This is a genomic window from Natronorubrum halophilum (assembly GCF_003670115.1).
Lineage (GTDB): Archaea > Halobacteriota > Halobacteria > Halobacteriales > Natrialbaceae > Natronorubrum > Natronorubrum halophilum.
This window is the reverse complement of the sequence record NZ_QQTY01000001.1, coordinates 112,816-170,486: the sequence shown is the minus strand read 5'-3', so window position 1 is coordinate 170,486 and position 57,671 is coordinate 112,816. Positions and strand designations below refer to the sequence as shown.

At 62.8% G+C, this 57,671-nt stretch carries 51 protein-coding genes and 2 tRNA genes (2 of these 53 only partly in view); 18 read left to right on the top strand and 35 right to left on the bottom strand.

From position 1 onward, the window contains the following. Positions 1-374: the 3' portion of a phosphate signaling complex protein PhoU gene (phoU, locus tag DWB23_RS00805; RefSeq protein ID WP_121740913.1), read on the top strand. 298 nt of this gene lie to the left of the window's left edge; the window shows 374 of its 672 coding nt (coding positions 299-672); the start codon falls outside the window, past its left edge; the stop codon is at positions 372-374. Between the two features lie 189 nt (positions 375-563). On the opposite strand, the gene DWB23_RS00800 is transcribed toward phoU, so the two are convergent. The 5 genes from DWB23_RS00800 to DWB23_RS00780 all read right to left on the bottom strand — a co-directional run bounded on the left by DWB23_RS00800 (position 564) and on the right by DWB23_RS00780 (position 6,305). After that, complete coding sequence (locus DWB23_RS00800) at positions 564-980, bottom strand: hypothetical protein (protein ID WP_121741878.1); 417 nt, start codon at positions 978-980, stop codon at positions 564-566. 2 nt (positions 981-982) lie between these two features. After that, a complete protein-coding gene (locus DWB23_RS00795) occupies positions 983-2,653 on the bottom strand; it encodes an FAD-dependent monooxygenase (protein WP_121740912.1) in 1,671 nt (556 codons plus the stop codon). Next, complete coding sequence (locus tag DWB23_RS00790; RefSeq protein ID WP_121740911.1) at positions 2,646-4,235, bottom strand: electron transfer flavoprotein subunit alpha/FixB family protein; 1,590 nt, start codon at positions 4,233-4,235, stop codon at positions 2,646-2,648. The genes DWB23_RS00795 and DWB23_RS00790 overlap by 8 nt, the downstream gene beginning before the upstream one ends. 1 nt (position 4,236) lies before the next feature. Next, positions 4,237-5,106 carry an electron transfer flavoprotein subunit beta/FixA family protein gene (locus tag DWB23_RS00785; protein ID WP_121740910.1) on the bottom strand — a complete coding sequence of 290 codons (870 nt, stop codon included), beginning with the start codon at positions 5,104-5,106 and terminating at the stop codon, positions 4,237-4,239. Positions 5,107-5,450: 344 nt separating this feature from the next. Continuing rightward, positions 5,451-6,305: a polymer-forming cytoskeletal protein gene (locus DWB23_RS00780; RefSeq protein WP_121740909.1), complete on the bottom strand. Its 855-nt coding sequence runs from the start codon at positions 6,303-6,305 to the stop codon at positions 5,451-5,453. A gap of 131 nt (positions 6,306-6,436) precedes the next feature. Between DWB23_RS00780 and DWB23_RS00775 the strand changes: the two genes are divergently transcribed. Then, positions 6,437-6,634 (top strand): DUF5800 family protein, encoded by a 198-nt coding sequence (locus DWB23_RS00775; protein WP_121740908.1) that lies wholly within the window; start codon positions 6,437-6,439, stop codon positions 6,632-6,634. Positions 6,635-6,646: 12 nt separating this feature from the next. On the opposite strand, the gene DWB23_RS00770 is transcribed toward DWB23_RS00775, so the two are convergent. Further along, positions 6,647-7,597: an AAA family ATPase gene (locus DWB23_RS00770; protein WP_121740907.1), complete on the bottom strand. Its 951-nt coding sequence runs from the start codon at positions 7,595-7,597 to the stop codon at positions 6,647-6,649. A gap of 115 nt (positions 7,598-7,712) precedes the next feature. On the opposite strand from DWB23_RS00770, the gene DWB23_RS00765 reads away from it, so the two are divergent. From DWB23_RS00765 to DWB23_RS00750, 4 genes are all read left to right on the top strand, one after another. Next, positions 7,713-7,797 (top strand) — tRNA-Ser (locus tag DWB23_RS00765). Positions 7,798-8,172: 375 nt separating this feature from the next. Continuing rightward, positions 8,173-8,811 (top strand): DUF3267 domain-containing protein, encoded by a 639-nt coding sequence (locus DWB23_RS00760; RefSeq protein WP_121740906.1) that lies wholly within the window; start codon positions 8,173-8,175, stop codon positions 8,809-8,811. Positions 8,812-9,046: 235 nt separating this feature from the next. After that, positions 9,047-10,642 carry a 4Fe-4S ferredoxin N-terminal domain-containing protein gene (locus tag DWB23_RS00755; RefSeq protein ID WP_121740905.1) on the top strand — a complete coding sequence of 532 codons (1,596 nt, stop codon included), beginning with the start codon at positions 9,047-9,049 and terminating at the stop codon, positions 10,640-10,642. A 59-nt stretch (positions 10,643-10,701) separates the two neighbouring features. Next, on the top strand, positions 10,702-10,899 hold the full coding sequence (locus DWB23_RS00750; protein ID WP_121740904.1) for a hypothetical protein: 198 nt from the start codon (positions 10,702-10,704) through the stop codon (positions 10,897-10,899). Between the two features lie 69 nt (positions 10,900-10,968). Here the strand turns inward: DWB23_RS00750 and DWB23_RS00745 are convergent, their stop codons facing one another. From DWB23_RS00745 to DWB23_RS00735, 3 genes are all read right to left on the bottom strand, one after another. Next, on the bottom strand, positions 10,969-11,646 hold the full coding sequence (locus DWB23_RS00745) for a succinylglutamate desuccinylase/aspartoacylase family protein (protein WP_162989715.1): 678 nt from the start codon (positions 11,644-11,646) through the stop codon (positions 10,969-10,971). Positions 11,647-11,966: 320 nt separating this feature from the next. After that, complete coding sequence (locus DWB23_RS00740) at positions 11,967-13,658, bottom strand: right-handed parallel beta-helix repeat-containing protein (RefSeq protein WP_121740902.1); 1,692 nt, start codon at positions 13,656-13,658, stop codon at positions 11,967-11,969. 328 nt (positions 13,659-13,986) lie between these two features. After that, on the bottom strand, positions 13,987-15,519 hold the full coding sequence (locus DWB23_RS00735; protein ID WP_121740901.1) for a (R)-citramalate synthase: 1,533 nt from the start codon (positions 15,517-15,519) through the stop codon (positions 13,987-13,989). Between the two features lie 250 nt (positions 15,520-15,769). On the opposite strand from DWB23_RS00735, the gene hpt reads away from it, so the two are divergent. Further along, on the top strand, positions 15,770-16,345 hold the full coding sequence (gene hpt, locus DWB23_RS00730; protein WP_121740900.1) for a hypoxanthine/guanine phosphoribosyltransferase: 576 nt from the start codon (positions 15,770-15,772) through the stop codon (positions 16,343-16,345). A gap of 24 nt (positions 16,346-16,369) precedes the next feature. Here hpt and DWB23_RS00725 read toward each other — a convergent pair whose 3' ends face one another. Then, complete coding sequence (locus tag DWB23_RS00725) at positions 16,370-16,774, bottom strand: DUF192 domain-containing protein (RefSeq protein ID WP_121741877.1); 405 nt, start codon at positions 16,772-16,774, stop codon at positions 16,370-16,372. Positions 16,775-16,877: 103 nt separating this feature from the next. On the opposite strand from DWB23_RS00725, the gene DWB23_RS00720 reads away from it, so the two are divergent. Further along, the gene (locus tag DWB23_RS00720; protein ID WP_121740899.1) at positions 16,878-17,417 is read left to right on the top strand and encodes a DUF7097 family protein; all 540 of its coding nucleotides are present in this window, start codon (positions 16,878-16,880) and stop codon (positions 17,415-17,417) included. A gap of 16 nt (positions 17,418-17,433) precedes the next feature. Here the strand turns inward: DWB23_RS00720 and ppc are convergent, their stop codons facing one another. From ppc to DWB23_RS00700, 4 genes are all read right to left on the bottom strand, one after another. Then, positions 17,434-20,124, bottom strand: coding sequence for a phosphoenolpyruvate carboxylase (ppc, locus tag DWB23_RS00715; protein WP_121740898.1), 2,691 nt, complete (start codon positions 20,122-20,124; stop codon positions 17,434-17,436). A 478-nt stretch (positions 20,125-20,602) separates the two neighbouring features. After that, positions 20,603-20,890 carry a transcriptional regulator gene (locus DWB23_RS00710; protein WP_121740897.1) on the bottom strand — a complete coding sequence of 96 codons (288 nt, stop codon included), beginning with the start codon at positions 20,888-20,890 and terminating at the stop codon, positions 20,603-20,605. A gap of 188 nt (positions 20,891-21,078) precedes the next feature. Then, positions 21,079-21,153: transfer RNA gene (locus DWB23_RS00705), tRNA-Glu, on the bottom strand. A 100-nt stretch (positions 21,154-21,253) separates the two neighbouring features. Further along, positions 21,254-22,534 (bottom strand): helix-turn-helix transcriptional regulator, encoded by a 1,281-nt coding sequence (locus DWB23_RS00700; protein WP_121740896.1) that lies wholly within the window; start codon positions 22,532-22,534, stop codon positions 21,254-21,256. Positions 22,535-22,677: 143 nt separating this feature from the next. Between DWB23_RS00700 and DWB23_RS00695 the strand changes: the two genes are divergently transcribed. Continuing rightward, the gene (locus DWB23_RS00695; RefSeq protein ID WP_121740895.1) at positions 22,678-23,256 is read left to right on the top strand and encodes an MBL fold metallo-hydrolase; all 579 of its coding nucleotides are present in this window, start codon (positions 22,678-22,680) and stop codon (positions 23,254-23,256) included. A gap of 44 nt (positions 23,257-23,300) precedes the next feature. Here the strand turns inward: DWB23_RS00695 and DWB23_RS00690 are convergent, their stop codons facing one another. The 8 genes from DWB23_RS00690 to DWB23_RS00655 all read right to left on the bottom strand — a co-directional run bounded on the left by DWB23_RS00690 (position 23,301) and on the right by DWB23_RS00655 (position 32,306). Beyond that, positions 23,301-24,347 carry an ABC transporter ATP-binding protein gene (locus tag DWB23_RS00690; RefSeq protein WP_121740894.1) on the bottom strand — a complete coding sequence of 349 codons (1,047 nt, stop codon included), beginning with the start codon at positions 24,345-24,347 and terminating at the stop codon, positions 23,301-23,303. After that, positions 24,344-26,248, bottom strand: a complete 1,905-nt coding sequence (locus DWB23_RS00685; RefSeq protein WP_121740893.1) for an ABC transporter permease — start codon at positions 26,246-26,248, stop codon at positions 24,344-24,346. Before DWB23_RS00685 ends, DWB23_RS00690 begins: the two co-directional genes overlap by 4 nt. Before the next feature lie 9 nt (positions 26,249-26,257). After that, the gene (locus DWB23_RS00680) at positions 26,258-27,382 is read right to left on the bottom strand and encodes a thiamine ABC transporter substrate-binding protein (protein ID WP_121740892.1); all 1,125 of its coding nucleotides are present in this window, start codon (positions 27,380-27,382) and stop codon (positions 26,258-26,260) included. Between the two features lie 113 nt (positions 27,383-27,495). Then, a complete protein-coding gene (locus DWB23_RS00675; protein ID WP_121740891.1) occupies positions 27,496-28,356 on the bottom strand; it encodes an ATPase in 861 nt (286 codons plus the stop codon). Then, a complete protein-coding gene (locus DWB23_RS00670) occupies positions 28,353-28,619 on the bottom strand; it encodes a DUF5827 family protein (protein WP_121740890.1) in 267 nt (88 codons plus the stop codon). Before DWB23_RS00670 ends, DWB23_RS00675 begins: the two co-directional genes overlap by 4 nt. 698 nt (positions 28,620-29,317) lie before the next feature. Next, a complete protein-coding gene (locus DWB23_RS00665) occupies positions 29,318-30,478 on the bottom strand; it encodes an acyl-CoA dehydrogenase family protein (RefSeq protein WP_121740889.1) in 1,161 nt (386 codons plus the stop codon). A gap of 207 nt (positions 30,479-30,685) precedes the next feature. Further along, positions 30,686-31,618 (bottom strand): HpcH/HpaI aldolase/citrate lyase family protein, encoded by a 933-nt coding sequence (locus tag DWB23_RS00660; RefSeq protein WP_121740888.1) that lies wholly within the window; start codon positions 31,616-31,618, stop codon positions 30,686-30,688. A 397-nt stretch (positions 31,619-32,015) separates the two neighbouring features. Then, positions 32,016-32,306 carry a ubiquitin-like small modifier protein 1 gene (locus DWB23_RS00655; protein ID WP_121740887.1) on the bottom strand — a complete coding sequence of 97 codons (291 nt, stop codon included), beginning with the start codon at positions 32,304-32,306 and terminating at the stop codon, positions 32,016-32,018. 897 nt (positions 32,307-33,203) lie between these two features. Here DWB23_RS00655 and DWB23_RS00650 point away from each other — a divergent pair. Next, positions 33,204-34,031 carry an SDR family NAD(P)-dependent oxidoreductase gene (locus tag DWB23_RS00650; protein ID WP_121740886.1) on the top strand — a complete coding sequence of 276 codons (828 nt, stop codon included), beginning with the start codon at positions 33,204-33,206 and terminating at the stop codon, positions 34,029-34,031. A gap of 105 nt (positions 34,032-34,136) precedes the next feature. On the opposite strand, the gene DWB23_RS00645 is transcribed toward DWB23_RS00650, so the two are convergent. The 8 genes from DWB23_RS00645 to DWB23_RS00610 all read right to left on the bottom strand — a co-directional run bounded on the left by DWB23_RS00645 (position 34,137) and on the right by DWB23_RS00610 (position 43,576). Next, positions 34,137-34,238 (bottom strand): rubrerythrin-like domain-containing protein, encoded by a 102-nt coding sequence (locus tag DWB23_RS00645; protein WP_121740885.1) that lies wholly within the window; start codon positions 34,236-34,238, stop codon positions 34,137-34,139. A 96-nt stretch (positions 34,239-34,334) separates the two neighbouring features. Continuing rightward, positions 34,335-35,780 carry an MATE family efflux transporter gene (locus tag DWB23_RS00640; RefSeq protein ID WP_121740884.1) on the bottom strand — a complete coding sequence of 482 codons (1,446 nt, stop codon included), beginning with the start codon at positions 35,778-35,780 and terminating at the stop codon, positions 34,335-34,337. A 124-nt stretch (positions 35,781-35,904) separates the two neighbouring features. Then, positions 35,905-37,032, bottom strand: coding sequence for a M24 family metallopeptidase (locus tag DWB23_RS00635; RefSeq protein ID WP_121740883.1), 1,128 nt, complete (start codon positions 37,030-37,032; stop codon positions 35,905-35,907). A 127-nt stretch (positions 37,033-37,159) separates the two neighbouring features. Next, the gene (locus DWB23_RS00630; protein ID WP_121740882.1) at positions 37,160-37,588 is read right to left on the bottom strand and encodes a universal stress protein; all 429 of its coding nucleotides are present in this window, start codon (positions 37,586-37,588) and stop codon (positions 37,160-37,162) included. A gap of 97 nt (positions 37,589-37,685) precedes the next feature. Beyond that, positions 37,686-39,092, bottom strand: a complete 1,407-nt coding sequence (locus DWB23_RS00625) for a GntP family permease (protein ID WP_121740881.1) — start codon at positions 39,090-39,092, stop codon at positions 37,686-37,688. A 141-nt stretch (positions 39,093-39,233) separates the two neighbouring features. Continuing rightward, positions 39,234-40,277 (bottom strand): zinc-dependent alcohol dehydrogenase, encoded by a 1,044-nt coding sequence (locus DWB23_RS00620; RefSeq protein ID WP_121740880.1) that lies wholly within the window; start codon positions 40,275-40,277, stop codon positions 39,234-39,236. A 66-nt stretch (positions 40,278-40,343) separates the two neighbouring features. Continuing rightward, positions 40,344-41,423 (bottom strand): D-xylose 1-dehydrogenase Gfo6, encoded by a 1,080-nt coding sequence (gene gfo6, locus DWB23_RS00615; protein WP_121740879.1) that lies wholly within the window; start codon positions 41,421-41,423, stop codon positions 40,344-40,346. Between the two features lie 917 nt (positions 41,424-42,340). After that, the gene (locus DWB23_RS00610) at positions 42,341-43,576 is read right to left on the bottom strand and encodes a mandelate racemase/muconate lactonizing enzyme family protein (protein WP_121740878.1); all 1,236 of its coding nucleotides are present in this window, start codon (positions 43,574-43,576) and stop codon (positions 42,341-42,343) included. A 201-nt stretch (positions 43,577-43,777) separates the two neighbouring features. Between DWB23_RS00610 and DWB23_RS00605 the strand changes: the two genes are divergently transcribed. The 3 genes from DWB23_RS00605 to DWB23_RS00595 all read left to right on the top strand — a co-directional run bounded on the left by DWB23_RS00605 (position 43,778) and on the right by DWB23_RS00595 (position 46,387). Next, positions 43,778-44,431: a ThuA domain-containing protein gene (locus DWB23_RS00605; protein WP_121741876.1), complete on the top strand. Its 654-nt coding sequence runs from the start codon at positions 43,778-43,780 to the stop codon at positions 44,429-44,431. Between the two features lie 103 nt (positions 44,432-44,534). Then, positions 44,535-45,407: a fumarylacetoacetate hydrolase family protein gene (locus DWB23_RS00600; protein WP_121740877.1), complete on the top strand. Its 873-nt coding sequence runs from the start codon at positions 44,535-44,537 to the stop codon at positions 45,405-45,407. 218 nt (positions 45,408-45,625) lie between these two features. Beyond that, positions 45,626-46,387 carry an IclR family transcriptional regulator gene (locus DWB23_RS00595; RefSeq protein WP_121740876.1) on the top strand — a complete coding sequence of 254 codons (762 nt, stop codon included), beginning with the start codon at positions 45,626-45,628 and terminating at the stop codon, positions 46,385-46,387. Positions 46,388-46,656: 269 nt separating this feature from the next. Here the strand turns inward: DWB23_RS00595 and DWB23_RS00590 are convergent, their stop codons facing one another. The 3 genes from DWB23_RS00590 to DWB23_RS00580 are packed head-to-tail and all read right to left on the bottom strand — an operon-like array spanning position 46,657 to position 50,094. Next, positions 46,657-47,556 carry a carbohydrate ABC transporter permease gene (locus DWB23_RS00590; RefSeq protein ID WP_121740875.1) on the bottom strand — a complete coding sequence of 300 codons (900 nt, stop codon included), beginning with the start codon at positions 47,554-47,556 and terminating at the stop codon, positions 46,657-46,659. A 2-nt stretch (positions 47,557-47,558) separates the two neighbouring features. Next, positions 47,559-48,488, bottom strand: coding sequence for a carbohydrate ABC transporter permease (locus DWB23_RS00585; protein ID WP_121740874.1), 930 nt, complete (start codon positions 48,486-48,488; stop codon positions 47,559-47,561). Positions 48,489-48,540: 52 nt separating this feature from the next. Beyond that, positions 48,541-50,094 (bottom strand): sugar ABC transporter substrate-binding protein, encoded by a 1,554-nt coding sequence (locus DWB23_RS00580; RefSeq protein WP_121740873.1) that lies wholly within the window; start codon positions 50,092-50,094, stop codon positions 48,541-48,543. Between the two features lie 223 nt (positions 50,095-50,317). Between DWB23_RS00580 and DWB23_RS00575 the strand changes: the two genes are divergently transcribed. Together DWB23_RS00575 and DWB23_RS00570 are read left to right on the top strand one after the other, a co-directional pair. Further along, complete coding sequence (locus DWB23_RS00575; protein ID WP_121740872.1) at positions 50,318-50,509, top strand: hypothetical protein; 192 nt, start codon at positions 50,318-50,320, stop codon at positions 50,507-50,509. 63 nt (positions 50,510-50,572) lie between these two features. Continuing rightward, positions 50,573-52,216: a TCP-1/cpn60 chaperonin family protein gene (locus DWB23_RS00570; RefSeq protein ID WP_121740871.1), complete on the top strand. Its 1,644-nt coding sequence runs from the start codon at positions 50,573-50,575 to the stop codon at positions 52,214-52,216. Here the strand turns inward: DWB23_RS00570 and DWB23_RS00565 are convergent, their stop codons facing one another. Together DWB23_RS00565 and DWB23_RS00560 are read right to left on the bottom strand one after the other, a co-directional pair. Continuing rightward, entirely contained in the window at positions 52,217-52,909 is a 693-nt protein-coding gene (locus DWB23_RS00565; RefSeq protein WP_121740870.1) for a hypothetical protein, read from the bottom strand. It lies immediately after the preceding gene. 45 nt (positions 52,910-52,954) lie between these two features. Further along, positions 52,955-54,151, bottom strand: coding sequence for an ABC transporter ATP-binding protein (locus DWB23_RS00560; protein ID WP_121740869.1), 1,197 nt, complete (start codon positions 54,149-54,151; stop codon positions 52,955-52,957). Between the two features lie 363 nt (positions 54,152-54,514). Here DWB23_RS00560 and DWB23_RS00555 point away from each other — a divergent pair, with 363 nt between their 5' ends. The 3 genes from DWB23_RS00555 to DWB23_RS00545 all read left to right on the top strand — a co-directional run. Next, complete coding sequence (locus DWB23_RS00555; protein ID WP_121740868.1) at positions 54,515-56,053, top strand: family 43 glycosylhydrolase; 1,539 nt, start codon at positions 54,515-54,517, stop codon at positions 56,051-56,053. 199 nt (positions 56,054-56,252) lie between these two features. Continuing rightward, complete coding sequence (locus DWB23_RS00550; protein WP_238717318.1) at positions 56,253-57,536, top strand: ABC transporter substrate-binding protein; 1,284 nt, start codon at positions 56,253-56,255, stop codon at positions 57,534-57,536. An 86-nt stretch (positions 57,537-57,622) separates the two neighbouring features. Then, positions 57,623-57,671, top strand: the beginning of a protein-coding gene (locus tag DWB23_RS00545) for a carbohydrate ABC transporter permease (RefSeq protein ID WP_121740867.1). Its footprint extends 917 nt past the window's final position; 49 of the gene's 966 nt are visible here — the first part of the coding sequence; it begins with the start codon at positions 57,623-57,625; the stop codon falls past the right edge of the window.

The following is a 57,671-nucleotide window of genomic DNA, read 5'->3' as shown; positions in this document are numbered from 1 at the left end:
ACCTCGGGGAGTACACCCTCGATGCCGAGGAGAACCTCTTTCCCGACGTCGACGTCCAGGAGATGGGCGAACTGACCCTCGATATGATCGAGGACGCGATGATCGCCTACGACGTCGAGGACACGGACGCCTGCCGGGAACTCGCCGCCCGCGACGACGATCTCGACCACTTCGCCGAGCGGGCGAGCGAGATCGTCGTCCGAGATCTGATCGAGCGCGAACTCGAGTCGACCGAGGAAGTCGAACTCCTCCTACAAGACGTGTCGCGGCTCCTGCTGACGATCCGCGATCTCGAGCGGGTCGGTGACCACTCCGTGAATATCGCCGCACGGACGCTGTACATGGTCGAGAACGACGACGAACTGATCTACTGAGACGACCGTCGATCCGCTCTCCGTTTCGGTACCGTCTTCGCCGAGACGGTTTGTACCTAACCGCACGACAGCACCGGGAGTGGCGTTCAACGACACCGATACTCCGTGGGAGTGTGTTCGAACCGGCCGGAGCCGCCGACTGTGACACGGCGTCCCGCGTACTCGCACGCGACGGTGCGATCGAAGACGCTATCGCTCCTGCTCGAGGCGATGCTGTGAGTCGCCCGCCGCTCCGTGATCGCGCGGTGGTACCCCGGTGAGCAACTGGCCGACGTCGTCGATGTTTCGCGTTTGCACGAGGAGTTCCGCGGCCTCCCGGACGGTGAACTCGGCGTCGAACTCGACGCCGTAACAGCGGGTGTAACACTCGAGCCAGCGGTTCATCGCGCGCTCGAGGGCGGCGAGTTCGAACGGCGAAAACGGGACCAGTCGGTCGCCGGTACGGGCCTCGACGTAGAGCCAGATGGCTCGGCCGGCACCGTCTCGAAGGTAGCCCTCGGCGGCGTCCGGGGCCGCGGCTGTGCCGTCGATAGCCCTCTCGACGGCCGTTCGATCCCGTTCCGCCCGGCGCTCGAGGGCGGCGATACGCGAGCCGTATCGACTCACGGTCACCCCTCGCGATACTCGACGCCCTTGCCGCCGCGCGGGTGTTCCCACTCGGTATCGGCGACGATCGCGCAGGTCCCACACTCGATGCAGGGCTGGGTGTCGAGGCTGATCAGCGTCTCTTCGGTGCCGTTCGTCTCGACGCGTTCCGAACGATAACAGCCGCCGCCGAAGTCCTCCGCGCTGACCGGACAGGCCGCGACGGCCGCTCCGCTGGCTGCAGCGGACTCGTCTCTGAGTTCGATGTGGGGATTTCCGACGTCCGTGTCGTAGGTGAGGTCACCGATGCGCTCCTCGAGCGTCGGCGGTTCGATCTCGTTTTCCCACCGGATCGTCTGCCCGTGCTCCTCGCCGATGATCGACGGCAGCGTGACGTAGCCCGTCTTCGTGTCGGGGAGCATCGACACCATGAACGGCGAGTTGTACGCCCGCTCGAGCACGCGTTCGGCCAGCGGGTTACCGACCGCGATCGAGCCGACCGGCGACTCGAGGACTCGCTCGACAACGTTCGTGACCGTCTCGTGTTCGCCGACGGTTCGAGAGAGTTCGTACCGTCGGGGTCGGAGTTTGTCCATCGTGCCCGATTTCTCGAGCATCTGTGCGTATCGCCGGCCGGCGGCTTCGGAGTGGGCGTTGCCGCGAGTGACGGCGAACGCGTCGGCCGCGAGCGCACCCGCGGTGACTGCGTGATTCATCCCCTTGATGATCGGCCCCTGGGCCTGCATCTGACCGGCGGCGTCACCGACGAGGACGAGCCGGTCGCGGTAGGGCGATCTGTGAGCGACCTTCTTCGAATCGGGAACGAGTTTGGCGGCGTACTCGCGTTCGTGGTACTCGCCGCGGACCCACTGGGCGAGCAGCGGGTGCGTGAGCAACGCGTCGAGCAGTTCGTGCGGTTCGGCCTGCTCCTCGACGAGGCTGTCGAGGTGGAAGACGGTCCCGATCGACAGCGAGTCCTCGTTGGTGTAGAGGAATCCGCCGCCGCGGACGTCCTCGAAGAGATCGCCCGAGAACAGGTGGGCGACCCCCTCGTCCGGGTCGATATCGAACCGATCGTCGATGACGTCGGGTTCCATGTCGACGACGGCCTTGACGCCCTGGAACCACTCGTCGGGATCCTCCCAGTCCATCAGCCCGGCGTCGCGGGCGAGTTCGGAGTTGACGCCGTCCGCGCCGACGATCAGATCCGCTTTGATGGGGTCGAGTTCGTCGCAGGTGACGCCCACGATTTCTCCGTTCTCGCGGAGCAGGCCGTTCACCCGAACGTCAGTCAGGACGCCGCCGCCGGTCTCGCTGGTTTTCTCGTGAACCCGTCGCTCGAGCCACGAGTCCATCGGCCGGCGGAGCACGGCGTCGCACCAGTCGGTGTCGTGTTCGTGGAGGTCGGTCAGGTCGAACGTCTTGACCGTATTTCCCGCGATATTGTGGATCTGATAGTCCGTGACAGGCCGTTCGGCAGCCTCGTCGCGGAAGCCGTCGAAGAGATCGTCGATCGTGTAGGCGGCCGACTCTTCGGCGTAGATCAGTCCGCCGGAGACGTTCTTTGCCCCCGCTTCCGTGCCGCGCTCTAAGACGAGCGTTTCGACGCCGTGATCGGCCAATCGTGCGGCGGCTGCGGCCCCGCCGGGACCGCAGCCGACGACGACGGCTTCGTAGTGTTCGTGCTCAGTCATCGTCCTCACCTCCGCTGCCGTCCGCGACCGCCTCGGGTTGTAGATCCCCCGATTCGACGGCTGCAGTCAGCCGCGGGAGGATCTCGAAGAGATCGCCCTCGATGAAGTAGTCCGAGAAGTCCCTGATCCGGGCGTCCGTATCCGTGTTGATCGTGACGATCGTGTCCGACTCGTCCATGCCGACTTTGTGCTGAACCGCACCCGACACGCCGGCGGCGATGTACAGGTCCGGCGCGACGACCTGCCCGGTCTCGCCGATCTGGCGCTCTTCCTTCGAGTACCGCTCGACGTGGCCCTCGAACTGATAGGAGGAGGTGACGATCCCTCGCGTAATGCCGAGTTCGGCGTCCTCGAAGGCGTCGACGAGGTCGAGTCCGAGCTCCATCCCTTCGGTGGGGTCGTCGGCGATGCCGCGGCCGAGACAGACGATTACGTCGTGACCGGTGAGGTCGATCCCGGCCTCGAGTCGGTCGTGTTCGGTGATTTCGACGCGGAACCAGTCCTCGTCCAGTTCCATGTCGTGTTCGACGACCAGTCCTTCGCGGTCGGGGTCGCGTTCGATCGGGTCGAAACTGCCCGGAATAATCGACGCCCCCTGCGGGTGGAACTCCCGCCCGGGATTGTCCAGACAGAGAATGGTCGAGTACTCGAAGCCCGAGAAATCGGGCCGCTTCATGTGCAAGACCTTCTCGAAGGTCTTCTTGACGCCGGGTTCGCCCGTCTTGACCGGATTCGACACCTCGTTCTCCTCGATGTAGAGATCCGAGCAGTCCGAGGCGAGTCCGGAGTCGAGTTCCGCCTGTACCTCGGCCGAGAGGTCGCGGCCGTTGTTCGTCGCCGGGAAGAGGATGTACCGCGGCTTGTCGTACTCGCGCCAGTCGGTGCTCTCGGCGGTTCCCTCGCCGCGGGCCATGTGCGCCGTGATTTCGGTGTAGGGTTTGTGGAGGAACCGTTCCAGTCGGTTGTCGTCGTGATAGACCGCGACATCGGCCCCGTAGGCAACGCACTCCTCGGCGAGTCCCTCGCAGTCGTCGCCCATCAGGAACGCGACGACCCGTTCGTCGTCGGTATAGTCCGCTTCGAACTGATCCATCAGCCGTCGGGCCTTCCCCAGCATCTCTCGAGACACGTCGAGCAACTCCCCTCCCTGGGTTTCACAGAACACCCACATGTCCGCGTACTCGCCGTTCGCGAGGGCTCTGACGTGGCGCTTGTCGCGCGTCGGGTGTGAGAGACCGTCGTCTTCTTCCTCATCGGCCTCGTCGGGCTCCGATTCCGATTCGTCCATTTCTTCGTCGCTGATTTCCTCGCCCTCGGCTTCGTCGCCGGTGTCTTCTTTCGTCTCTTCGTACTCGCCTTCGGTCTCCGTTCCCTCCTCGACGCCGTTGCCGTCGCTCGTCTCGTCCGCGTCGATCTCGCCGATCGCCTCGAGGCGACGATGTACCGCCTCGCGGGCCGTTTTCCGATCCTGTCCCGCCTGTTCGGCCTCGAGGATCGTCTGAAGTTCGTCCGCGTCGTCGATCGTCTCAAGGCGGTCCGTTAGCTCGTCGACCGTGTGGTCGTTTGGATCTACATTCGCCATCTCAATCACCTGCTCCCGTCGCGTACGGCTGCATTTCCTCGAGGATGTCACCCATGCCGGCCTCGTCGGCGGGATCGATCATCGTCGCCTCACGCTCGGACGGCGCTTTGGGGATCGGGTCCACCGAGGAGACGATCGTGGGCGAGCCGTCGAGCCCGATATAGTCGGGATCGAGGTTCAGATCCTCGTGATTCCACGTCGTCAGGTGCGCCTCGTGATCGGCCGCTCGTTCCTCGGTCTCCCCTCGGAGCCGTTTGTGCGTCAGCCGGTGGGACGCCTTGCGGTAGGTCGGTTCGAACTCGGGATCGGTGACGACGAAGCAGGGTAGCGACACCTCGACGGTCTCGATCTCGTCGACGTCGCCCTCGACGAGTCGCTTCGCTCGAAGGGTCCGCTCCTCGGGATCGATATCCAGCGCGAGCACGTGGGTAACGATCGGCCAGTCCATCGCCCAGCAGGCCTGGGGACCCGTCTGTCCCGTCTCGCCGTCGGCCGATTTGAAGCCGGCGAAGACGAGGTCGATCTCTCCGACCTCCTCTTGGTAGGTCTCGAGGCCGGCGCTGATCGTGATCGCCGTCGCCCACGTGTCAGAAGCCGCCAGTTCCCGGTCGGAGAGCAGATAGCTATCGTCGGTGTACACCGACTCCATCGCCTCCTGCAGGACGTCTGCGTACCCCGGCGGACCCATGCTCATCCCGCTAACGTGCCCGCCGTGGCGAACCTTCGTCTGAAGGGCCGCCTGAACCGCGAACTCGTCGTTCGGGTTCATCACCGTCGGGGTTTTTCCCCGCTCTAGGTGGCCGTCTTCGTCGAACGATACCGCTCCCTCCGAAAAGTCCGGCACCCCTTTGGTCAGGACGACGGATCGCATGGATCCCTCCGTCCTATGTGCGTGCGTCTAACAATCATGCCTGTATTTCTCTATCGCAATTGTCAGTATTAAGAATAGGGGGTAGAATCAACGGGAGAAATCGTCGGATGCCCTGACCGACCATCCGACAGAATAATGACGGTAATACGACAGTAGGGGCGCGTAGTCTAGCCGGGAGATTTCGCAAACGCCGATACGAACTGCTGTGAGTCGGTTCCGGTACAACCGCGAACCGTCCGGCGTTCGTGCCGACAAATCGTTACAGTAGGCCGTACGAGCTATCGGTTCGAGTGGACGTCGTATCAGAGCAGCGACGAGCACGAGCGCTCGCGTCCGGACGCTACTCACTCGGGGTCGCGTTCGGTCGTCCCCATCGTGACTTCGCCGTTGGCACGGATCGTCCCGTCGACTTCGGCGTTCGGACCGAGCTCGAGGTCGGCACACGAGACGTCGCCGAGAATGCGGGCGTCGGCGTCGATAGTAACGTTACCGTCGCGGGTGGTCAGGTCCCCGTGGATGTTGGTCCCCTCGCCGATGGAGATGTCGCCGCGAGCCCGAAGGCTTCCGAAGATGGTGGTCTCGGTGCCGACGTCGATCGTTTCGGCGCGAACGTTGCCGTGGAGGCGGCAGTCGTCACCGATCGATGCGGGCGTCGAAACTCGCCAGGCGTCGTCGCTGACCGTCGCGTTCCCGGGGATGACGAGCGGGTCGGTATCGGCGTCCTGTTCCTCGTCGACGAGTTCGGAGACGAGCCGCTGCGCCGTATCTTCCTCGCCGAGAAGCAGGAGGTGTTTGAGGTAGACGAACAGAAAGACGATCGTCGGCATCGGGTTTCGGATGACGATCCACCCGTTCGCCTCGAACCCCTCCTCGATCTCGACGTCGTCGCCGATATCGAGGTCTCCGGCGACTTTCATCTCCCCGGCGACGTGGACGCGCTCGCCGATGTAGGCGTCCTTCCCGACGAGAACGTTCTCGGCGACGTCACACCACATGTCGAGCCGGCAATCGCCCTCGGCTTCGATGGCACCGCCGAATTCGACGCTCTCGCCGGCGAGAACGTTTCGGCCGCGGACGCCGAAGTCGACGGTGGACCGACCGCCGATGAGGACGTCACCGTCGGTTACGAGGTCGACTTCTCTGGCTTCCGTGCCGTCGGGCACGACCAGTTCGTCGAGCGGGTCCCTGCTGAAGTCCACACTTCGCCCCAAAGGGGTTATCCATTAATAAACCTCGCGCGTCGTCTGCCGCTCGTCTGACGCCTGTCTTGCGATCCGGAATCTCGGCCCCATTCGCCTCGCTTTTACTTCCCCGTCGCGTACGTCCGCCCATGACAACGCTCGCGTTCGGCGACGACGGCGTCGACGTCGTTTACGAAGGCACCGAATTCCACCTCGAGAAAGCGCTCATCGAGGAGGCGACGGAGAAATCCTACTACGACGTGACGGACCACGAAGTGCTCAAAATCGTCGCCGAACAGCCGAATCTACAGGGCGAACCGCGACGGGTCGGCGATATTCTCGACTGAGACGACGGCGCGTTACTCTATGGTCGGCACCGGCACCGACTCGAGTACGCTTTCGATAATTCGTTCCTTTTCGACCCCGTTGACCGTCGCGTCGGGGGTCAACACCAGTCGGTGGGCCAACACCGGCTTCGCGACGCGCTTGATATCGTCCGGCGTGACGTACTCCCGGCCGACGATGACGGCGTACGCCCGGGCCGCCTCGAACAGTCGCTGCGTGCCGCGCGGGGAGACGCCGGTCTCGACGCGGCCGTCCGTTCGGGTCCCCCGAGACAGCGCCGCGATGTACTCGAGGAGGTCGTCGTCGACGCGGATCGTCTCGGGGACGCGTCGCAGTGTCGCCACCTGTTCGGGTTCGAGGATCGATTCGACGGAGGGGCTGGTCGTCTCGCGGCCCGCGCGCCGTCGGAGGAGTTCGACTTCGCCCGCTTCGTCCGGATAGCCCATTTCGGTCTTGACGAGGAAGCGGTCGATCTGGGCCTCCGGCAGCGGGAACGTCCCCTCCTGTTCGACCGGATTCTGCGTCGCGATGACGAAGAAGGGGTCCGGAAGCTGTCGGGTCGCTCCGTCGACCGTTACCTGCCCCTCTTCCATGGCCTCGAGCAGTGCGGCCTGCGTTTTCGGCGGCGCGCGGTTGATCTCGTCCGCCAGCACGATGTTGGCGAAGATGGGACCTTCGCTGAACTCGAACTCGCGATCCTGCTCGTTGAAGATGTGCGTCCCGGTCACGTCGGCGGGCAACAGGTCCGGCGTGAACTGGATGCGCGAAAACGAGAGACCGAGCGCGGTCGCAACGGTCCGCGCCGTCAGTGTTTTGCCGGTCCCGGGGACGTCCTCGAGGAGGACGTGGCCGCGGCCGACGACGCCGACGAGGATCTCCTCAAGGAACGATCGATCGCAGATGACGGCCTCGCCGATCGTCTCGAGGACGGCTTCGCAGTCGGCGGTGGCCTGAGTCCCGTTCATAGACACGCGGTCGAACGCTCGTGTCAAATCCCTTTCGCTCGAGGGACGAGAGCGAGTCACAATCCGGGAGAAGAATCGAAACGGGTAAAAACGTTACACGGGTAGAGGGAAGTGAGCCGAGATAGCCTAGCCCGGCCAAGGCGGTAGATTCGAAATCTACTGTCCCCACGGACTCGGGAGTTCAAATCTCCCTCTCGGCGTTTTCAGACGAACAATATCGACGAGCGAAGCGAGTCGTTCGTCGGAAGATGGCAGGGAATTTAAATCAGAGAGTGAAACGAGCGAAGCGAGTGGAACGACCGTGGTTCAAATCTCCCTCTCGGCGTTTTCCGAGAACAGCATCGACGAGCGTAGCGAGTCGCCACGTCGTCAAAATTCGAACGGGGAGTTTGAACGAGAGAAGAGGAAGTTCGCGAACGACGTGAGCGGAAGCCTCTTCGCGTTGTTCAAATCTCCCTCTCGGCGTTTTTCGACGACCAACACCGACGAACGACTGACCAGAGACGCCTCTAACAGGCAGAGGTGGGTACTTATACTGGTACTCAGTAGTTGAGTCCGTGTCCGAAGACAGTTCGATGAACGCAGATGTGACGCGATCGCCGGATCCACCCCTCCCACCGGACGGGTACGCTGATCCCTACGCGTTTTCGTACCCGATGGCGGTGTTGCTCGTCGGGTCAGGTGTGATCGCGGTCGCGCTATCTATCGTTGTGGTGGCCCTCCTCTCGCTGCTCCACGGGCCGGAACTGTTCGCGACGTTCTACGACGTGACGGTTGATGGAGACACGACGACGTACGCGATGGATTTGACGGTGATCGTCGTCCCGTTCCTCACCGCACTCCTCGTTACGGTCGTCGGTCACGAGTTCGTCCACGGCGTCGTCTTCAGGTACTACGGGTACGACGTGACGTACGGCGCCGTTCCGGCGATGGGTGCGTTCTACGCAGCAGCCTTCGGTCAGTTTCAGAATCGGAACGAGCTACTCCGCGTCTGCCTCGCCCCGCTCGTTCTCATCACGGCGGCGTGTGTACCGTTGCTGGCCGTTCCAGTCCCGATCGTTTCGATCACCGCGGCCTTCGTACTGATACTCAATACGTCCGGCGCGATCGGCGATCTGTACGCGACGTGGCGGCTCCAACGTATGCCTCGAGAGACGCTCATGTACGATGTGACGATCCGTCGATCGTACGTTTACGAACCGCTCGAGCAGTAGCCGACCCGACGGACGGTGTCCGAGAACGCGGCCGTCCGGTGTCTAATCGCAACGATTTCAATTCCGCTCGTGATCATCGGTCGAGCGAACAGCCACAGAATCGGGCGTGGAGTCCGACGCGGCATGACAGTAGCAAGCATACTGTTTATCGACTTCGCCCTGATCATCATTGCCAGTAGGTACCAATGGTTCCGGAAGAGACGCAAATCACGGCTTGTGGGGGGGTCGGCACACGATGAGTCCCGACGACGAGGAACGCGACGACGCGTTTCATCCGCTCGGCGAAGAGTGGCAGGACGGCCTCGAGGAAGCGCTCGAGGAGACCGAATACGACTCGGAACTGGGGATGGAGATGGCGCGGGACGCCATGCGCGTGACGGAGGGCGACCTCTCGGAGGAAGCGTTTTACGACCGCTACCACGAGGACGTCGTCGAGGAGTTCGGCGAGGACGACCGGCCGATGGCCGAGGATATCGAGGCGGACGGAGCGGACGGACGACTCGAGGGAACGCTCTCGCGGTTCGGACTCGACGGGGAGTCGCGCCGCGACGTGATGAAGAAGATGGGAGGTGCCGGGGCCGTGGGACTCGGCGCGTGGGGAACGACGGCGGGCGGTGGCGGCGGGTCGGAGGGCAGCCCCGCTCAGGAATCGGACGAACACGACGACGGCGACGAGTCGGGTATCCAGTGGGGAATGGCACTGGACCTCGAGCACTGTGACGGCTGTCTCTCCTGTGTCGTCGCCTGCGCCGAGGAACACAACTGGGAGCAGGGGGCGAACTGGATGTACATCCTCGACTTCGAGGACGACACGCCGGGCGAGGCCAACAATCGACTCATTCGGCCGTGCCAACACTGTACCGACGCTCCCTGCGAGAAGGTCTGTCCGACGACGGCCCGCCACACCCGGGCTTCGGACGGCCTCGTCCTGACCGACTACGACGTCTGTATCGGCTGTCGGTACTGTCAGGTCGCCTGTCCGTACGGCGTCAACTACTTCCAGTGGGAGGAACCCGAAGTCGACGCGGACGAACTCGACGAGGACCACGTCTACGACGAGCGTGGCCGGCCGGTCGGCAGCCGCGGGCCGAGGGGCGTCATGGAGAAGTGTACGTTCTGTGCGACCCGTCAGGACGGCTCGAAGGGCGAAGAGTTGGTCGGTTCGACCGCCTGTGAGGACGCCTGTCCGCCCGAAGTGATCCAGTTCGGGAACATGAACAACCCGAACAGTGATCCACAGCGGTACATCGACAACACGGCCAAGAGCCGAACGCTCGTCCGGACCGCGGGTGACATCCCGTCTCCGGAGGACGTCGAGGAGTCCCTCGAGGGTGAAGGCGAGGATCTGGATGCCGTCGTCAGCGCCGTCGAAGACCTCGACGAGGAGACGATCGCCCTGCTGAAGGCGATCGACATTCTCAGCGAGGACGGCCAACCCGAAAGCGAGGAGGACAGCACGTTAGTCGAACAGGAGGCGGCCGCCATCGAGCTCGTCGAAATTCTCGAGGACCACGGACTGGACCTCGAGGACGAGGAGGTGCTCGTCGAACTCGAACTCGCCGAAGAACCCGGCGAGGGCGAGGAGTTCGCGGGTCCGAGCGAGAACCTCGCACAGGAACGACTCGATGCGTTCGCCGGCGCTACCGAATCGACGTTCAAACTCCTCGACAACATCGGCACGGATCCGAACGTCGTCTACCTCGGTAACGAACCCGGTCCCGACGCCGAACAGGTCCCGGGACCGGTCTCGTACGAGGACGTCGGCCAGACGAATAACCGAAAAACCGTTCTCGAGGACGGAACCGTCAAATTCGACGGACTCTCCCTCTAATTGGTCGCCACGTCGAGGCAACTCGCCGTTTTCATTATCACCGAGCCAGACTCGTACGTATGGACGTTCGTCAACGGCTGATCGTCGGGAGTCTCTGGATCGGGGTCGCAGCGGTGATGGCGATTACCATCGAACCGGGCGTTCCGTCGACGGTCGGCGAAATCGCTCGACTGTTCGTCGTTATCGTTGCACTGTTTCTCGCGATCATCTACGTGTTCAACCCGTGGGGCCTCCTCAGTCGACAGCCGTTCCACTGAGCGGAAAGTGACTTCGTGACGATCCCGACCGCGATCTGGCCTTCGGTGCGGTCGGTAGTAGCGGGTTCCCTAGACGGAAACCGTAATACCGTGCTCGTCCAGTAATTTAATCGCTATCGCGGTCTGCCAGGTGAGTCGATCCGGAAGTGTGGTGCCGTAGCGCGTAACCTCGACCAGGTAGCCCGGGACGTCGAGATCGTGACCCACTTTATGCGTGAGCAGCGGTTGATCCGCATTGCCCTGGACGGTCCCGATCGTGAGTTCGTATTCGGAACCGAACGTCGACGGAGCGATGAGTTCGTCGTTCACCCACTCGGTAGCACCGACCACAGTTTCGAGGCCCGCCGCGGTCGGAAAGACCGCTTGCCCGACGCCGTTGTCCATTCCCGACTGATAGATCCCGTGTGACGAATGGAGGTCCAATACGACGTCGGGATCGTTCCGCTGAATTTCGCGCCAGACCGCCGCCGCTGCATCCAACGTCGGCGCTTCCTCGGGCGGAAAGTGCCGATTCATGTTGCCGTCGCTCGTCTGGTAGACGCCCTGGATGATTGCTGGCGGGTTCGCGAACGGAATGATGACCAGTTTCCCGACGTCGATCGAGAGCGCAGTGAGTTGCATCGCGGTGAGCCATCCCGCCGGTTCGATCCCGTGTTGGCCCGCAACGATGACCACCGTTGGTCCCTCGTCGGAACCCGATCGACCCTCGACGACGTACACTCCGCTTTCGTAGCGGGTGTTCGCCATCAGAGTGTGACGCGGACCCAGTTGCGAGAGAACTCCGAGTAGCGAGTCGTCAGTGTTCGACGCGGTGTCAGTTTGTGATTCAGTTTGGCTGCTGCCTGCTCCCGTCATAGTTGCACTGGCCATCAGTCCCAGTACGCCGCCCGTTTTTAGGAGCGTTCGTCTCGTTTTGCGCGACATTCATCGTATCGTGTGCGGCTTGAGGAATAAAGCGTTCGGAGTTAAACCAACAATTTTCAGTGAAAAGTTTTCTCGCCCCATCGCTCACACCGAGACCACGGCGAGACGCGGGCGGAAGCGCGTCACCGACGGTTAGGTCGCGGTCAAACGGTGAACCCGAAGTTGAAATCCCCTTTCCAGTTCGATCGGTTCCCGTGGAAAATGGTGGATCCGCGGTGGCGGTTACCGACCCACAGCACGTCCTGAAGCGTCGCGTTGGCATTGCTCATCACGAGGCCGTCGAAGTCCGAGCTCTCGATATTGTGGTCCCGACCGCTTTCACCGAACCGGAGGCTGGCACCGTCGGCGTCGATGTCGGTATTGTTCATGGTGACCTGATTGACGTTCGTTCCCTGTCTGCTGATGAAGATGCCGTGACGGTCCTGATTCGACTGCGACTTGAAGTCGTACTCGCAGTCGCGGAAGGTGACGTTCGACGACCGGACGTAAACCGCGTAATCGGACGTACTCGGACTCGTTCGATCAGTGATCGTACACCCTTCGAAGACCGTCTGCGTCTGGTCATTGTCGGCGATGCGAATCGCACGACCGTCTGTTCCCTCGTCGGTGATGTGGATATTCGACAGCCGAGCCGGTCCGTCCTGTGTGAGCCGGATGATCTCCGTGTTCTTTCGGACGTTGTTTTGAACGTGCAGGCGGTTGACGACCTGTCCGCCGCCGTTCTCAAGCCAGAGCCCGGACCACGGGTAGTTCGGTTGCTCGGTCATCGTAATCTGGCAGTTTTGTACGCTATCGTTGGCACCGATTCGGAAGCCTGATCCGGCGCAGTCACGAGCGTGACACCCAGAGAGAATGTTCCGTCCGGAGTTAGTCGAGACGTAGAATCCGTTGTCGATGTAGCCACGCACTTGGCACCCTTCCCAGATGTTCGTTCCGCGGTTTGGGGGCTCCGAACTGAACGGGATGGCGTGTCCGACGTGAGTCGATCGGTCGTACGGCGTGTCGCCGTTGGTGAGATGGCACCCTCTGATGATGTTCGTTGTCGTTGATCGAACGCCGTTGATCAAGACCGTGTGCCGGTCGCCACCGTAGTTCGGATTGAGCCTGTCGCGTCGTCCCCGCATCGAGACGTTCTCCATGCGCCCGTACGTGTAGGTGTACCAGCGACAGAGACCGGCATCGTAGTTCCCGCGGATATCCACCTGAAGGTCCGTCAGTACCGTTCGCTGTGCATGCGGAAGCGAGTCGTCGGCCCGTCCGACGGTCATCAGTAGATCGACGTCTTGGTCGGTGACTTTGAGGGTTGCGTACGGGTCGCCGACGATGCCGAGGTACTCATGTGCGTCAAAGTGAGCGTCGTTGGTCTCGACGGACCAGGTGCCGGGTGGGATCACGTATCGGTGATTCCGATTAGTCGGACTGAACGATTGGTAGTGTTCGTAGATCGCACCCCAAACGTCGTCCGATTGGCGCTCGACACCGAGGTCGCTCCGAACGTTAACGATCTGCGGATTCGACGGCGTGTCTTGGGGCTGCACCTGTACGCTGTGAGTCTCCCCGCCGTCTTCGGAGCTGACCGGTGAGAGCGAGCCACCGAAGTCGAGGTGGGTGACTTCCTCGCTGACGTCCGCCCCCGAGTCGGTCACGGTAATGCCGTGCTGGGAAGTTCGCCCGTCTGGAGTCGCTGTACCGACATCGTTTCCGTTCGACGCCGCTGCCTGCGACGCGGTGAGCCCGCTCCCGACGCCGAGCGCGCCGAGCAGTCGAACGTACGAGCGTCGCGTTACTCCTGGATCCTCTCTACGCGATTGATTTTGTCGTTGGTTGCCGTTCATTGCACCTCCACCATCATTGTATTTGATAGTTTGTTACGAGACCGCTACCGCGACGAAGTGGTTACGGGCGGGCCAGTTGCAGATCTGTAATGGTCCGTGGCACCGTTCCATATTCAAAAGTCATCTCATTACCGACCGTTCCGCCGCCTAACACCGTCGAATACGATCGAGTTACGAAACCAGTTGTGGTACTGAACATACCACGAAAAGCCGACAATGCACTGAACCGACTGGAAAATATGACTGGAGAACGTCACGTGTCCCGCTAACGGTGCGTTGAACAGTGAGCGAAGAAACCGCTGGCGGTCGGGTTCGCCGCGGACGCTCGTCAGTCGTCCGCCGGCGTGAGCGGCTGCTGGTCGGTCGCGAGGAGTCGGTCGAGCGCGTCGACCATCGCCTCGACGCTCGCGCGGGTGATGTCGGCCTCGCTTCGGGCGACGGTAACCGAGCGGTCGTTGCGGACCATCGTCACCTCGACGGTAACGACGGCGTCGGTACCGCCGGTCACGGCGTCGACGTGGTAGGAGTCGAGTTCGGCGTCGGCTATCGACCCGAGCGCCTCGCGGATGGCGGAGACGGCGGCGTCGACGGGTCCGGACCCGGTTCCGCTGGCGACACGTTCCTCGCCGACGACGGCGAGGCGGATGCTCGCGGTCGGAACCGCCCCACCGCTCGTGGCGGTGAGATCGAGCAGTTCGACCACGCGCTCGCGGTCGTCGCCGGTGACGTCCTCGGCGATGGCCAGCAGGTCGGCGTCCGTGACCCGACGGCCGCGGTCGCCGAGTTCCGTCACGCGGGTTGCGATTTCGGCCACCTCGTCGTCGCTCGCCTCGACGTCGTGTTCCTCGAGCGTCGCCTGGACGCCCGCTCGGCCCGTGTGCTTGCCGAGGGCGAGTCGGCGCTCGCGGCCGACCGTCTCGGGCGCGTACGGTTCGTACATCTTGTCGTCCTTGAGCGTCCCGTCGGTGTGGATGCCGCTCTCGTGAGTGAAGGCGTTCTCGCCGATGACGGCCTTGTTCGGCGGGAGTTGGATTCCGGTCGCCCGGGAAACGGTCTGTGCGAGATCGTAGCTTTCCTCGAGATCGAGGGTCTCGACGTCGTAGACGTGCGAGAGCGCGATTGCGACCTCCTCGAGGGCGACGTTCCCGGCGCGTTCGCCGAGGCCGTTTACGGTACAGTGAACGAGGTCGGCACCGGCCGAAACGGCCGACAGCGCGTTCGCGACACCCAATCCGAGATCGTCGTGGGTGTGGGCGCTGACCGGACCGATTTCGGCGAGTCGAGAGACCGCTTCGGCGGTGTGTTCGGGTCCCGTGTGACCGACCGTGTCGGCGAAACAGAACCGTTCTGCGCCCGCATCGAGGGAGGTCCGGGCCAACTCCTCGAGGTAGTCGAGGTCGGCTCGAGAGCCGTCCTCGCCGATGACTTCGACCCAGAGGTCGTGTTCGGTCGCGTACTCGACGAGTTCGGCGGTTTTCCGGAGGTTGTCCGCCCGAGACGTGCCGACCTTTCCCTCGACGTGGCGGTCGCTCGAGGGGACGACGAGGTGGATCCCGTCGACGTCGCACTCGAGCGCGAGGTCGATGTCGGTCGCGATCCCGCGACAGAAACTGGTCACGCGGGCGTCGAGATCGAGGTCGGTGACCCGCGAGATGGCCTGGCGTTCACCCGCCCCGGTACAGGCGCTGCCAGCCTCGATGACGGAGACGCCGGCACGTTCTAGCGCGCGGGCGATCTCGACTTTTTCGTCGGGCGACAGCGAGACGCCCGGTGCTTGCTCGCCGTCGCGAAGCGTCGTATCGAGAAGGCGGACTGTACGGTCGGATTGAATCGTCTGCTCGGCGGAGTGAGTTACAGGCAAGAGTGATGAACTGCGATTAGTTTCGTCGCGTAATTTCACGCCCAGCCGGGTTGCCCCGACTTCCTCTATCCTCGGACTCCGGCGTTGAGAAGGTATCTCGTACCATTGTATCTCTCCCTATCGAATCACGGCAACTTAACTCCGCTGGTCACGGTACGATCTGCGAGGCGTCTCGTGGCCGTGTGCGCGATCGAATCGCGGTCGCCGACCCAAACGCCCTTTCTCCCTCCCCCCGTATCGCCGCTCGAGTATGGACTCTACCCTGGAGCCGCTCGCGCGGTCGCTTCGCGAGGCCCCGGTCGTCGACCGTGACGGATACGAGTACTTCGTCCACGGCGTCACTGATGGCATTCCGCCGGTCGATCCTGCGGTGTTGCAGGCGGTCGCCGACGGCATCCGCGAACGGATCGACCTCGATGATATCGACACGCTCGTCGCGCCGGAAGCGATGGGCATTCACCACGGCACGGCGCTTTCGCTCGCGACCGGCATTCCGCTGGTCGTCGTTCGCAAGCGCTCGTACGGATTTCCGGAAGAGGTCGCCGTCCACCAGGAGACCAGCTACGGCGAGAGCGAACTCTATCTGAACGGCGTCGATGCGGGCGACCGCGTCGTGTTGATCGACGACGTGCGCTCTTCCGGCGGAACGATCGAGGCGGTCTGTGACGCGCTCGAGGCCGTCGAAGCCGAGGTCGTCGACATCGTCGTCGTCCTCCGCCGAGTCGATGCCGATCACGAGGACGCCGCTCGAGACGTGACGAGCCTGCTCGACGTTCGGGTTCGAGACGGCGCGGTCGAGGTCCTCGGCTTCGACGACCTCGAATAATCACCTGACCGGTCGCGCCCCGGCTCACGCCGATTCGAGGACGAGCCGATCGCCGGGCTCGACGGCCGCCGCGGTGCCGGCGGGCAGTTCGACGATCAGGTCACACTCCTCGCGGGCGAAACTGCGCCACGGCCGCAATCGTTCGACGCGCTGGACGACGTTGTCGACGACCCAGACGGCGTCGACCGGGAAGCGGACGAACAACATGTGGACGTCGCGAGTCTTGGCCGTCTCGAACTGGAAGACGAGCGCGTAGTCGTCGGGCACGGAGCGACGGAACATCAGCCCGCAGGTCTGGCTCAGTAGTGAGTCGGCGATGTCGACGTTCGTCGCCAACGCGTTTCGATCGGCGTCACCGCCGCTCGCGTCCGCCGCGCTCGCTCCCGACCCACTCTCACTCCCGGTCGCACGATGGTGAACCAGACGCACGCTCTCGAGTCGGCAGGCCGGGAGCAAAAACCTTCCCGCCGGGACCGAGCGCGGCGTCCGTGAGATTCAACTGCTCGCCGCTCGAACGGGCGGTAACTCGCGCATGGAAAAAACGCCACGGGGGACGTCGGTCGGCGTCGACGACCCTTACGAGTTCGCGGGCCTCTGTGACCACCTCACCGGCGAGGGCCGGTGTCGCTACGCCCTCGATCACTACGGACACGACCCCGAGTTCGCCCGCGAACGCGCGGATGACGACTACGTCTGCCCCGTCGTCGATCCCGAAACCGACGAGACGTGGGCCGACTGTCCGCACTTTCGCTCGCGAAACCACGACCGCGAGTGCGTTCGCTGCGGGCTCGCAGAAAAGCGGATGGCCCACGACGACGAGCGCCCGCTGCTCGAGGAACACCACCTCTCTTACGCCCGCGACGAGGCGGAGCTAACCCACGAGATCACGGTCTATCTCTGTCGGTGGTGTCACGCGAAAGTCCACCGTTCGTGGGCGCGGATCACCGACGACGCAGCGCCGGACCCGGAGGCGACGGCCGCTCTCGAGGGTCGTCGAAGCCGAGAGCACGAGGAACTGGGATTCGAATCGGCCGCGGAGCGATACGGCGAGGACGACGGCGGTCGACAATAGACCCCTGTCCGTCCGCTCAGCCCGTGTTCTTCATCCCGGCCGCGATTCCCTTGACCGTCAGCCGGAGCGTTCGCTCCTCGATGTCCGTTCGGTGGGTCCGGTTGAGCAGGTAGACCTGCAACAGGTTCAGCGGGTCGACGTAGGGGTTGCGCCGCGCCAAGTTCTCGCCGAGCCAATCGCGCGTGTGCAAGCGGTCTCGCTGGCCGATCTCGGTGATCAGCTCGGTCGCTCGCTCGTACTCGTCGGTCACGCGCGGGAAGAATCGACTCCGGAGGTCGTCGTCCGCTAAGTCAGCGTACTGCTCGGCGATCTCGAGTTCGGTCCGAGAGAGCGAGAGGGCGGCGTTATCGAGCGTGGTTCGGAAGAACGACCACTCATCGTACATCTCCCGGAGGGTCTCCATCGAACCGCCGTCGTCCAGGTACGCTTCGATCCCCGTCGCGAGGGCGTACCAGCCGGGGAGGATACACCGCGATTGGGTCCAGGAGAACACCCACGGAATCGCGCGCAGGTCCTCGACGGTCCGCTCGCCGCTGCGGGAGGCGGGACGCGATCCGAGATCGAGATCCTCGATGACCGTGATCGGCGTCGCCTGCTCGAAGTACTGGACGAAGCCGTCGCTCTCCAGAAGGTCGCGATACTCCCGTCGTGCGGCGTCGGCCATGATCTCCATGGCGTCGGTCCACTCCTCGTGAACCTCCTCTTCGGGTTGTTCCATCGCGTACAGTCGGGACCGAAGCTGTGCGTTGAGCATCTGCTCGATGTTGCGCTCGGCGATGCGAGGGTTGGCGTACTTCTCGGCGATCGCCTCGCCCTGCTCGGTGAACTTGACCTGTCCCGTGACGGTGCTGTTCGGTAGCGCGAGCAGCGCTTCGTTCATCGGGCCGCCGCCACGGGAGATGGAGCCGCCGCGACCGTGGAACAGTCGCATCGTCACGTCGTGGTCGCGACAGATGTTGCCCAGGTGGTGTTGGTTCTCGTACAGCGACCAGTTCGCCGCGAGGAATCCGTTCTCCTTGTTCGAGTCCGAGTACCCGAGCATGATCTCCTGGGTGCGTCCGCGGGCCTCGAGCGCCTGCGCGTAGGCCTCGTTCTCGAACAGCGATCCCATGATTCGGCGAGCGCCCGAGAGGGCGTACTCGGTCTCGAGCAGCGGGACGATGTCGAGCCCGCAGTGTTCGGGGAGGGCGACGACGCCGGCCTGATCGGCGAGGAACAGCACCTCGAGGACGTGGCTCGGTTCCTCGGTCATCGAGATGCAGTAGGTGTCGATGGCCTCGATCCCGTACTCGGTCTGCCAGTCGCCGAGATCCTCGAACAGCTGGAGCACACGGGTCGACTCTTCCGATAGCTCCTCGGTTTCGGAGAGATCGATGATGGGGTCGTCCTGCAAGATCGCGTCGGTCAAGAGGTCGGCGCGTTCCGTCTCGTTCAGGGTGTGGTAGTCGATGTCCTCGCTCTCGAGCGCTTCCGCGATGGCGTCGGTGTGGTTTTGCTGGTGTTCGCGCAGATCCAGACTCGCAAGCGAGAAGCCGAAGGTCGCGACCTGCCGTCGAATCGGATCGACATGCGCTTCGACGACACTCTCGGCCCCGTTGTTCTGGAGGCTCTCGGCGATGACGTCGAGATCGTCGAGCAGGCCGTCGACGTCCTCGTACCCGCCCGGGCGAACGTCTCCGACCCGGAGGAGGCGCTCGCGCATGAGCTTGAGTTTCTGCCGGTAGGGCTCGCCGGGGTACCGTTTCTCGGCGGTGCGGGCGCTGCCGGCCAGCCGCTCTCGATCCTCCTCGAGCGAGCGTTGGAACACCGAGCCCGCGTCGATTCGACTGCCGTCCTGACTCAGGACGCCCGAGAGGCGCTTGAGCTGGTCCCGGTACCGCTCGAGGACGACTTCACGCTGGCGCTCGAGCGTGTTCGCGGTCACGTCGGGCGTAACGTAGGGGTTGCCGTCGCGGTCGCTGCCCGCCCACGACCGGAACTCGAACAGTTTCGGAATGTCGAGATCGCCCGCCACTTCGTCGTCGACCGCGTCGGCGAGTTCGTCGTATACCTCGCCGACGACGTCGAACAGCGTGTTCTCGAGGTACCACTGCACGTTTCGGGCCTCGTCTTCGGGTTCCGGCTGACGATTTCGCACCTGCGGGGTCTGCCAGAGGCTCGTCACCTCGGCGTCGATATCCCGCCAGATCTGGCCGGTTTCCTTGTCGGTCAGCAGGCGCTCGTCTAGGGTCTCGAGTTCCGTCGATATCGTCCGGAGTTTCGATTTGACCGTCTTCCGTCGGGCCTCCGTCGGGTGGGCGGTAAACGTCGGCTCGATCAGCACGTCGTCGAGGATTTCTGCGACTGTGTCGACGTCCCGCTCGCCCAGCTCTTCGGCCGCCGTCTCGAGGCTGTCCTCGAGCGTTCCGTCCTGGGACGCCGTCCGGATCGTTCGGACCCGCTCGCGCTCTTCGGCGAGATTGATCAGTTCGAAGTAGGTCGTGAACCCGCGGGCGACGATCCGCTGTTGGTGTGGCGACAGCCCCCGGAGCTCCGAGGTAAGGGGCTCGCGCGATTCGAGATCGCCCGATCGGTAGTCGATCGCGGCCCGTCGACACGATTCCACCGTTTCGAACGCCCGCCGCGAGGTCTGTTCCTCGAGTACGTCACCGAGTAACGCACCCAGCTCCCGGACGTCCTGTCGCACGTCCCTGTTATGGAGTGTCATATTGTCGTCCGTACGTGTTCGACGGTAAAAATCCCCATGCAGCGACGCCAGTTACACGTGGATGGTTTTCTGTGATAGTTACTGTCGGTCGAAATATAATGGTTATGCCATTGATGCAAACGCAGACTCACTCGATGTCGATACTGTATCGCCCGTCCCGCGTTCATCGCGCGCATACCGCTTGAAACGTTTACTACTATTGTGAGTATGGTTTCGAATATCGGCGCGCTCGGGATTCACGTGCGAAACAGCAGCATTCAATTTCATAATTATTGTCACCGTTTCTCGTGGGTGAGATAGTCACTCGACGCCTGCTGCGCGGACCGATACTGCTCGCGCGCACTGCTTGCACCTCGAGTTACTCCCCGAAAACTGTCTCGTGGTCACCAACTCCTGAAGGATGTCGGACGGCGCGGTCGTCGACCGAGACGGCGATCAGTCCGAAACGGCGTTCGTCCACGGCAGGGGTCGCCCGCTCTCACTCCGAGTCCGCCGACTCCGCCGCAACGACCTCGCCGATCATCGACCAGCCCTCCTCGTCCGGCCCCTTTCGACCGACGAGAATCGACGCTTGATCCTCGCTGGAGACGAAGCGATAGGCGGCTCCCTCGTCGCCCTCTCGAGTTCCCTCCGCTTGAAACTCCTGCTGGAAGAACTCCGCCCCCGAGACGTGAAACACGGCGTCGGTTCCGTCCTCGAGCGTGAGCTTGACGGGATCCGGAGAGATGTTGTGGATCCGCTTTCCGATCGGATTGAGTTCGGCCATGCTCGAGACGACACCCTTCCCGAAGTAAACGGTTCTGGGTTCGACCGAGCACCCACGTCAGCGTTCGCTCGAGGAGGGTTTCGCGGTTGGTCTCGTCGACACGTCCGCCGCGAGACGCTCACTACCCTCGCGTCTCGCCGCTTCGAATCGGAACCACACCCACCAGTCAGACGTTGGTTTCGAAAAAGTGCTCCGACTGGGATTTGAACCCAGGTCATTACCGTGAGAGGGTAATATGATTGGCCGGACTACACCATCGGAGCGGGCTTCGACTACACTCAATCGTTGCGCAGAACGATGTTTAAGCATTCCGTTTCGACGCGGGAATGTCGCGTCGTACCACGCTTTCGAAATGTGACACGATCACTCGTCGAAGGGCGATTTCGTCGCCTCGGGTTCGAATCCCTCGAGGCTGATGATGTTCTCGCGGCCGACCCGAAGTTTACTGATGGTGCCGTCTTCTTCCATATCGGAGAGGAGCATGCTCACTTTGGACTTCGACCAGCCGGTTTCCTCGACGATTTTGACCTGTTTCATCCGGCCGCCGTTCTCGCGGATGAGTTTGACGACGCGGTCGTCGTCGGTGAGCAGTTCCTCGTCGGTGAGCGCGCCGGATTCGGACGCAGCATCTGGGTTGCGGTCGTCTACTCCGGCCGCCGCTGTCGCGGCGGACGGCTCCTGGCCGTCGGGGTGGACGGCCGCGGCGTTCGCTCCGCCACCGCCGCCAGCAGTCCCCCCTTGCCGTCGATACCAGATGATGCTGCCGACGATTCCGAGGACGGCGATGGCTCCGAGACCGAGATACCACGTCGTGTCGTCGCCGTTGACGACCGCCGAAACCGGGTTTTCGTTCCCGAGACCGTCCCCCGCCCCCTCCTGAACGAAGACGACGCGGGGGTTGCCGTCGAGGAACTGTTGTTCGCCGCTCCAGCGTACCGAGTTCGCGTCTTCTATCGACTCGCGAGGGTACTGGGCGTCCTCTTCCGGTGTAACGCGATCGAACCGGAGTCCATCACCGGTCTCGATAACCATCGCCTGATCGGGACCGAGATAGATGTTCTGAAAGACGTCGCCGACCGTCACGGTGTTACCCTCGACCGCAGCGAATCCCTCCCAGGTGAACGACATCTCGACGAAGCCTCGCGATCCGAACTGGTCTTCGACCGTCGTGGATCGCTCGAAGTTCGTCGCCTCCATCTCTCGCCCGGTCAGGTCGGCACCGCTGTCGGTCATGGACTGCGCCGACTCCGTAAACCGATCGTACAAGTCGGTCTCTTCCGATTCGAACTCGTCGGCGAACTCCTCGAACGCCTCTCGGTCCTCGGCCTCGGTCTGGTTATCGGTGCCAAAGCGCTGCTCGTGCTGGAACGTCCACGTCGCACTCCCGTTTTCGTGGACGGTAATCTCGAACGTCGTCTTATCGAAATCCTGCGACTCGACTGCGATCGAATCGATTTGATTCGAGGGTTGAGACGACTCGAGTTGCGTGGCAGCGTCCGTCTGTGTTGGCGTCCCCGGAGTCGTCTCCGCGGACTGGTGCGGGCCAGTCCCTCCCGTGGCGGTCATCGCCATCGGAACGCCGAGACCGGCGATGGAAACGACGACGACGAGAAGGACAACGCCGACGGAGACCGACCGATTCATTCGTCTATCACTACGTGCCGGAGCTAAAAATGCTTGTGAATACGGGAACCCGCGATCGGCCTGCGCCGTCCGAGTCGATCGTCCCGAGCGGGTCATCGTGGCGTGTCGATACGCACAAACCGATCGACAGTGTATCGCCACCCATGATCGCCAATCTCGCACAGGGCGTGCAGGCATTCACCAGCAACGTCGCGCTCGTCGACGGTGAGCGAACCGTTCTCGTCGATACGGGAGCGAACTTCGACGTCGTGGCAGCCGTCCGCGACCGGGTCGACGATCTCGACGCCGTCGTCCTCACCCACACGCACCGGGATCACGTCGGCAACCTCGAGGCGGTGAAAGACGCGTTCGACGTCGACGCCTGGGGCTACGATACCACGATCGACGGCGTCGACCACGCGATCGAGGACGAGGAGACTGTCCAACTCGGGGATCACGAATACGTCGCTCTCCACACGCCGGGACACAAGAACGACCACCTCTGTTTCTACTCGGCCGATGCCGGCGTACTCTTTGCGGGGGATCTCGTCTTCCAGAACGGAAGTTTCGGCCGAACCGATCTCGAGGAGGGCGACCGAGACGCGCTCATCGAGAGCATCGATCGCGTCCTCGAGCGGATCGACGAGGACCTCGCGGAGATGCACACCGGCCACGGTCCGAGCGTCTCGAGCAACCCGTACGACCACGTCGAACTCTCCGCGCGGATGGCTCGACAGGCCTGATCGGGGACCGTTTCGGGAGTAGCGGTTGCGTATCCGTGCGGCCGTCACGTCGACTCCAGTACGTGTGCGTCCTCCGGCGCGAACCCGACGGTTACGCTGTCGTCGGGGACGTCCTCGAGTCGTAACACGATCGGAACGTCGTTCCATCGACCGTAGGCGTGGACGTGCTCGCCGCGGAACTCGCTCGTTTCGACGCTGACGGAAAGTGGGTTCTCCTCGGCGTCTCGAGCCAGCGCAGCCGCCCGGATGCAAACGCTCACCCGCGTTGTATCGGCGGGAACGCCCGTAAGCTCGAGTTCGGTCTCGCCGACGGCGACCCGCGTCCGATCACCGTCTCGAGCGACGACGGTCCCGTCGAAGACGTTGTTGTCGCCGACGAACTCGGCGACGAACCGCGTCGCCGGTTCGTGGTAGATCTCCCGCGGCGTCGCGACCTGTTCGATCCCGCCGTCGTTCATCACCGCGAGGCGATCCGAGAGCGCCAGCGCCTCCTCCTGATCGTGGGTGACGTAGACGGTCGTGATCTCGAGCGTCGACTGGATCCGTTTGAGTTGGCGGCGCAGCGACTCCCTGAGGCGGGCGTCGAGGGCGCTCATCGGCTCGTCGAGCAGGAGTAGATCGGGTGCCGGCGCGAGCGCGCGAGCGAGTGCAACCCGCTGTTGCTGGCCGCCCGACAGCTGATCGGGAGTTCGATCCTCCAGTCCCTCGAGATCGACTAACTCGAGCATCTCACCGATCCGGCCGTCGACGCTCGCACCCTCCGGGGGCTCCCGGAACTTGAGTCCGTAGCCGACGTTCTCGGCGACGCTCATGTGCGGAAAGAGGCCGTAGCTCTGGAAGACGACGCCGACGTCGCGCGCTTCGGGCGGCACGCCGATCACCGGCTCGTCGTCGAACGCGACGGTGCCGTCGGTGGGATCCTCGAAGCCCGCGATCGTTCGGAGCGTGGTCGTCTTTCCACAGCCAGACGGGCCGACGAGGGTGAAGAACTCGCCCTCTCGAACGGCCAGATCCACGTCCCGCAGTGCGGCGGTCCCGTCCGCGTCCCCGCCGTAGCGCTTCGAGACGCCCTCGAGCCGAAGGTCGGTCACAGTTCGTACCTCCCGCCGACGCGGTCGATGACGACGAAACTCGCCGCCGTCATGAGCAACAGCACGGTTCCCATGGCGATCGCCGGTCCGGATCGCCGACCCAGGTAGCGTTCGACGGCGACGGGCATGGTGTAGCTCTCGCTCCCGCCGGCCAAAATGACCGTAGAAGAGAACTCGCCGATCGAGATGGCGAAGGCGAACGCCGCGCCCGCGACGATCCCGTTCGCGACCAGCGGGAGTTCGACGTCGAGCAGCGCGCGGACCCGCGAGGCCCCCAGCGCGCGAGCAGATTCGACCATCGCCGAGTCGAGATTCGCGAGCAGCGGCGAGACGTTTCGCGTCACGAACGGATACGCTGCGACCGCGTGGGCGACGACGATCGCCACCGCGCCCGTAACCCGGAGTCGCCAGCCGCCCGGCAAGGACAGTCCGAACACCAGTCCCTGCAGGAGCCCGATCCCGAAGACGACGCCGCTGACGGCGAGGGGAACCATCGCGAGGGTGTCGACGATCGCCCCGCTCCGGCCGGCGCGGACCGTCAAGACCGAGATCACGACACCCATCGGGACCGCGATCAGGAGCGTGGCACCCCCGAACAGGAGCGAGTTGCGGATGGCGGGCAGCGGGAGGGTCTGGAAACTCGCGCCCTCGAGTTGGCGCTCGAGCAAAAAGGCGTAGTTCCCGAGCGTCAACCCGGAGCCGTCGGTGAACCCCCCGACGACGAGACTTGCCAGCGGGCCGACGAAGAGGATCAGTGCGACGAGTCCGTAGCCGAGGATCGCGAGCCGTCGCGGCGAGAGCGCCGTCCGAAGATCGGGAAAGAGCGCTTCCGTCGACGGCGACGACGACGCCTGTGAGAACCCCGCCTGGGACGACTCGTACCGGAGGTAGGCGTACGTCAGCCCCAGCGAGAGCATCGTCTCGAGGATCGCGAGCGTGGCGGCTTCGGCGTAGTCGAGCCGCTGGATGCGGTCGTAGATCCATACTTCGACCGTCGCCAACTGGAGCCCGCCGAGCGCGAGCACGATCGGGAACGTCATGAACGTGAAGATGAACGTCAGCAGCGCACCCGTGAGCACTGCCGGTGTGAGCTGTGGCGCGACGACGTCCCGAAAGGCCCGCCGTTTGTTCGCACCGAGGCTGCGGGCGGTTTCGACGGTTCGTTCGTCGACGGACTCCCAGGCGGCGACGGTGAGCCGCGCGACCAGCGGCGCGTTGTAGAACGCGTGGGCGAGGATCACGATCGCGAGCGGGCTGGTCTCGATGAACGCGAACGGGCCGAACCCGACTACCCCGAGGACGGAGTTGAGCGTCCCCGACCGTCCGAACATCGCGTAGAAGCCGACCGCGACCATGATCCCCGGCATGACGAACGGGAGGATCGTCAGCGATCGGAGCGTTCGGCGGCCGTAGAACTCGTAGTTCGCGAGGACGTAGGCGGCGGGCAAGCCGAGCGCGACGCTCGCAATCGTCGAAAGCCCGGCCTGGTAGGCCGTAAAGCCGAACAGTCCTTTCCGAACGCCGGGCGTCTCGAGGCCGATCCACGGTACCGGCAGATCGACGCCGGGGATCGGGTACTCGAGGGTCAGCGAGATCGAGACCGCGGCGAGCCAGCCCGCGAGCGAGCCGAGGTGCGTGCCGATCGCCAGCGGCTCCGCGAAGACGTCCGCGAGTGCCCCGAAGTAGAACGGGTCCGTCAGCACATCGGCGAAGTGGCCCAGTGTGGGCGCACCGTCATCGAGGACGGCCTCGAGGAAGACGACGCCGATGGGGAGGTACAGCATGACGGCGAGGACGCCGGCCGTCACGAGTGCGGCGAGCAAGAGGGCGTGGCGCTCGAGCCACGCGCTGATGACGCCGGACGAGAATCGGTCGACGACGGGACGATCTTCGAGCGACACGGTCGAGCGTTACTGGCCGGCGAACTCCCGCGCCCAGTCGTCGACCCACTCGTCGAGGTTCCCGCGGAGGTCGTCGTAGCCGACCGTCACCGCTTCCGGCGGGACGTGCGCGTACCGGTCGAATTCGTCGGCCAGGTCGACGTACTCGTCCTCGACCGCGGGGAACTGAACGTTTCGCTGGGCGATCTCGGCCTGTGCGTCGTTCGAAAGCGCGAAATCGAGGAACTCGTAGGCGAGATCGACCTCCGCTGCGCCCTCGAAGATCCCCATCCCTTCGGGGTTCGCGTAGCCCTGGCCGTCGAGAAAGGCGATCTGATGGCGGCCGAGATCGTGTCCTTCCATGCTCGCGAACACCTGGTCGGTCGAGTAGGAGACGACCATCGGCCGCTCTTCGTTCATGTACGCGCCGTAGTACGATTCAGCCCAGTCCTCTATGCGACGCACTCCGTTCTCGTCGAGTTCCCGCCAGTACTCGAGGTAGCCGTCCTCGCCGAAGGCGTCGATCGTCCACAGCAAGAACGCCTGGCCGGGGTCGGACGTCTGGGCGTTCTGTGCGATGAGCGCGTCCTCGTACGCCGGCTCGGTCAGGTCGTCGAACGTCTCCGGTTCGTCGATCTCGTTCTCGTCGTAAACGAGGCTGATGTAGCCCGTATCGTACGCGACGACGCGACCGTGCGGGTCGCCCATGTCCAGCCCGTCGCGGATGCGACTCGCTCGCTCGATTCGATCCCGATTGAGTTCGCGGAACAGCCCGCCCGCCTCGAGGTTGTCGTCGATACCGACGAGATCGTCGATATTCACGCCGAGGTAGACATCGGGATCGATCTCGAGGCCTTTGTCCGCCCGATTGATGTACTGGTTGAGACCCTGGTCCGGGAGCCTCGTCCACTCGAGTTCGGCGTCGGGATACTCGTCCTCGAACGCCTCCTTGAGCCACGGCCCCGCGGGATTCTCGCCGTCGATCATCGACTCGTAGGTGACGACCTCGAGCGTCCCCTCGAGATCCAACTCCTCGGGCTCCGGATCTCCGTTCGAGCCGTCGTCGTCCGATCCCTGATCGTCTTGGGTCAGACAGCCCGCCAGGCCGAGCGCCGATCCGCTTCCGACGGTAGCGAGAAACGTGCGTCGTCTCATTACACGGTGGTTCCACCGAGTGGTCTTAATCCCTCTGATCGAGAAAGAGACGGAAACTCACCGGGGGCTCGCCCGATTTCGATCGAATACGCGAGCGGAAAATCAGGTCGAACTCAGATATCCCCGTTAACTCCGGCCGCCTCGAGAAGCGCATCGTTGGCGTCCGAATACGCTCGAGCGATCCGCGCCGGGTCCGTCCGCTCGTCGCTCCCGAGCGGCGGCAGACGGACCCGTTCGATCGGATCGAGATAGCCGAGCACGTCGGGAACGCGTTTCTCGAGCGCCCCGTCTTTCGGGCTCGAACTGGCGATCTCGCAGGCGTGGCAGTAGCGGTCGCCGGGATAGATCCGCGCCCGGCCGGGCTCGACGGCTGCAACGGCGCTGATCGCCGCCGGCTCCACCGACCGGAGGGGTCGTGCGATGTCACCGTAGGATTCGACGACGGCGTCCGCTCTCCGTTCGACCTCGGTCGCCAGCTCCTCGAAGGCGGGAATGTACCGCCGTGCGGCGATCTCGTTCACCTCGTCGACGGTCTCGACGGGGATCGCGTCCTCGAGCGGGAGCGCGTCGGCGACCGCGTCCGGCACGTCGGCGGTGGCGTTACGGACGAACGTGGGGGCCCCATCGCGTTCCGCACGTTCGTTGCTCGGACGACCAACGCGGTCGACGAGAAATTCTCGATCCGACTTGCCGAGCAGCCCGGTTCCGCCGTCGGGCGCGGGCCGCCACAGCCGGTGGACCGGGTTGAGTCGTTCGGGTTCGCGGCCGCGCCCCTCAGCGGCCGCGAGATGCTTCGCGTCCTTGCCGTAGAGCCGTCCGTCGGCCAGTGCTCCTCGACAGTCGTCGTGGTCGAACCAGTAGTCGTTTCCCGCACGGGGTTTGTAGCCGACCGCGCCGGTTCGCTCCAGCAGGCCGGTTGAGAACGTGGTCTTGCCGGCGTCGACGCGGTCGGCACCGACCACGAGGAGGATCATTCCTTCAGGCCGTAGTAGCCGGGTTCGTCCTCGTCTCGCGGCTCGGCGACCACGAGGTCGTCGGCGTTGGTCATCACCCAGGGAATCGCCCAGTCCAGCAAGACGTCCTCGGTTTCTCGGTCGAGGTCCGCGTCGGTCTCGATACCCTGGAGGAGGCGGGCGATTTCGTAGACGGTGTACATCTGGTCGTCCTCGAAGAGCTCCTCTGGCGTGTAGAAATCACAGGGCGGGAGACTGTCGAACTCGGATTTTGGAACGGGCATCGCTCGAGGCTACTGTCCTCGGACGCCTAAATCGTTCGTTCTCGGTCGTCCGACTCGGCGATAGTTCGGTGCGGACGAAGCAGTGGAGGAGCGTGAACCGTGGGCGTTCGCGGAACGCGTCGTCCGCTCGGTGGGACTGAGATCGCGACCGAATCGACGCGGACGGTTGAACCACGGGCAGACCCACCGATCGTACTCGCCGTTCGACGTTATTTTTCCAAAGCTATCCATATTCAGAACTACTCAAAGAACAGGTATCTTCGCCTCGAGAAGTCCGAAATTTCATCGGCACCGAACAGTACACCGGTCTGTTTCGACGCGGGAAACCGACGTTCCATCAACTGTACTTCCATTCGGGCACCAATCAAATCATACCGTATACCGCAGCTACAAGCCAGATATGGGCGTCTACTCGAATCTACTCTGCCTCATGTCTCGAGTAAGAAACGGATGTCCAGAATAGATCGCTCAGAAACACCGATAGCCGAATGATGGATCTTTCTGCAATATCTGTACTGTATTCGACCGTATAGTCTCGTTTTGATGTGGAGCGTTCCTACTCGAATACGATAGTTGACCACAGATGGACAGAAAGTGCCGTGATCGGAGTATCCATTACAGTCAAACACTTCCACAGAAATATATTGGAGGAGGTATCTCTGAGAATATATAAGGTACCAAACCAGAATCGGACGGGACTACGAGGGGAGCAGTTCGTCAGCGATGATCTTCTTCTGGATCTCGCTCGTCCCCTCGAAGATGCGGGTGAGTCGAGCGTCTCGCCAGTACCGTTCGACGTCGAAATCGGTCGTGTATCCGTATCCGCCGTGGACCTGAATGCCCTCGCTCGTGACGCGCTCTGCGACTTCGCTCGCGAACAGCTTCGCCATCGCGGCCTCGGCGGCCGCTCCCTCTCCGGCGTCGACGGCGTCGGCGACGAGGAACGTCAGCGCTCGAGCGGCTTCGACCTCGGTCGCCATCTCGGCCAGTTTGAACCGAATCGCCTGAAACTCCGAAATCGGTTCGTCGAACTGCACTCGTTCTTCCGCGTAGCTCAGGGAGTCCTCGAGCGCGCCGCGAGCGAGACCGACCGCTCGGGCCGCCGTGTGAACCCGCCCCTCTTCGAAGAACTCCATGATCTGATAGAACCCCTGTCCCTCCTCGTCGCCGACGAGTTTGTCCGCGCTGACGCGGACGTCGTCGAAGTTCACCTCCCACGTCTTCCAGCCGTGGTACCCGATCTTGTCGATCGCGGTCCCGCTCAGGCCATCGCGATCGAACGTTCCGGACGGCTTCTCGACGATGAACCCGGAGATCCCGCGGTACGACGGATCCGCATCGGGATCGGTGACGGCGTACGTCAGGATGAAATCCGACCCTTTCGCGAACGTACACCACATCTTCTGGCCGTTGAGGACGTACTCGTCGCCGTCTCGCTCCGCTCGCAGTCGCATGTTCGAGACGTCGCTCCCGGCGTCTGGTTCGCTGATCGCGATGCTCTTGAGCAGTTCTCCCCTCGCCATCTTCGGGAGGTATTCCTGCTTCTGTGCTTCGGTTGCGCCGGCGAGACTCTGACCTCGAGCGATGATGCTTCCGACGCTGAGCCAGCCGCGCGAGAGTTCCTCGGCGATCACCGCGTAGGCTTTGAGATCCAACCCGAGTCCGTCGTACTCTTCATCGATGAGGATGCCGAAAAAGCCCATCTCGCGGAGGTTATCGATGAGTTCGGGCGACATCTCCTTTTTTTCCGGATCCCGTTCGCTCGCCTCCGGCAGCACTTCGTTCTCGACGAACCGTTTCGTCTCGTCGCGAAACAGTTGGTGTTCTTGATCCAGAAGAACGTTTGCGATCCCCGTCATTGGTATACTCACCTGGCAAGCAATATTAAGGGTTCTCACTACTGCTGGTACCGTGACAGCACCCGGACGACGAAGGTCGGAACTCGATCCGGGTGTCGAGATCGATCGCGGAATCCAGGTTTCGGACGGACCCGCGGTACGAGGCGGTCGAGCGCCGCTTCAGTCTGCGGTGGTCACGTTCGATCCTGGCGTGTTGGCTCAGTCCGGTCAGTACTCGTCGAGATCGATATCGATCTCGAGTTCGTCTTCGAAGGCTTTCGCGTACTCGAGGTAGCGTTCGGCGGTCGAAACGTTCGCGATGTCGATCATCTCCCCCTCGTACGTGACCGCGCTCTTGTCGTCTCGCTCCGCGCGCTGCAGCGCCTCGAGCGCACCGATCCAGTACTCGACGGTCTCGACGTCGGGAAGGAACAGTTCGTTCGCGTGTTCGACGTGCGACGGGTGGATAACGATGTAGCCCGTATAGCCCATCTCCCGCGAGAACTGCATGTCCTTCCGAAGCCCCTCGATATCGTCGACGTCGACGTACGGGCCGGCGAGCGGGTGTTCGATATCCGCCGCTCGAGCGTCCATCAGCGCCTGCTGGCGGAGGTGGACCGTCTCCAGTCCCTCCCGTCCGGGACCGGTCCACTCGAATCCGAGCGCTCGATTGGTGTCGGTTCCTTTCACCGCGCCACAGCCGATCGTCGCGACGCGCTCGGCGGCCGTACAGAGTTCGTACACCTGACGCATCGCCTGTGCCGTCTCGATGCTGACCATCAACTCGACGCCGTTTTCCGGCAGTCCCTCGCGTCGCTCGATGTGTGTCAACACCGAATCGAGTCGTTCGACGTCCGCCGGGTTCCTGACTTTCGGAACGGTGATCGCCTCGACCCCGGCGCGAACGACCGCTTCGAAGTCGTGTTCGGCGAACCCCTGACTCGCGTTCGGGTGCGCGTTGACGCGAACGTGGATTCGCTGGCCCGCTTCGATGAGCGCCGGGACGTTGTCGGCGACGATCTCCCTCGCCGCGTCCTTGTCGCCCGGCGGGACCGAATCCTCGAGATCGAGGATCACGACGTCGGCGTCGTTCGTGTGGGCGTTTGCGACCCACTCTTCGCGGTTCCCCGGGACGAACAGCGCGGATCTAACCGGTTCCATACGATGACGTTGGGTGAAACGTCCTTATACGTTACCCACGATCGCGGTACCGCTCGGGCTCGAGTTCGTGACCATCGGTCGTTTTCGACACGACGATATCGCGTCGAGGGCTACCGGAGACGTATCAGGGAGGACACCGTCGGCGTAATTTGCGGACCAAATCGCCGAAGCGCCGTCGAACAGGTCGATAGACGGCGGAGAGTGCGTTACAGGTGTATTCGTGTAAAGAGGAGGGCTCGGGACATCGACGGGAGTTCACGGGTGATTCGTCGTAACTCGAGGCGTACGATCCGGTCGAGTCGGCTGACCGTCTGGCCCGCCTCGTTCGACGACTGAATGAAGCGAGCCGCGAGCACGAACACGCGATCACACCGTCGGTGGAGACGGGTGGGCGGCGTCAGGCGCACTCGCCACCGGTTACCGGAGGCATAATGCTGAGGGCATCGCCGTCCTCGAGGGCGGTTGCAGTTCCCCGTTCGTTCCCGACAAGCTGACCGTTCACCAGGACGGTGACGGCCGGCTTGGTCTCTCCCGCGGCCGTCAGGAACCGGTCCGCGAGTTCCGGATACGTCGCTTCGAGCGTTCGAAGCACCTCGCGGACGGTTGCTTCGTCGGACACGGACAGCGCGAGTCGTTTCTCGCCGATGGCGTCTCGGTACATCGCGAACAGACGGATCTCAACGTTCATAAAAAGCGTCTCTCAGTATCTGGCTCGAGCGCAGCGCGACCGTGGACGAGGACGCCGTCGACGTTTGGGGCTCGAGCGGTTTCAGCGCCGTCCGACCGGATGGCCGTCGGTGACGGTGCTGGGTTGGCCGTTCTTCCGCGAACGCGAGTTGTGAGCGAGCCCCCGTCGTCGACGGCCGTTCTCCGAGACCTGCGGGATCGAACGGTGTGCATGGTCTAGCTGATCGCGGCTTCGTTATAAAAGTCGTGCTGCGAACATCGATCGTGTTTCACGGACGCATACAGATCGGATTCAATACTAACTGCGAAATTCTGCAGCTGCTGATCCCGTATGAATGAAACATTTGAAATCAGAGGGGTATGGACTTTTCCCTCTTCTAAGATATACGCGTTTACGATCGAGATTCTTTGAGGGTCGTCTCGAAATCGTGGCCCTCGGTGATGGTGTGTCCTCCGAGGAGGGTTAGCAACGACAAGACCCGTCCTCCCAGCGGTATCGCGTCTCTCGATTGGTTTTTCCAGCAGAGTTCTCGTGAAAAATACGGTGACAGTCGGAGACGGCCGGCCATGCGATGGCTCATCGGCAGCGAGATCCGGACAATATCGTTGACCGTCGATCCGAATCACGATCGTATCGAGCACACCGTGATTCGAACGTTCACTGCTGATTGGGTGCCGACCCCATCTGCAGGTCCAGTTTCGGTCCGATTTTGCAAGTCTTTGCTCTCCATAATACCAGTATACCAAAATATATGAGAGGGTGAGATCTTGGGGAGACGTGTCGATATTTGCGGACCGTTCTCGAAGACGAGTTACTTGCGATATCGAACCCGCAACCGGTACCATCGATCGAAGTCAGCGAGGCAACAACTAAGTAATCGGTCCAAACAGTAGCGCCATGGGCGAAGTCGCTTACAACTTCTCCGAGGAGACGGTGATCGTGACCGGCGGCACGTCGGGAATCGGCCGCGAGGTCGCTCGTCGGTTCGGCGAAGCCGGTGCCACGGTCGTCGTCGCAGATATCCGCGAGGAACCGAAGGACGACGGCGAATCGATGCCGACTCACGAACGCATCGAGGACGACGGCGGCCGCGCGACGTTCGTCGAAACGGACGTTTCCGACCCCGACGACGTGGCGTCGGTCGTCGAAGCCGCTCGAGCATTCGGCGGCGTCGACGTGATGGTGAACAACGCCGGCATCTATCGCCACGGGTCCCTGCTCGAGACCGATGTCGACGCGTTCGATCAGGTGTTCGCGATCAACGTCCGCGGGGTCTTCGCCGGCTGTCGTGCGGCCGCCAGAGATATGCTCGACAGGGAGGAGTCCGGCTGTATCCTCAACACGGCGTCGATCAGTTCGGAGTACGCCCAGATCGGCCACTCGATGTACGACGCCTCGAAAGGCGCGGTGATGATGCTCACTCGCGTCGCCGCGCTCGAGCTGGCACGACACGAAATCCGGGTCAACGCCGTCGCACCGGGCGTCATCGAAACCACGTTCGGGACCGGGAACCCGGCTCCCGAATCGCGCGTCGACGACCGGTTACCCGACGTCGAAGCGCCGATGCCCGACCTCACCGAGCAGGAGATCGAGACGGACGTTCCGATGGGGCGGATGGGATCGCCCGAGGAACTCGCCGGATCGTACCTGTTTTTGGCCTCCGACGAGGCCAGCTACGTCACCGGCCACCTCCTCTACGTGGACGGAGGCTATCAGATCCTCTAGCTCGAGCGGCTCGTCACCGCGTCGCCTGACGTCCGTCTGTAATGACTAATCGACCCGATCTTGCAGTAGTGGCGGGAACCGATTGAGGCCGTCCGGTTTTCGCCCCTAGTCAGCGCCGTGTTTCGGCGTGTAGCCACAGTCCGGGCAACTCGAGGGATGGCGTTGTACTGCTACCGTCTGCCCACACTGCGGACACTCGTACTCCATGGACTCGAGGACTATCGCTGATCACTAAAACCTTACTACGACAATCGTCGTACTCGCGGAGCCGTCGAGATAGGCGGGTCGAACCGATCACGCGTCTCAATCGTCCGAGACTGCGACGTCGGGACGGTAGCTCTCGCTGATGGCCTTCCACTTGTTCGTTCGAAACCGCCAGTAATTGATGGCGGCGGGAATACTCGTCTCGGCGAGGAAGGCGAGATACAGCCCCCAGTAGCCAAGCGCCGTCGTCGCACCGAGATACGCGAGCGGGATCGCCCCACAGAAGATGCCGACGCACTGACTCAGGAACGGGATTCGCGTATCCCCGCTGGTGTCGAGCGGTCCGGACGCGGCGGCCGTCACGCCCTGGAACAACACGGCGACGCAGGCGGCGTAGACGAGGGTGACGGCGATGGGTATCTCCGGGTTCGTCGGATCGTCAGCGAACAGGACGACGATCCGCTCGGCGAACATCGCGATACAGACCGCGAACACGACGTACGTCGCCACGGAAAATCGAATGATGTCCCGCCCGTAGGCCTCCGCCGTCGCCTCGTCGTTCTGCCCGAGGGCCTGGCCCACCAGGCTCGAGGACGCCAGCCCGAATCCCCATCCCGGCGTGTTCATCAGCCCCCAGATCCGACGGGCGATGACGAACGCGGCGAGGGTGGTCTCCCCGAAGATATCGAGGATGCCGAGCATCGGAAACTCGGCGATCGTCCAGACGAGGTTTCGAGCGCCGATCGGGAGTCCGATCTCCCACAGGTCGCGCACCGTTTCGGGGTCGACGTACGTTCCGAACGGGTCGACCTGAATGGGAAACTCGCCCATCCCGGGAAATCGACCGCGAGCGATGCCGATCGCGAAGGCCGCGGTGACGGCGACGTTCGAGAGGACGGTCCCGAGCGCCGCGCCGGCGACGCCCAACTCGAGGACGAAGATGAACGCCGCGCTCAGGCCGATGTTGGCGACGGCACCGCCGGCGCGGACCTGCATCGCAGTGTAGGCGTCGTCGGCACCGACGAGCGCTCGGCTGCCGACGAGGTTGAGCCCGGCGAAAGGAATGCCGAGTCCGACGACCTGCAGGTAGGTCGCCCCGTAGTCGATGGCCCGCTCGTTGCTGCTGAGCAGCGAGATGAGTTCGTACGGCACGAACCAGAAGACGACCACCACAGGGACACTGATCGCAACGACGAGGAGCGTGCTCGAGCGGACGGCAACCCCCAGTTCGTCGTGTGCGTCCGCGCCGTAGCGCTGTGAGACGAGCGCGATGGTGCCGCCGGCGACGCCGCCGCCGATGGCGAACGCGAGCCCCCAGAACGGCCCCGCGAACCCGACGCCCGCGACTGCGCTCATGCCGACCGCGACGCCGACCATCGCGACGTCGACCGCGCTCTTCGACATGCGCGCGAGTCCGGTGACGATGCGCGGCCACGCGAGTGCGGTCGTCTGGACGGCGCGCTCCCGGTCGATCAGTCCGAGTCGTGCGAGGGCGAGCCCGATAGCGAGAATCGGGAGACGGAGCGGATTAGGATACGTGGACACGAGGGCACTCTTCGTTTCGGACCGCCCTCAATGGGCATTCGCAACTCGGCAAAGCCTTCCACAATGAGTGCCGTTCACAATGACTGATTCGGGTGCGACCACCGGCGGCGGTCCATCGAGTACGTTACGGATCCGCCTCGAGCGGATCGTGAAAGGCGACCGCGTCGTCGAAGCCGACGGGATCGTAACGCGTCGTCGGCCAGTCGCCGGTCGACGTGAGCACGTCCACGCCGCGCTCGGCGTCGACGAGGATCGTGTCCTCACACTTGGCACCCTGTACCGTCGGATTCCACGCGTAGGGAAGCGGCTCGAGCACGGGAGCCGTCGACGCGGGATCCGCAGTCCACTCTCGGCTCTCGTAGCCGATCGCCCCGCCCTGGTGGTGGGAGCGCCACTCGCCGCGGTAGCCGAGTTCGTCGTAGGCAGTCCGGATCGCATCGAAGACGTCGGCGGCGGTGCCACCGGTTCGCGCCGCGTCCAGTGTCGCCGCCGCTGCCGTCGCGGCGACCCGACACGCCGCGTCGTGGCGCTCGCGAAGCCACTCGGGCGGGTCGAACGCGACCGTTCGGGTGACGGCGACGTTGTGACCGCCGCGTTCGGCGACGACCGTCAGGTGGCCGAACCGGTCCAGCGGGGCCGTCGTCGGAGTGAAGTGTCGGTGGCGGAGCGATCGTTCCGAACCGCCGACGAGCACGACGGGCGCGGCGAACCCGCGCTCGGTGAGTTCGCGGCGAAGCGCCGCTGCCGCCTCCCGTTCGGTCGTCTCGCCCGTGAGCTCGCTGGCGACGGTTTCGACGGCCTGAGCCGTCCCGAGAGACGCCGTCTCGTAGCGCTCGAGTTCGCCCGCGGGCAGTGGCGTCCGAAGCGTCGCCGGATCGACTTCGGCCACTCCCTCGATCGGAACGTCGGCTCCGGAAGCCTCCTGACGTCGGTCCGCGACGGCCGCCGGAAGCGACGACTCGTGCCACTCGTACAGGTCCACCTCGACGTCGATTCCGGCCGCCTCGAGCGCGGGTACTTCCTCTTCGCGGATCCGATCGAGTTCGTTGTTCGGCGCGAGGAGGCGTACGGCACCGCCGTCGGCGGGAACGCCGAGTGCGGCGACGCCGATCTCGCTCGCCGCGTCGACGACCACGTCGCCGCCACCGAGCCAGGCGACGTTCTCCGGCCGGCAGAGCCACAGTTCTTCGAGCGACCGCTGTGCGAGCGCGTCGGCGACTCGCCGGCGCTTGACGAGCGCGGGATGTTCCATATCGATGGACAGTGGTCGTCAGTTGCATAAGTGTTTCCCGCTCTCGGGTGCGCGATGTCGTGCGTGTCGTGCGTTCGAGAGCGCCACCGGACGACTCGTCCGGTCAGCGCTGTAGACCGCGTCCCGATTATTGTTCGGCCATGACGGCGACGACGGGACAGTCGGCGTCGAGTAGTACCGACTGGGTGACGCTTCCGAACAGCGCCTTTCCGACCGGTGATCGAGAGCGACCGCCGACGACGATGTAGCTCGCATCGACGTCGTTGGCGTGGGAGATGATCTCCTCCGGCGGGTTCCCGGTGCGCCCGACCGGTTCGTATTCGTCGGTCACGCCCTCGGAAACCTGCTCGATAACCGTGGCGGCGAGTTCCTCCGCCTGCTCCGGCGACACCTCATCGTCGATGTTGAGTGACTTGTTAATGAGGTACTTGTGATCCGATTCCTCGTAGACGAGAATGACGTGAAGCGGTTCGTCGAACTGCGACGCCAGCTTCCAGCCTTCTCTGAGAACGCGTTCCGACCCGTTTTCTCCGTCGATTGCTGTTACGACGACCATACATACGTGATCGGGCGGCTCACGTAAATATATTGTCTCGCATTCCGGAACGGTTGGTCCGGTTTCACTCTCCCGAGAGACGTAGTACTCGAGCCCGCTATATGAGCGGGAACAGCGTCGAGAGGACCATGACGACGACGAAGCCGGTCAGCGAAACGATCGTCGTCAGTGCCGTCCAGATCTTGAACGTCTCCGCCTGCGTCAAGCCGCCGATCTCCTTGACGATCCAGAAGCCGCTATCGTTGTACCACGAGAAGATCGATCCGCCCGCGCCGATGATCATGACCAGGTAGACCGGATGAACCGTCAGATCGCCTACGAGCGGTGCCATGATCCCCGCGGTCGTGAGCAGGGCGACCGTCGCCGATCCCTGTGCGATGCGAATCGTCGCCGCGATGACGAAACCGGCGACCAAGAGCGGAATGCCGAGCCCCTCGAGGGTGGTGGCGATGTAGTCGCCGATGCCCGACGCCGCCAGCATCGCACCGAACGCGCCGCCGGCGGCCGTGATCGCCGCGATGTGACCGCCGCTCTGGAGCGCGTCGACGAGTTCGTCGGACCACGCCTCTCGCGTCAGCGACTCCATTCGGTAGAAGGTCACCGCGGACGCGAGCGCGGCGGCGGTCAGCGCGAAGTTCGGATCGCCGATAAAGGCGGTCGCCGGCGTGAGCGCCTCGAGCGTTTCCTGAAACGCGCCGAGTCCGAGGGAGCCCTCTTCGGCCATATCGATGAGGTAATCGAGTGTCGTGTTCGACGCGACCAGGAACACCGCGAGCAGGATCGGCAGCATCGCCTCGAACATCCCCGGTAGGTCGGAGAGCGGTCGGTTGGCCAGTTCCTCGACGCGTTCGACGGACGATCCCATCGTCTCGCGAAGCGGTACGTTGACGTGTCGGTTGATCCACTTCCCGTAGAGAACTCCCGACACGATCACGATCGGAATCGCGACGAAGAGGCCGACCAGCATGGTCAACCCGAGGTCGACACCGAGTTCCAGTGAGACCGCGAGCGGTCCGGGCGTTGGCGGGACGAACCCGTGTGCGGTCACCCCGGCGGCACCGACGATGGTGATGAACAGCGCGTAGTCGCGGCCGGTCCGCGCGCGCATCGACCGGGCCAGCGGTGCGAGCAGGAAGAAGACGTTGTCGAAGAAGACGGGTATCGCGAGCACGCCGCTCGAGCCGCCCAGGGCGAGATACGAGTAATCCTCGCCGGTGAGCGACTGGAACCAGCGAACGATCCGCTCGGCGGCCCCGCTCTCCATCATTGTCTTCCCGATCACCGCTGCCATCAGGATCGGAATACCGACCCCGATCATCGTCTCACCGAACGCGGTCGCCGTCTCGCTGGGAACGTCGGCCATCGGCACTTCGGCCGTCGCCGCGCCGACGATCAACGATGCGAGGACCAGTCCGATGAAGGCTGGAACGCGTAACCAGACCAACAGTGCGATAACAGCGATCAATCCAATACCGAATACGACTACCGGACTCTCCAGCGCCATACCCGCACCTATACAACCACCTCTCAAATAATCTTTGGTGAATGTTAGATTGGAGCAATAATCTTGTTAGATATAATAAATCCGGCTAGCTCTCGAGTATCTCTTCGAAGTGTCGGACGCATCGGACGGCTTCACCGACCCCTACTCCCGGACCACGCTCACGTCGAAGACGGGCTTGCAGGTTTCTCCGGCCAAGAAGGATTCGAACGCCTCGTCGGCCTCGAGCAGCGAGTAGCGATCGTCGAGGAACGTTTCGAGGTCGACGTCGCCGGATTCGATCAACCGGAGCGATCGTTCGAAGTCCTCCCAGGTCGAGGCGTAGGAACACTGAAGATCGATTTCGGCGCGGACGAGCGGCGAGTACGCCATCGTGGTTTCGCCAGTTTGTCCGACCAGCACGATCTGGCCACCCTTTCGCACCTCGTCGACGGCCATCGTCAGGCCGGAGGGATGACCCGTCGTGTCGAACACGACGTCGTAACCGGCTCCGTCGGTCAGTTCCTCGCGAGCCGTCTCGAGATCGTGCTCCTCGACGTTGAGGGTCCGGAAGCCGAGTTCTTCGGCCAGCGGGAGCCGGTAACTCGTGTCGCTACCGACGCCGGCGACGACGACGTCACCGCCCTGCGAATCGGCGATCTGGGCCGTCAGGAGCCCGATCGGCCCCGGGCCGGCGACCATGACGCGCGAGCCGGCACCGACGCGCGAGTTCTGGATCACGGCTCGAGCGCCGATGCTCGTCGGTTCGACGAGAGCGGCGTGCTTGGGGTCGACGCCGTCGGGAACGTGTTGAAGCGCGGTTTCCGGAACGGAAATGTATCCCGCGTACGCGCCGTCGTGATCGACGCCGGTAATGACCGAATCTTGACAGACGTTCTCCTCGCCGAGTCGACACTGATAACAGGAACCGCAGCCGCGGATCGGTCGTTCGACGACGCGGTCGCCGACGGCGAAGTCGGAAACGCCGTCGCCGACTTCGACGACCCTACCGGTGTACTCGTGACCGATGACGGTCGGCATCGTCATCCGTTCGAAGGCCGATTTGAACTTGTAGATTCCCGCGTCGCTCCCACAGAGTCCGGCGTAGTCGACTTCGATCAGCGCCTCTCCGGCCGCCGGCTCCGGCCGCTCGAGGTCGACGAGTTCCATTTCACCGTACTCTCGGCTCGTTTTGGCAAGTCCGCGCATACGCCGAATCCTTCCCCGGCGATTATAATTCTGTTGGGACGATTCGGCGGCGTGGACGGGCGGCCCCTATTCGATGTCGACGGGTTCGTCGCGCTCGGCGGCCTCGTGTATCGCCCGAATCGTTCGCATGTCCTCGAGTCCGTGGCGGCCGTCGGGGAGGATCGGTTCGCCGCCGAGCACCCGGTCGGCGAAGTAATCGAACTCCTCGCGCATCTCCTCGACCGCGGTGTACTCCGTGTCTTCGACCGTCGCCCGAAGGCTACCGGACGAGAGGTGCAACGTCGCCTCGCCGTGGAACGCGGGCGCGAGTTCGATCGTCCCTTCGGTGCCGATGATTTTGAGTTGGGTATCCTGCTGGGCGTGCTGGCTGGTCGTACAGACCAGCGGCAGATCGCCCTCGAGCGTGAGCGTGACCGTCGCGTTCTGGTCGGGAACGTCGTCGAACGCGTCGTGAGACGAGTCCATCCGCGCACTCGCTCGCACGGGGTCGCGCTCGAGGAGGAAGCGAGCGGTGTTGATCGGGTAGATACCCAGATCCATCACGGAGGTGCCGTAGCCGGTGACGTCGGAATCGAGCCGCCACTGGTCGGGATCCGGATTCATCTCGAGGATGGGCTGGGTGTTGTTGCCGTAGACGTGGGTCGGCTCGCCGATGAAGCCGTCGTCGATGAGTTCTTTCGCCCGTCGAACGGCGGGTTCGGTGTGCATTCGGTAGGCCGTCATCAACGGAATGTCGGCAGCCTCGGCGGCCTCGACGAGCCGCTCGGCGCGCTCGACCGTGGCCTCGAGCGGCTTCTCACAGAGCACCGCCTTCCCCAGTTCGGCGGCGGTTTCGACGTACTCGAGGTGGAAGGCGTTGGGCGTGCCGACGTAGACGGCGTCGTAGGCGTCGGTCGCGTCGCCGTCGTGGAAATCGTCGTAGGTGAGCCCCCGTTCGACGCCGTGGCGCTCCGCCAGTCGGTCCGCTTTCTCCTGGGAGGAACTGACGAGGACGCTCGTCTCACAGTGTGACGACTGTTCGATTGCGGGCACGACGACGTCGACGGTCCACCAGCCGAGGCCGACCAGTGCGAATCGGACGGTGCCGTCCGCTGTCGTCTCCCAATCGCGCTCCGCGAACCGATCAATCACCGAAAGTGTGTCCATAGGCACCGTTTCGAGCGTGGGGGATAAAATCGTTCGGTGGGCCGGCAACATGGTCGAACCGATCCCCTTACCGTCTCCGGATGAGGCCATCTGGAGGTGATGTTCTGTAACACAGAACGGATGGGGTGCAAGTGTCAACTACAGTTCCGAGCGCGGCCGAACCCGCGGTCTCACGCGGATACGACCGTAGTTGAGCGCGACTCGGTCCCGGTTATCCCGTTTCGCACTCGATATTACATTCATACGAATGTAATACATTGGCGGCCGTGACGAGAGGCGCGATGTACGCGAGTGCACTGTACACATCGGCCAGATGGCGACGCTCCGAGTGCTGTTCGAGGAGTGTAGCGGGTTCCGGACACTCCCCGTAACGGCCGGAACGGAACCACTGAGAACGCTAGTGACCGACGGGGTAACGGTGAACCCTACCCCGCCGAGGTTGGTAGTAGTTACCATTCCATGTTGTGTGTGTCCCATCTGGTGTTCTGAGTAAATGAACATCCTTCTCTAAGAGAGACTATTCTTTCGTGCTCCATCCCCTCCTTTCTTTCAGTACAAACACGAACTGACCACAAGCGGGGACGGCACGAGACTCTCACCGGAGTGGGGCTGTCCGGCCTGAGCAGTCAACATCGCCGTGTATGTGTCGGACGCGAATCAACGACCGGCGAGAACGATGTGCAGCCGGGTACAACGCGCGACTGGGTGTTCGAGGCGTTCGTCGGGTTCCAGGCGGACGTGTCCGCGTTTCGGCGCGGCGGCTAATCGGCATTCGACACATCGTATCCAGACCCTCTCTGGTCGAAAAGTGAACCGGCCAGTGCAGTTCGGTCCGTCCACACAGCACGAACCACCGCAGCACCGGCCTCAACGGGATCCCGTTCAGCGAACAACCCGCTCCGCGAGTTCGACGGAGCTTATGCCTCGTCGAACAGCTCTTCGCCGTCGACCATATGCTCCGCTACCGCGTCGAGATCGAGCGTGAGTCCGAGTCCGGGCTTCTCGGGAACTTCCATGCGCCCGTTCTCGATGAGGTCGTCCTCTTCGACGAGGTCCTCCCACCAGCCGAGTTCGTAGGAGTGGTACTCGACGGCCAGCGAGTTCGGGATCGCCGCCGCGACCTGTGCCGACGCCATCGTCCCGATCGGCGAGGAGACGTTGTGCATCGCGACCGGCACGTAGTAGAGATCCGCGAGCTGGGCAATCTTTCGCGTTTCGCGCATCCCGCCGACGCGCGGCAGGTCCGGCGCGATGATGTCGATCGCCTGCTCCTCGAGCAGCCGGCGCTGTCCGTGGGTTCGGTAGACGTTCTCGCCGACGGTGATCGGCGTCGTCGTACTCTGGGTGACCTCCCGCTGGACGTCGTGGTTCTCCGGCGGCACGGGGTCCTCGAGCCACCAGACGTCGTACTCCTCGAGTTCGCGCGCGAGGCGCTTCGCGGAGCCCGCGGAGAACGACCAGTGGCAGTCGAAGGCGACGTCGGCTCTGTCGCCGACGCGTTCGGTGACCTCGCGGACGATGTCGACCTTGTGGTCGATCTCGGGGCCGCGCAGGTGGCGGTTTGCACGGTCTTTCTCGTGGCCCGAGGGAACGTCGAGGTCGAACTTGATGGCGTCGTATCCGAGCTCCTCGACGACGCGTTCGCCTTCGTCGGCACAGGCGACGGGATTGGCCTCGTCTTCGGTGTGAAGGTCGCAGTAGATGCGGACGTCGTCGCGGTACTTCCCGCCGACCAGCTGGTAGGCCGGGACGTCGAGGATCTTACCCGCCACGTCGTGGAGAGCGATCTCGATGCCCGAGATGGCCGAGATGACCTTTCCGGAGATCGAGCCTTCGCCGGACATCTTCTGGATGAGATGTTCGTACAGCCGGTCGATATCGAGGGGGTTCTCGCCGACGAGGAACGGCGCCATCCGCTCGATGATCGCGTCGTCACCGCCGCCCCAGTAGGATTCACCGGTTCCGACGAGTCCGGCGTCCGTGTAGACGCGGACGAGGATCCACGGGTAGTTTCCGTCGACCATCGTGGTCTGTACGTCGGTGATCTCGACATCGCGCGGCCCGCGGTCCGCGGTCAGCTGCATCGTTTCCGATGAGAGATCACGCATCGTATACTCTGCGTTCGGATCGCGTAACGTCCGGTAGTTCGGCATACGACTGCCGTTTACTCCTCATGGTATATCACGTTTCGCATGTCGGTTACTCGCGGCGGTCGCTCGAACGACGGTAACAGTCTGGACGGTTGCAACTCGTCCACCCGACCGAAACGAAAGCGCGTAGCGATTCGGAGATCCCGACTCGAGTCGGGAGGCGCGACGGTGGGTTTTACCGTCTCTCGCTCGTTAGCCGAACCGATGGCCAGGCCAACAGCAGTCATACTCGGCGGGAATCGGTTTCCGTTTCATCGGATCGAACGAGCGGGACCGACCATCGCACGACAGCTGGAACGACGTGGGATCGACGTCGACGTCACCGCTGACCGTGACGTCCTCCGTGAGGACCGAATTTCGGCGTACGACGTGCTCGTCGATTATACGACCGACAGCACGTTCACGGACGAGCAGCTAGCAGGATTGTGTTCGTTCGTCGACAGCGGCGGTGGCTACGTCGGCGTCCACGGTGCAGCGGACCTGACGACGACCGTCGACGGGAGCCGCGACGAACCCGTTCCCGAACTCAGAGAGCTACTCGGCGGTCACTTTCTCGCCCATCCCGAGCAGACGATGTTCGACGTAACCGTCGTCGATAGCTATCATCCCATCTCGGCCGACCTGAACGGGTTTTCAGTCTGGGACGAACCGTACGTACTCGAGTACGACGACGACGTTCGAGTGCTCGCGCGAATGGATCATCCGAAGAACGGCGACGTTCCAGTTGCGTGGGTTACGTCCTTCGGCGACGGTCGCGTGTTCTATTGTTCGCTCGGACACGATATCCCGGCGCTCGTAACCGACGGGGTACAATCGGTGCTCGCACGGGGGATTCGCTGGGCCGCCCGCGACTCCTGACCGCCCGTACCGCGCGGGCCGGCCGCTACTCTCTGTCGGCTACGCCTCGGGTCCGTTGAGCACCAGAGCTAATACGGTTGGGAAGAAAGACGGGGGTACCTACATGCGTTACTACCAGCTCCGCGAGGGGAAATCCCCTCGTCTCGCAGTGGAAACGGCGGGATCGCTGTACGATCTCACCGCAGCAACGCCGCAACTACGGACGTTCGAAGACCTGCTTCGCGCGTCCACGATCACCGACCACACCGTCGATCGTATCGCCGATCGGTTGCTCGAGGACGCGTCCGTGCTCCCAAACGACGCTCTGGAGGAAGACGCCCCCGAAGCGCCCGTTTCGTCGGGAGAGGTGTGGGCGGCGGGAGTCACCTATCGGATCAGCGAGGAGGCGCGCAAAGCCGAGAGCTCCATGCCGGACATGTATCTCGACGTCTACGAGAGCGACCGGCCGGAAGTCTTCTTCAAGGCGACGCCGAACCGGACCGTCGGTCCGAACGAAGGCGTCGGCATCCGCGCCGACTCCGAGTGGGACGTCCCCGAACCGGAACTCGGGGTCGTCCTCTTCGAGGGCGACATCGTCGGCTACACCATCGGCAACGACATGAGCAGTCGCTCGATCGAAGGAGAAAATCCGCTCTACCTTCCGCAGGCAAAGGTGTACGACCGGTGCTGTGCGATCGGTCCCTGCGTCCGCTCGGCCGACTCGCTCGAGGACCCACACGACCTCGAGATGTGGATGACGATCAGTCGCGACGGCGAGGTACTGTACGACGAGTCGACGAACACGGGCAAGATGGTCCGCTCGGTCGAGGAACTGGTCGACTGCTACGTGGAGCACAATGCCGTCCCCGACGTTTCGGTCCTGCTGACCGGGACGTCGCTGGTCCCCGAGGAGGGGTTCACGCTCCACGAAGGCGACGAGGTCGAAATCGGCCTCGAGGAGATCGGAACGCTATCGAACACGGTCGTCGAAGTCTGATCTACCGCGATTCAGAACGCGCACCGAGAGACAGTGGCCGTCGTTAATACCGCCGAATGCCTGAAGGGGGATCTGACGCTCGCTGCGGCGGTTTTTCGCGTTCGTTCGTCCCGAAGCGGTTCGCCCCGTTCTGTGCCTGGCTGTGCTTTCCGAGAAGGACAAAACCAGATTCACTGTTTCAGAACGATTTATATGTGAGTCCGGTGTAACATAGGAGCATGACAGAACCAAAACACCCGGTCCGAACCGTCGGCAGAACGTTCGAGATCCTCGAGGTAATCCAGGAACTCGACGGGGCCGGCGTCTCGGAGATCGCCGAACGAGTCGATATCGGGAAGAGCGCGGTGCACAACCACCTGATGACGCTCGCGAATCACGAGTACGTCGACAAAGACGGCGACGAGTACCACATCGGGCTCTCGTTTCTCGGACTGGGCGCGTACGCGCGAAACCGGACGCCGATCTACGACGCCGCCCAGTCACAGGCCGACGAACTCGCCGACGAGACCGGCGAACTGGTGAACCTCCTCGTCGAAAAGAACGGGATGGGGATCTACCTCTACCAGGCGAAAGGGGAGAACGCGGTCGAACTCGATACGCACGAGGGAAAACGGGTCCGACTCCACTGTACGGGGCTCGGAAAGGCGATCCTCGGTTTTCGTCCCCGCGAGGAGGTCGACGAGATCCTCACCGAACACGGATTACCGGCGCTTACCAGCCAGACGATCACCGACCGGGAGGAGTTTCACGCGGAACTCGAGGAGGTCCGGGACCAGCGCTACGCGATCGACCGGGAGGAGCGTCTCAACGGATTGCGGTGTATCGCGGCACCGATCACCGACGACGCGGACCGGAGCATCGCGTCGATCAGCGTCGCCTGTCCCGTTCACCGCGTGGGTGACGAACGCTTCTACGAAGATCTGCCGGAGTCGGTCCTCGGCGCGGCGAACGTGATCGAACTCGAGCACAACTACTCCTGATCGCGTGCAGCTCCGCGGCGGTGAACGCGTCGGCGTTGTCGGACGTGACCTCTCTCACAGCACGGTTAGAATCGACGTCCTTCCGAGTGGTGTTGTCGACCGATCCCCGGTTTCGTGCTCTGGCGACCGTATCGGTTGTCGCGGTTGGCTGCTGAGGTATACAGAATAGATCCCGAGAGACGGCTCCTCTTTGTAGATCGCTCCTCGTCTTGTAAACCGATGTGAGAAGGGAGTTGTTGTGACGAATGCTGGGTTGTTGCCGCCGTCAGTTACGACTTGACAGCGCCTTCAGCCAATCCTTTGACGATGTAGCTCTGGAGCAGGAAGAAGACGACCAACATCGGGATCGTCGCACCGAGTGCACCGGCCATGATCATATCCCAGTTGAGCGCTTGCTTACCGATCCACTGGCCCATTCCGGGCGGGAGCGTCTGCTTTTCGGAATCGTTGATCAGGACCAACGCGAAGACGAACTCGTTCCACGCGAGCACCCACGTGAAGATCGCTGTCGTTGCGATCGCTGGTGCCGACAGGGGAAGGATGACTCGGATGACGGCACCGAAGCGGGTACTTCCGTCGATCATCGCCGCCTCCTCGAGCGATTCGGGCAGGTTTTCGTAGAACCCGCGCAGCATCCATATCGCGAACGGAAGCGTGAACGCGACGTACGCGATCACGAGCCCGGTCAACGTGTTGAACAGTCCGAAGTCCCGAAAGACCAGGAACAATGGAATCGCGATCAGAATCGCCGGGAACATCTGGGTGATGAGCAGGAACGTCGCCATCGCCGTGCGTCCGCGGTACCGGAGGCGACCGATACTGTACGCACCGAGCGTACAGACAGCGGTACTCAGAACGGTCGCGCCGATACTGACGATCAGACTGTTCTGGAACCAGTACCGGAAGTCCGACTCGTTCCAGACCTGGTAGTAGCCGGAGAGATCGGCGTTCGTCGCCCAGCCGATGGGATCGTCGATAAACGCCGCGAACCCGGTCTGATTGACCGAGACGACGAACATCCAGAACACCGGGAACAGGATGAGCGCGATCAGCGACCACAACACCGCGTGGAAGCCGATGCGCTTACCGCTCTCGACCTGTCGCTCGCTCAACCCTAGGAAGCCGGTGTCCGATTCCTCGTCAAGGGTCGCTTGTGTATCTGTTGCCATTGTTATTTTGCACCGATGTCTTCCCGGTATAGTCGGAGGTAGATCAGGCCGTACGTCAGCATGACCAGTAACATCACGACGGCGATCGCGCTGGCTAACCCCATATTGCCGTAATGGAACGCGTGCTCGTAGATGTACACGGGCAACACCATCGAGGAGTTGCCGGGGCCGCCGCTGGTCATCACGTAAATCAGTGTGAAGTGATTGAGTGACCAGAGGCTCATCAGCAGCGTCATCACGACCACGATCGGCTGCAGGAACGGCAACGTGATGTGTCGGAACGAATCCAGCCTCGAGGAGCCGTCGACACGGGCCGCCTCGTAGAGATCACCCGGGATCCCCTTCATGCCCGCCAAGAAGGTGAGCATGAAGAAGGGAAAGTTACGCCAAACCCAGGCGAGCATCACCGAAAACAGCGCGTACCGCGAACTCGCGATCCACGGGAGCCCCTCACTGATCCCGGTCAGTCGGAGGAAGCCGTTGAGTGGCCCCAGTTCGAAGTTATACATCAGTCGCCAGTTCAGTGCGATCGAGATGAACGGCACTGCCCAGGGGAGCAACAGTAGCGTCGTCGCGATCGACCGGCCGCGAAACTCGCGGTTGAGCATGATCGCGAAACCGAGTCCGATCAGGGCCATGATCACGACCGCTGCGAACGCCCACACCAGCGTGTTCCGCATGACGATCCAGAACTCGGTCCAGCCGATGATGTGCGCGTAGTGATCGAGTCCGACCCACTCGGGATCGGCGATCCCGTCGTACTCGAAGAAGCTGAGATAGACGCCTCGAGTGAGCGGATAGACGCTGACGATTCCGAGTGCGAGCAACGAGGGGAGAAGGAACAGCCATCCCCAGACGCTCTCTTTCGAGAGCCAGTGATAGTACTCCCTCGGAAGTTCGACCTGTCGTAGTTTTTCTAAATTTGTTGACATGTTTTGCTAAACTCAGTGAATTTCTAGTATGGTGGTTGCCCGTAGATCGGTCTTATTCGGACGGATCCCAGATCTGGGGCGTGCTTCCGTCGCCCTGAATCCAGGCCTGCAGTTCGTCCGGCGCGTCGTCGAGGTCCGGCGGATCGGTGTTTTCTCCGAGGTCGTACTCCACTTCGTCGCTGATCGTCTCTCGAACCTTATTCGCCTGGCTGACGACCGCTTCCTGTGGATCCTCGTCCGCGCCGAGGATCGCAGAAATCGCGACCGAATACGCGTCCATGGTCCCCTCCAGATCGCCGAGGAACGGCGCGTTCCGCTGGGGTCCGGTGATCCCGTAGCGGGCGGTGTCCTCGGCTTGCTCGAGTCGAGCGTCGATCCACTCGTCGGGGATGTCCGTCGAGTTCTCGGTGAACGGTTGGATCTCCTCCTGTGCTTCCCGGACGGGCAGGAAGTTCGGTGCTGCTTCCGGGAAGTATCCCTCCATCGTGTCAGGGAGCGTCATGTACTCGATGAACGCCATCGATTTTTCGTCGTCGACGTCGTGTTGGGTATAGTCCGACTCGAACGCGGATAAACAGCTGCCGCCCATGAAGGCGGTGTTGGTCCCCATCGGCCCCGCTGGGATGGGTGTGAGCTCCGTAACGTCGCCGACTTCCTCGCCCTCGCTAGCCATTTCGTTGGCGGTGTCGCCGGAGTTGATCATGAACGCGACATCGCCGCCGCGGTACAACTGTTCGGCGTCAGTCCCGTTCATTCCGGCCCACCCGCCGGGGCCGATATCCCACTCCTCCTGAAAACTCGCCATCCAGAGGTGGCTAAACAACGACGTCGGGGAGTCCAGCTCGACGGACCACTGGTCCCCGTCGTGATCGAAGAACGAGCCGCCGGATTGAACGGTCACGCCGTAGAGCGCCTGTCCGGTTCCCGTATCCTGCGAGCCACTGGATACGAAGCCGACGTTATCGGTTTCGTCGCCGACGTCCATCGCCATGGTGACCATCTCTTCCCACGTTTCGGGGACGCTATCGTGACCGGCGTCATCGAGAACGTCCATGTTCGCATAGAGGTTACGAACCTCGATGAACCAGGGGAACCCCCAGATTTCGTCCTCGTACTGTCCCCAGAACGACGGCGTATCGTACCAGTCGTCGTACTCCTCGAAGAGTTCCGTGTTCGGTTGGACGACGCCGGAGGAGCCGTAGTCGACGGCGTGTTCGTTGGCCATCTCGCTGACGTTGGGCGTGTTCCGGCCCTGGATGGCGGACATCCACTGTTCGAAGACCTGGTTCCACGTCACGACCTTGGTGGTGAGGTTGACTTCGCCGTCATACCAGTCCTCGAACTCCGCCGCGGTGTCCTTGATCGCTTCCTCCTCCTCTGGGATGTAGCCGCGCATCGTCCACCAGAGGAAGTCGCCCTCGCTCGTCCCGCCCGTACAGCCCGCTAACCCGGCGGTTGCCCCTGCCGCAGCCATCGTGCCCGCGGTCTCGATGAACCCGCGACGCGAGTACTCGTCTTCGTCTTCGCGCGGATCGGCATTCGACGCACTCGCATCCCGCGTCCGGTCAATATCACTGTCACTACCAGCCGTGGCTTTCCCTGACATACAGCATAGATACTGACGATCTCATAAATAACTTCGCATAGCTATCACGATGGCTGCGTGTCGATGCCGAAACGTCCGTCGGTCGATCTTCCCGGGTCCGGGTGGTAGTTGCACGAGTTGTTCGTCAGTGAGAGCCCGCCAGCAAGCCGATCGTCTCCCACGCACGAGAGGCGAGCGGAGGGGCAATCTTTTATTAGGCCCCGAACCAATTCGTCGAACGATTATGGCAGTAGGTAACATTTCGTCGCGAACGGCAGGCGTCGGCGTGGGTCTCGTGGTTGCGTTTCTGGCCCTCGCCTTCGTTGGCATTCGATACATACTCACGCAGAGTTGGGGTCTGATATTCGAACTCACGTACCTCCTGATCCTGCTGATCGTATTCGGAATCGTCGCCGATCGGCTGTTCATTCGGTAATGCTCGAGAGCAAGTGATCGAGGATGGACGCAGCTATCATCACCGCCGAACCGTACAAGTCAAATGGCAACACATAACGAGACTGCAGCCGTCAGCTGGGAACAGCTGTCTCCGGAGGAAACGAGACGAGGAATACGACAGGCCGCCGGCGAGATGGGCGAACTCGTCCGAAGCACGCTCGGACCGTTAGGCGCCGACAAGATGATCGTCCGCCGAATGGGAGACGATACGCTACGCGCGTTCGTCACCAACAACGGCGTTGCGATTCTCGAGGAGTTCGAGGGCGAGACGGACCATCCGATCGCGAACCGGTTTATCGCCCTCGCGGAAGACCACGAAGATGCACTCGGTGACGGGTCGACTACGACGGTTCTACTGGCCAGTGAACTGTTGACGAGCGGGATCGACCTGATCGAATCGGGTGTTCCCCCCGTCTCCGTCGTCGAAGGGTTCTCGATCGGCGCCCAGCGGACGCTCGAGGTCTGGGACGAGATCGGAATCCCGGTGGCCAGTACTGACCGTCCGACGACGCGAGCCGAATTCGACGGCTCGCGACTCGAGCGGGTCGCGCACAGCGGGATGACCAACGGTCGCCTCGGCGCGTGGCCGCTCGAAGAACTCACCGACGACGTCGTCGACGCCGTCTTTCGAGCGTGGGAGCCCCGGCGAGGGCGCGTTCACATCGGGTACGTTTCCATCGAAGCGATTCCGGGGGGTAACGTCACGTCGTCGTCGGTGATCCCCGGGGCGCTCCTGACGTACGAGCCGATGATCCCAGGAGACCTCCCCGTCGACGGAACCGTGCTCCTCGTCGACGGCTCGTTACAACCCCGCGAGATCAGCGCCAGTTCCGTGACGGTCGACACCGACTACGTGGACAGGTCCGGCGACCGCGAGACAGAGAGTGAGCGGATCGCAGCGGCGGTCACCGACTCGAACTGTACGGCGGTCTTCGTTACCGGCGATGTCACCGACGAGATCGGCCAGCAGTTGGCCGCGCGAGGCGTTGTGTGTTTCCGAAACGTCAAGGACTCGTCCATCGACGTTCTGTCGCGGGTGACCGGCGCTACGATCCGCGGACCGGTCACGCCGGGTGAACCCGCGAGCCCCGGCGATCTCGGACGCGGAACGATCAGGGTACGCGAGGCGCAAAACGACAAGACGTGGCTGGAAGTTACGGCTCCGGACGGCGCCGACCCGCGGACCGTCGGGCTGGTCGTCCGCGGCGGCACCGAGAGCGCCGCCGACGAGGCGAAACGACGAATTACGGGCGGACTCAACGCGGTTCGCGCCGCGATCAAGCGCCCCGTGGCGCTTCCCGGCGGCGGCGCAGCCGAGGTCGAAGCGGCGCGGGCCGTCCGGCAGTTGGCTCCGAGGTTCGACGGGCGCGAGCAACTGGCAGTCGAGGAGTTCGCGACCGTCCTCGAGTCGATTCCGCGGACGTTGGCTCGCAATGCGGGTGCCGACCCGATCGACGCGATAACGGACCTTCGCGTGCTCCATGACGCCGGGCACGCGCGTGCAGGAATCGACGCCTCCGGACGGATCGTCGAAGATGTCGTTGCAGCCAGTGACGGCCTCGATGCGCAACTTATTCGGACGAACAACCTGGCCTGGAGCGTCGAGTTCGCAAATTCGCTGTTCAGGGTCGACAACGTCGTGTTCGATACGTCGCCACCGATTGATCCGGACGAGATCAGGCGATAGCTAGAGCAAGAACGCAGTGATCACGCCCACGAGTGTAACCGGCAGTACGCTCATGACGCTTCGTTTCTCGTCGAGTTCGTACAGGTGCTGTACGATCGGTAACAGCAGAAAGCCAGTTACAACCCAGGCGACGGCCTTGAGGATGCGAATCGCGTGCATCTGTGGCGTATCGTAGACGAACGAGTACGCCGTCGTCGCGAACTCGGCAGTACCGTCGCTGTTTTCCGCAACCACTTCCGTGCTCACGCCGTCGGGGGCGGTGACAGTAGCGATCAGCACGGAGCCGACGAGAAAGACCGGTGCGAATAGGACTGTCAGATACCCGCCGAATTTGAAGATGTCTCCGACCATATCGTACTCCGTCGAGAGAAAACCGGCGATGACACCGATAAGCCCGAAGTAGCAAAACCAGGAGAAGATGACGACGAACGACCCGAAGAGGACGTTGACGACGAGTGCCGCGGGCCAACCGGGGAAAACGTACCCCTCGACGATAATGAACGGTTCGCTGAGATATTCGAACGCGCCGCGGGCGATCGAGTGGAGCGCGAGTCCGAACAACGCCGGCAGCCATCCGTATCGGCGAACTACGCGTATCATCCCGTCAGTATCGCTCGACTGCAAGAGTTTACGCCACGGCCGAATTACCGTCCAGTCCGAGGTTCGGTGGTCAGAATCTCCGCGGTGGCTCATACGTGCTCCAGTTCCCAACTCGGCAAAAAGGTACCGCTCGTCTGCCTACACCGACGGGGCGACTTCCTGCTCCTGTTCGTCGATGTAGACGACGTTGAGGCCGGTTTCGGCGTCGAACACGTGTGCTTGTTCGAGGTTGAGGTTCAGGAACACTTCGTGAGCGTCTTCAGAGATCGATTCGGGCTCGATGAACGCTTTGCGCTCGTTGACCTCCGCTTCCGGCGCCGTATCGTCGCCGAGAGTGGAGGCATCCGACGAGACGAAGTTATCCGTCTCTTCTAACTCGAAGTACAACAAGTCGTGGCCGCCCAGCGGTTCGATGATGTCGACGTACGCGGCGATGTGTTCCTCGCTGCTGGTTTGGCTGACGCTGATGTCTTCGGGCCGGATACCGAGTTTCAGTTCGTCGGTGGTCGCGTTCTCGATCCGGGCCGCTTGCTCCGGGCCGATCTCGAGCGTCACGTCTCCAACGAGTCGTCCGTTTTCGTCACCGGGTTCGTACTGCACGTCGAAGACGTTCATCGACGGGCTCCCGATGAACTGTGCGACGAACAGGTTTTGCGGGTGGTTGTAGACGTCTCGAGGCGTCCCAACTTGCTGAAGTTCGCCGTGGTTGAGGATGGCGATCCGGTCGGACATCGTCATCGCTTCCTCCTGATCGTGCGTGACGTAGATCGCCGTGGTGTCGAGTTCCTGCTGGATTCGCTGGAGTTCGGTTCGCATGTGCTTTCGGAGTTTCGCGTCGAGGTTCGACAGCGGCTCGTCGAACAGGAAGACGGCCGGTTCTCTGACGATCGCACGTCCGGTCGCGACCCGCTGTTGCTGGCCGCCCGAGAGCTGTTTCGGTCGGTCGTCGAGCAACTCCGGGATCCCCATGAGTTGGGCGACATCCTCGACGCGTCCGTAGATCTCCTCGTCGGGTAGGTCGGTCGAGCGTTTGAGACCGAACGCCATGTTCTCGCGGACGCTCAGGTGAGGATACAGCGCGTAGCTCTGAAACACCATCGCGATGTCGCGATGACGCGGCGGAAGCTTGTTGACGGTTTCGCCGCCGATCGATATCGTCCCGTCGGTAATATCCTCGAGGCCGGCGACCATTCGCAGCAGCGTCGACTTCCCGGAGCCGCTCGGACCCACGAGTGTCAGGAACTCGCCGCTGTTGATCGTGAGATCGAACCCATCGACGGCGACGATATTCTCGTCATACACCTTTCTGACGCTAGCGAAGTCGATCGAACTCATTACGAAGACGTTCGAAGGGAGGAGTTAATATTCTTTGGGGAGGTTCACTAACGGCGGTGCGGACTCCACCGTCCGCCACAAAGGCTGTTGATAGCGAGGTGCCGATCCACATCAGGGTCCGTTTCGTGCCGGTACACTGACCGGGTGATCAGTGAGAGAGCGACGTTCTGAACGGACCGACGCCGGCGTGCCGACGGTGCCGACGTTCTTCAGTGGGGTTAGTGGACTGGCGAAGACCAGACCGGTATTTCAGCGAACCGTAGTTCGAGGGGTCTCTGACGGATATCCACTGATTATTTCCATATATATATATATTACAAATTATAAATATTTATAAGTGTGTCTGTATGTGACATTCATCCGTTGGCAGACAGTCATGACTGCAACGAGACGAACAGACGTACCGTTCTGAAAGCGATCGGAGTCGGAGCGGTCGGAACTACGGGTGTCCTCGGATCGAGCGGGTCAGCGGTCGCCGATCACGGTGGAGACCACTACACTAACTCACTGTACGAGCCACATTTCCCCGATCCGGAAATTCACCGTGCCGACGACGGCACGTGGTGGGCGTACGGCACGAACATGGACCGAGAGAACGACAGTGACGAGTTGCTCGTGACGATCCTCTCCTCGACGGATCTGGTGAACTGGACCTTCGAGGGGGAAGCGTTCGACACGCGTCCCGGCTGGACGTACGGGTCGATCTGGGCACCGAACGTTCACTACTTCGACGGCGAGTGGGTCATGTTCTACTCGCTCGAGCCGCGCCCGTGGGAGAGCGGCGAGTTCGGCATCGGCCTCGCGACGTCTGACACACCCGACGGGCCGTTTACCGACCATGGACAGGTTATCGGCGACGGCGATACGGGCGGCGGAACCATCGATGCCTACTTCGTCGAACACCAGGGGACGCCCTACCTCTTCTGGGGGAGTTTTCAGGGCATCTACGTCGCGGAGCTCACGTCAGACCTCCAAGACGTCGACATGTCGACGGCCACGCAACTCGCCGGCGACGCCTACGAGGGGACGATTCACTACGAACGGAACGGGTATCACTATCTGTTCGTTTCGACGGGCACCTGCTGTGACGGCCACAGCAGTACGTACGAGTACGAGGTCGGGCGGTCGACTGACTTCTTCGGACCGTACGTCGACCAGAACGGCGTCGATCTGCTGGACTACGACGACCACAACGAGGGCGTCCCGGTCCTCACCGGCAGCGCCCAGTTCCCGGGAGCCGCTCACGGCGACATCACGACCTACGACGACGGGTCGGAGTGGATGATCTACCACGCCTACAACGCTGATGAACCGGAGTTCATCGACGGCGTGCCGCGCCGCGTGCTCATGATGGATCGCATCGACTGGGAGGACGACTGGCCGGTGATCGGCTGCGATGGAACGCCGAGCGACGTAGCCGCGGTTCCCGGCAGCGGCACGCACTGTCACGATGACGGTGACAACGGCGGCCCGATCACCGCGGGAACGTACCGGCTCTCGAACGTCAACAGCGGCCTGTATCTGGAGGTCGGGGACGCAGACACCAGCGAAGGCGCGAACGTCAACCAGTGGTCGGACACCGGCCATCCGTGTCAGGAATGGAATGTGATCAAGAACGGCGACGGGACCTCTCGACTCGAGAACGTCAACTCCGGGTACGTGCTGTCGGCGGCGGATGGCTCGACGAGCGAAGGCGCGAGCCTGGTCCAACGCTCCTGGAGCGACGATGCCGACCAGCGCTGGGCCGTGATCGACAACGGTGACGGCACGTATCGCCTCGAGAACAACGCGAACGGGTACGTCGCGGACGTGCTGGATGCGTCGAGCGACGACGGTGCCGACGTCATCCAGTGGAGTTGGCGGGACAGCGACAACCAGAAGTGGACCTTCGATCCGGTCTGAGGGCCCACCCATTCGTTTCTCGACCGGTTTCGAGCGGTCTCCACGGGCCGCTGGGGATACGATTCGGTGAGACGGCGACGGTGATCGATCGAACCCCGACGCGAAGCGTTCTCGGACTACCCGTCGCGCCCCGCGAATCTACAGCGAGATCGTGCTGACCGATAATTTTATAAAGATGTAGGATTACCGTCCAATCAGTATGGTTGACAATGACAAACCAGTGGGTGAGATAGACAGACGAACGTATCTCGGCGGTATCGCAGCGGGGGCTGCGGCCGGGATAGCGGGCTGCACCGGCGGTAGCGAGGATGGCGGATTCGAGGTGCTCCACGGCTGGACCGGCGGCGACGGTGCGGACGCGATCAACACGCTCACGGACGCGTTCGAGGAGGAACACCCCGATATCGACGCGACCTTCGAACCTGTCGGTGGGGACGGGAACGTCGAACTGAATACGGCCATCCTGCAGCGATTGACGAACGAGAATCCGATGAGTTCGTTCGCCAACTGGCCGGGAAACAACCTCAAACGGTACGAAGGGGTGCTCATGGACCTCGAGGAGGACGTCTGGGAGGCCGAGGGATTAAAGGAGAACATACAGGACCGAGCCGTCGAACTCTGTACGTTCAACGGGAAGATGCCGGCGGTGCCAATCGGTTCACACCGGATGAACAACCTGTTTTACAATACGGCCGCCTTCGACGAGGCGGGCATCGACGCGGAGAGTCTCGGGAGCATGTCCGCCCTCCTCGACGCCCTCGAGACGATCGATCAGGAGACCGATTACGTTCCGTTCGCCCACGGAATGCGGTCGGCGTTCCTCGGGTTGCAGACGTGGGTCCAGATTCTCTCGAGCCAATCCGGCGTCGACGCCTACATGGACTTCATCGAAGGCAACGGCGACAGGGGCGCGATAATCGACGCGTTAGAAACGCTCCAGGAGATTCAGGAGAACTACATCAACGGCGACGCGTCGTCGATCGGGTACACGCAGGCCGCACAGAAACTAATCGCCGACGAGGCCGCGTGCATTCACGGCGGGAACTGGCAGTACGGGATGTACCGGGCCGACGACGAGTTCAACTACGGGGAGGAGTGGGACTGGATTCCCTTCCCCGGTACCGAGGGCGTGTACTTCTACCACCTCGACGCGTTCGTCACGCCGGGCGACAATCCGAGTCCGGACGAGACGGTCGAGTGGCAGAAGTTCGTCGGAACGAAGGAGGCCCAAATCGAGTTCAACAACCTCAAGGGATCGGTGCCGCTGCGAACGGATATCGACTCGGGCGAACTGACGGATTTCCTGGCGATGACCTACGAAGAACTCCTCGACTCGGAGCAGTATCCGCCGACGCTCGCGCACGGACTCGCCGTCGAACCCCAGCAGCAAAACGACTGCGAGGGTGCGATCGGAGACCACTTCATGGGCCCCTACGACGCCGAAGCGGCGGCGGATACCCTGCTCGACGCCGTGTCCCAGTAGCGGCGGACTCGCGCCCAAGCATGTTGTCCGATATCACACTACAACCAACAAATCAGTTAAGATGATAGACATAATCTGGTAGTTAGATGGCAACGCACGACACAACTGAAACCACGGACTCGACGACGGGGGCGA

Bases quoted from the DNA above. Each gene is read 5' to 3' on its own strand.
- DWB23_RS00795 (WP_121740912.1), bottom strand. From the start codon at position 2,653: ATGACTGAGCACGAACACTACGAAGCCGTCGTCGTCGGCTGCGGTCCC.
- DWB23_RS00790 (WP_121740911.1), bottom strand. From the start codon at position 4,235: ATGGCGAATGTAGATCCAAACGACCACACGGTCGACGAGCTAACGGAC.
- DWB23_RS00785 (WP_121740910.1), bottom strand. From the start codon at position 5,106: ATGCGATCCGTCGTCCTGACCAAAGGGGTGCCGGACTTTTCGGAGGGA.
- DWB23_RS00775 (WP_121740908.1), top strand. From the start codon at position 6,437: ATGACAACGCTCGCGTTCGGCGACGACGGCGTCGACGTCGTTTACGAA.
- DWB23_RS00770 (WP_121740907.1), bottom strand. From the start codon at position 7,597: ATGAACGGGACTCAGGCCACCGCCGACTGCGAAGCCGTCCTCGAGACG.
- DWB23_RS00760 (WP_121740906.1), top strand. From the start codon at position 8,173: ATGAACGCAGATGTGACGCGATCGCCGGATCCACCCCTCCCACCGGAC.
- DWB23_RS00755 (WP_121740905.1), top strand. From the start codon at position 9,047: ATGAGTCCCGACGACGAGGAACGCGACGACGCGTTTCATCCGCTCGGC.
- DWB23_RS00750 (WP_121740904.1), top strand. From the start codon at position 10,702: ATGGACGTTCGTCAACGGCTGATCGTCGGGAGTCTCTGGATCGGGGTC.
- DWB23_RS00745 (WP_162989715.1), bottom strand. From the start codon at position 11,646: ATGGCGAACACCCGCTACGAAAGCGGAGTGTACGTCGTCGAGGGTCGA.
- DWB23_RS00740 (WP_121740902.1), bottom strand. From the start codon at position 13,658: ATGAACGGCAACCAACGACAAAATCAATCGCGTAGAGAGGATCCAGGA.
- hpt (WP_121740900.1), top strand. From the start codon at position 15,770: ATGGACTCTACCCTGGAGCCGCTCGCGCGGTCGCTTCGCGAGGCCCCG.
- DWB23_RS00720 (WP_121740899.1), top strand. From the start codon at position 16,878: ATGGAAAAAACGCCACGGGGGACGTCGGTCGGCGTCGACGACCCTTAC.
- ppc (WP_121740898.1), bottom strand. From the start codon at position 20,124: ATGACACTCCATAACAGGGACGTGCGACAGGACGTCCGGGAGCTGGGT.
- DWB23_RS00710 (WP_121740897.1), bottom strand. From the start codon at position 20,890: ATGGCCGAACTCAATCCGATCGGAAAGCGGATCCACAACATCTCTCCG.
- DWB23_RS00700 (WP_121740896.1), bottom strand. From the start codon at position 22,534: ATGAATCGGTCGGTCTCCGTCGGCGTTGTCCTTCTCGTCGTCGTCGTT.
- DWB23_RS00695 (WP_121740895.1), top strand. From the start codon at position 22,678: ATGATCGCCAATCTCGCACAGGGCGTGCAGGCATTCACCAGCAACGTC.
- DWB23_RS00680 (WP_121740892.1), bottom strand. From the start codon at position 27,382: ATGAGACGACGCACGTTTCTCGCTACCGTCGGAAGCGGATCGGCGCTC.
- DWB23_RS00675 (WP_121740891.1), bottom strand. From the start codon at position 28,356: ATGATCCTCCTCGTGGTCGGTGCCGACCGCGTCGACGCCGGCAAGACC.
- DWB23_RS00670 (WP_121740890.1), bottom strand. From the start codon at position 28,619: ATGCCCGTTCCAAAATCCGAGTTCGACAGTCTCCCGCCCTGTGATTTC.
- DWB23_RS00665 (WP_121740889.1), bottom strand. From the start codon at position 30,478: ATGACGGGGATCGCAAACGTTCTTCTGGATCAAGAACACCAACTGTTT.
- DWB23_RS00660 (WP_121740888.1), bottom strand. From the start codon at position 31,618: ATGGAACCGGTTAGATCCGCGCTGTTCGTCCCGGGGAACCGCGAAGAG.
- DWB23_RS00655 (WP_121740887.1), bottom strand. From the start codon at position 32,306: ATGAACGTTGAGATCCGTCTGTTCGCGATGTACCGAGACGCCATCGGC.
- DWB23_RS00650 (WP_121740886.1), top strand. From the start codon at position 33,204: ATGGGCGAAGTCGCTTACAACTTCTCCGAGGAGACGGTGATCGTGACC.
- DWB23_RS00645 (WP_121740885.1), bottom strand. From the start codon at position 34,238: ATGGAGTACGAGTGTCCGCAGTGTGGGCAGACGGTAGCAGTACAACGC.
- DWB23_RS00635 (WP_121740883.1), bottom strand. From the start codon at position 37,032: ATGGAACATCCCGCGCTCGTCAAGCGCCGGCGAGTCGCCGACGCGCTC.
- DWB23_RS00630 (WP_121740882.1), bottom strand. From the start codon at position 37,588: ATGGTCGTCGTAACAGCAATCGACGGAGAAAACGGGTCGGAACGCGTT.
- DWB23_RS00625 (WP_121740881.1), bottom strand. From the start codon at position 39,092: ATGGCGCTGGAGAGTCCGGTAGTCGTATTCGGTATTGGATTGATCGCT.
- DWB23_RS00620 (WP_121740880.1), bottom strand. From the start codon at position 40,277: ATGCGCGGACTTGCCAAAACGAGCCGAGAGTACGGTGAAATGGAACTC.
- gfo6 (WP_121740879.1), bottom strand. From the start codon at position 41,423: ATGGACACACTTTCGGTGATTGATCGGTTCGCGGAGCGCGATTGGGAG.
- DWB23_RS00610 (WP_121740878.1), bottom strand. From the start codon at position 43,576: ATGCCGAACTACCGGACGTTACGCGATCCGAACGCAGAGTATACGATG.
- DWB23_RS00605 (WP_121741876.1), top strand. From the start codon at position 43,778: ATGGCCAGGCCAACAGCAGTCATACTCGGCGGGAATCGGTTTCCGTTT.
- DWB23_RS00600 (WP_121740877.1), top strand. From the start codon at position 44,535: ATGCGTTACTACCAGCTCCGCGAGGGGAAATCCCCTCGTCTCGCAGTG.
- DWB23_RS00595 (WP_121740876.1), top strand. From the start codon at position 45,626: ATGACAGAACCAAAACACCCGGTCCGAACCGTCGGCAGAACGTTCGAG.
- DWB23_RS00590 (WP_121740875.1), bottom strand. From the start codon at position 47,556: ATGGCAACAGATACACAAGCGACCCTTGACGAGGAATCGGACACCGGC.
- DWB23_RS00585 (WP_121740874.1), bottom strand. From the start codon at position 48,488: ATGTCAACAAATTTAGAAAAACTACGACAGGTCGAACTTCCGAGGGAG.
- DWB23_RS00580 (WP_121740873.1), bottom strand. From the start codon at position 50,094: ATGTCAGGGAAAGCCACGGCTGGTAGTGACAGTGATATTGACCGGACG.
- DWB23_RS00575 (WP_121740872.1), top strand. From the start codon at position 50,318: ATGGCAGTAGGTAACATTTCGTCGCGAACGGCAGGCGTCGGCGTGGGT.
- DWB23_RS00570 (WP_121740871.1), top strand. From the start codon at position 50,573: ATGGCAACACATAACGAGACTGCAGCCGTCAGCTGGGAACAGCTGTCT.
- DWB23_RS00565 (WP_121740870.1), bottom strand. From the start codon at position 52,909: ATGAGCCACCGCGGAGATTCTGACCACCGAACCTCGGACTGGACGGTA.
- DWB23_RS00560 (WP_121740869.1), bottom strand. From the start codon at position 54,151: ATGAGTTCGATCGACTTCGCTAGCGTCAGAAAGGTGTATGACGAGAAT.
- DWB23_RS00550 (WP_238717318.1), top strand. From the start codon at position 56,253: ATGGTTGACAATGACAAACCAGTGGGTGAGATAGACAGACGAACGTAT.